This window comes from Cellulomonas endophytica, assembly GCF_004123805.1.
GTDB lineage: Bacteria > Actinomycetota > Actinomycetes > Actinomycetales > Cellulomonadaceae > Cellulomonas > Cellulomonas endophytica.
The window spans coordinates 1-57,671 of the sequence record NZ_RWJX01000016.1 but is presented as its reverse complement, the minus strand read 5'-3'; the positions used below and the strand labels follow the sequence as shown (position 1 = coordinate 57,671).

Annotated in this window: 45 protein-coding genes (1 of these 45 running past the window's edge); 14 read left to right on the top strand and 31 right to left on the bottom strand. The window is 76.0% G+C overall.

Annotated elements, in window-relative coordinates; translation table 11 throughout:
• From rnhA to EJA20_RS07025, 4 genes are all read right to left on the bottom strand, one after another.
• On the bottom strand, positions 1–208 hold the 5' portion of the coding sequence (gene rnhA, locus EJA20_RS07040) for a ribonuclease HI (RefSeq protein ID WP_129337470.1). Its footprint begins 230 nt before the window's first position; only the first 208 of its 438 coding nucleotides appear in the window; it begins with the start codon at positions 206–208; the stop codon falls past the left edge of the window.
• Positions 209–284: 76 nt separating this feature from the next.
• On the bottom strand, positions 285–1,076 hold the full coding sequence (locus EJA20_RS07035) for a fumarylacetoacetate hydrolase family protein (RefSeq protein ID WP_129337451.1): 792 nt from the start codon (positions 1,074–1,076) through the stop codon (positions 285–287).
• 37 nt (positions 1,077–1,113) lie between these two features.
• On the bottom strand, positions 1,114–1,875 hold the full coding sequence (locus EJA20_RS07030; protein ID WP_129337450.1) for a deoxyribonuclease IV: 762 nt from the start codon (positions 1,873–1,875) through the stop codon (positions 1,114–1,116).
• A gap of 66 nt (positions 1,876–1,941) precedes the next feature.
• Positions 1,942–2,769, bottom strand: coding sequence for a methyltransferase domain-containing protein (locus tag EJA20_RS07025; protein ID WP_240675145.1), 828 nt, complete (start codon positions 2,767–2,769; stop codon positions 1,942–1,944).
• A 132-nt stretch (positions 2,770–2,901) separates the two neighbouring features.
• On the opposite strand from EJA20_RS07025, the gene EJA20_RS07020 reads away from it, so the two are divergent.
• Both EJA20_RS07020 and EJA20_RS07015 read left to right on the top strand, forming a co-directional pair.
• Complete coding sequence (locus EJA20_RS07020; RefSeq protein WP_129337449.1) at positions 2,902–4,053, top strand: heparan-alpha-glucosaminide N-acetyltransferase domain-containing protein; 1,152 nt, start codon at positions 2,902–2,904, stop codon at positions 4,051–4,053.
• Between the two features lie 59 nt (positions 4,054–4,112).
• Positions 4,113–5,024 (top strand): 3-methyladenine DNA glycosylase, encoded by a 912-nt coding sequence (locus EJA20_RS07015; RefSeq protein ID WP_129337468.1) that lies wholly within the window; start codon positions 4,113–4,115, stop codon positions 5,022–5,024.
• Positions 5,025–5,072: 48 nt separating this feature from the next.
• On the opposite strand, the gene EJA20_RS07010 is transcribed toward EJA20_RS07015, so the two are convergent.
• Together EJA20_RS07010 and EJA20_RS07005 are read right to left on the bottom strand one after the other, a co-directional pair.
• Complete coding sequence (locus EJA20_RS07010; protein ID WP_129337448.1) at positions 5,073–6,224, bottom strand: glutathione-independent formaldehyde dehydrogenase; 1,152 nt, start codon at positions 6,222–6,224, stop codon at positions 5,073–5,075.
• A gap of 175 nt (positions 6,225–6,399) precedes the next feature.
• Positions 6,400–7,308, bottom strand: a complete 909-nt coding sequence (locus EJA20_RS07005) for an oxygenase MpaB family protein (RefSeq protein ID WP_240675143.1) — start codon at positions 7,306–7,308, stop codon at positions 6,400–6,402.
• Positions 7,309–7,555: 247 nt separating this feature from the next.
• Here EJA20_RS07005 and EJA20_RS07000 point away from each other — a divergent pair, with 247 nt between their 5' ends.
• Together EJA20_RS07000 and EJA20_RS06995 are read left to right on the top strand one after the other, a co-directional pair.
• On the top strand, positions 7,556–10,111 hold the full coding sequence (locus EJA20_RS07000) for a DEAD/DEAH box helicase (protein ID WP_129337467.1): 2,556 nt from the start codon (positions 7,556–7,558) through the stop codon (positions 10,109–10,111).
• A 236-nt stretch (positions 10,112–10,347) separates the two neighbouring features.
• Positions 10,348–14,421 carry an endo-1,4-beta-xylanase gene (locus EJA20_RS06995; RefSeq protein WP_129337446.1) on the top strand — a complete coding sequence of 1,358 codons (4,074 nt, stop codon included), beginning with the start codon at positions 10,348–10,350 and terminating at the stop codon, positions 14,419–14,421.
• Between the two features lie 111 nt (positions 14,422–14,532).
• Here the strand turns inward: EJA20_RS06995 and EJA20_RS06990 are convergent, their stop codons facing one another.
• The gene (locus EJA20_RS06990; RefSeq protein ID WP_129337445.1) at positions 14,533–15,930 is read right to left on the bottom strand and encodes a dihydrolipoyl dehydrogenase family protein; all 1,398 of its coding nucleotides are present in this window, start codon (positions 15,928–15,930) and stop codon (positions 14,533–14,535) included.
• A 189-nt stretch (positions 15,931–16,119) separates the two neighbouring features.
• Between EJA20_RS06990 and EJA20_RS06985 the strand changes: the two genes are divergently transcribed.
• Complete coding sequence (locus EJA20_RS06985) at positions 16,120–17,031, top strand: AraC family transcriptional regulator (RefSeq protein WP_129337444.1); 912 nt, start codon at positions 16,120–16,122, stop codon at positions 17,029–17,031.
• Between the two features lie 53 nt (positions 17,032–17,084).
• Here the strand turns inward: EJA20_RS06985 and EJA20_RS06980 are convergent, their stop codons facing one another.
• Positions 17,085–18,758: an MFS transporter gene (locus EJA20_RS06980; RefSeq protein ID WP_129337443.1), complete on the bottom strand. Its 1,674-nt coding sequence runs from the start codon at positions 18,756–18,758 to the stop codon at positions 17,085–17,087.
• A 168-nt stretch (positions 18,759–18,926) separates the two neighbouring features.
• Between EJA20_RS06980 and EJA20_RS06975 the strand changes: the two genes are divergently transcribed.
• Entirely contained in the window at positions 18,927–19,643 is a 717-nt protein-coding gene (locus EJA20_RS06975) for a DUF2652 domain-containing protein (RefSeq protein WP_129337442.1), read from the top strand.
• Positions 19,644–19,723: 80 nt separating this feature from the next.
• Entirely contained in the window at positions 19,724–20,578 is an 855-nt protein-coding gene (locus tag EJA20_RS06970) for a hypothetical protein (RefSeq protein ID WP_205687403.1), read from the top strand.
• Here EJA20_RS06970 and EJA20_RS06965 read toward each other — a convergent pair.
• The 5 genes from EJA20_RS06965 to EJA20_RS06945 form a co-directional block, all read right to left on the bottom strand.
• Positions 20,575–22,143 (bottom strand): glycoside hydrolase family 43 protein, encoded by a 1,569-nt coding sequence (locus EJA20_RS06965; RefSeq protein WP_129337440.1) that lies wholly within the window; start codon positions 22,141–22,143, stop codon positions 20,575–20,577. The two genes, EJA20_RS06970 and EJA20_RS06965, sit on opposite strands and share 4 nt — an antisense overlap.
• Positions 22,140–24,554: a beta-xylosidase/alpha-l-arabinosidase gene (locus tag EJA20_RS06960; protein WP_129337466.1), complete on the bottom strand. Its 2,415-nt coding sequence runs from the start codon at positions 24,552–24,554 to the stop codon at positions 22,140–22,142. Before EJA20_RS06960 ends, EJA20_RS06965 begins: the two co-directional genes overlap by 4 nt.
• A gap of 124 nt (positions 24,555–24,678) precedes the next feature.
• Positions 24,679–25,539, bottom strand: coding sequence for a carbohydrate ABC transporter permease (locus EJA20_RS06955; RefSeq protein ID WP_240675153.1), 861 nt, complete (start codon positions 25,537–25,539; stop codon positions 24,679–24,681).
• A gap of 23 nt (positions 25,540–25,562) precedes the next feature.
• The gene (locus tag EJA20_RS06950) at positions 25,563–26,594 is read right to left on the bottom strand and encodes a carbohydrate ABC transporter permease (RefSeq protein WP_129337438.1); all 1,032 of its coding nucleotides are present in this window, start codon (positions 26,592–26,594) and stop codon (positions 25,563–25,565) included.
• 8 nt (positions 26,595–26,602) lie between these two features.
• The gene (locus tag EJA20_RS06945; protein ID WP_129337437.1) at positions 26,603–27,913 is read right to left on the bottom strand and encodes an extracellular solute-binding protein; all 1,311 of its coding nucleotides are present in this window, start codon (positions 27,911–27,913) and stop codon (positions 26,603–26,605) included.
• A 321-nt stretch (positions 27,914–28,234) separates the two neighbouring features.
• Between EJA20_RS06945 and EJA20_RS06940 the strand changes: the two genes are divergently transcribed.
• The 4 genes from EJA20_RS06940 to EJA20_RS06925 all read left to right on the top strand — a co-directional run bounded on the left by EJA20_RS06940 (position 28,235) and on the right by EJA20_RS06925 (position 31,008).
• Positions 28,235–28,882 (top strand): VIT1/CCC1 transporter family protein, encoded by a 648-nt coding sequence (locus EJA20_RS06940; RefSeq protein ID WP_240675141.1) that lies wholly within the window; start codon positions 28,235–28,237, stop codon positions 28,880–28,882.
• A gap of 32 nt (positions 28,883–28,914) precedes the next feature.
• Entirely contained in the window at positions 28,915–29,433 is a 519-nt protein-coding gene (gene ybaK / locus EJA20_RS06935; protein WP_129337435.1) for a Cys-tRNA(Pro) deacylase, read from the top strand.
• A gap of 52 nt (positions 29,434–29,485) precedes the next feature.
• Positions 29,486–30,019, top strand: coding sequence for an LbetaH domain-containing protein (locus tag EJA20_RS06930; RefSeq protein WP_129337434.1), 534 nt, complete (start codon positions 29,486–29,488; stop codon positions 30,017–30,019).
• A 176-nt stretch (positions 30,020–30,195) separates the two neighbouring features.
• Complete coding sequence (locus EJA20_RS06925) at positions 30,196–31,008, top strand: YggS family pyridoxal phosphate-dependent enzyme (protein WP_129337465.1); 813 nt, start codon at positions 30,196–30,198, stop codon at positions 31,006–31,008.
• Here the strand turns inward: EJA20_RS06925 and EJA20_RS06920 are convergent.
• The 8 genes from EJA20_RS06920 to ilvD (EJA20_RS06885) all read right to left on the bottom strand — a co-directional run bounded on the left by EJA20_RS06920 (position 30,974) and on the right by ilvD (EJA20_RS06885) (position 41,801).
• Entirely contained in the window at positions 30,974–32,080 is a 1,107-nt protein-coding gene (locus EJA20_RS06920) for a lipoate-protein ligase small subunit (RefSeq protein WP_129337433.1), read from the bottom strand. The genes EJA20_RS06925 and EJA20_RS06920 overlap by 35 nt on opposite strands.
• 61 nt (positions 32,081–32,141) lie before the next feature.
• Complete coding sequence (gene cimA, locus EJA20_RS06915) at positions 32,142–33,824, bottom strand: citramalate synthase (protein WP_129337464.1); 1,683 nt, start codon at positions 33,822–33,824, stop codon at positions 32,142–32,144.
• A 75-nt stretch (positions 33,825–33,899) separates the two neighbouring features.
• Entirely contained in the window at positions 33,900–35,024 is a 1,125-nt protein-coding gene (locus EJA20_RS06910) for a branched-chain amino acid aminotransferase (RefSeq protein WP_129337432.1), read from the bottom strand.
• A 150-nt stretch (positions 35,025–35,174) separates the two neighbouring features.
• Positions 35,175–36,224: a 3-isopropylmalate dehydrogenase gene (locus EJA20_RS06905; RefSeq protein ID WP_129337431.1), complete on the bottom strand. Its 1,050-nt coding sequence runs from the start codon at positions 36,222–36,224 to the stop codon at positions 35,175–35,177.
• Positions 36,221–37,249 carry a ketol-acid reductoisomerase gene (ilvC, locus tag EJA20_RS06900; protein WP_129337430.1) on the bottom strand — a complete coding sequence of 343 codons (1,029 nt, stop codon included), beginning with the start codon at positions 37,247–37,249 and terminating at the stop codon, positions 36,221–36,223. Before ilvC ends, EJA20_RS06905 begins: the two co-directional genes overlap by 4 nt.
• 59 nt (positions 37,250–37,308) lie before the next feature.
• Positions 37,309–37,833, bottom strand: coding sequence for an acetolactate synthase small subunit (ilvN, locus tag EJA20_RS06895; RefSeq protein WP_129337429.1), 525 nt, complete (start codon positions 37,831–37,833; stop codon positions 37,309–37,311).
• An 8-nt stretch (positions 37,834–37,841) separates the two neighbouring features.
• Positions 37,842–39,764: an acetolactate synthase large subunit gene (locus EJA20_RS06890; RefSeq protein WP_129337428.1), complete on the bottom strand. Its 1,923-nt coding sequence runs from the start codon at positions 39,762–39,764 to the stop codon at positions 37,842–37,844.
• 327 nt (positions 39,765–40,091) lie between these two features.
• A complete protein-coding gene (ilvD, locus tag EJA20_RS06885; protein ID WP_129337427.1) occupies positions 40,092–41,801 on the bottom strand; it encodes a dihydroxy-acid dehydratase in 1,710 nt (569 codons plus the stop codon).
• Between the two features lie 74 nt (positions 41,802–41,875).
• Between ilvD (EJA20_RS06885) and EJA20_RS06880 the strand changes: the two genes are divergently transcribed.
• Positions 41,876–42,682: a GNAT family N-acetyltransferase gene (locus EJA20_RS06880; protein ID WP_129337426.1), complete on the top strand. Its 807-nt coding sequence runs from the start codon at positions 41,876–41,878 to the stop codon at positions 42,680–42,682.
• A gap of 23 nt (positions 42,683–42,705) precedes the next feature.
• On the opposite strand, the gene ilvD (EJA20_RS06875) is transcribed toward EJA20_RS06880, so the two are convergent.
• Positions 42,706–44,568 carry a dihydroxy-acid dehydratase gene (gene ilvD / locus EJA20_RS06875; RefSeq protein ID WP_129337425.1) on the bottom strand — a complete coding sequence of 621 codons (1,863 nt, stop codon included), beginning with the start codon at positions 44,566–44,568 and terminating at the stop codon, positions 42,706–42,708.
• Positions 44,569–44,648: 80 nt separating this feature from the next.
• A complete protein-coding gene (locus EJA20_RS06870) occupies positions 44,649–45,326 on the bottom strand; it encodes a VOC family protein (protein WP_129337424.1) in 678 nt (225 codons plus the stop codon).
• An 87-nt stretch (positions 45,327–45,413) separates the two neighbouring features.
• Here EJA20_RS06870 and EJA20_RS06865 point away from each other — a divergent pair, with 87 nt between their 5' ends.
• Positions 45,414–46,799: a cryptochrome/photolyase family protein gene (locus EJA20_RS06865; RefSeq protein WP_129337423.1), complete on the top strand. Its 1,386-nt coding sequence runs from the start codon at positions 45,414–45,416 to the stop codon at positions 46,797–46,799.
• A 67-nt stretch (positions 46,800–46,866) separates the two neighbouring features.
• Here EJA20_RS06865 and EJA20_RS06860 read toward each other — a convergent pair whose 3' ends face one another.
• The 8 genes from EJA20_RS06860 to ligA form a co-directional block, all read right to left on the bottom strand.
• Positions 46,867–47,865, bottom strand: a complete 999-nt coding sequence (locus EJA20_RS06860) for a 2-hydroxyacid dehydrogenase (protein WP_240675139.1) — start codon at positions 47,863–47,865, stop codon at positions 46,867–46,869.
• Between the two features lie 90 nt (positions 47,866–47,955).
• The gene (locus EJA20_RS06855) at positions 47,956–48,510 is read right to left on the bottom strand and encodes a GNAT family N-acetyltransferase (protein WP_129337422.1); all 555 of its coding nucleotides are present in this window, start codon (positions 48,508–48,510) and stop codon (positions 47,956–47,958) included.
• Between the two features lie 155 nt (positions 48,511–48,665).
• On the bottom strand, positions 48,666–50,177 hold the full coding sequence (gene gatB, locus EJA20_RS06850) for an Asp-tRNA(Asn)/Glu-tRNA(Gln) amidotransferase subunit GatB (protein WP_129337421.1): 1,512 nt from the start codon (positions 50,175–50,177) through the stop codon (positions 48,666–48,668).
• Entirely contained in the window at positions 50,174–51,691 is a 1,518-nt protein-coding gene (gene gatA / locus EJA20_RS06845; protein WP_129337420.1) for an Asp-tRNA(Asn)/Glu-tRNA(Gln) amidotransferase subunit GatA, read from the bottom strand. Before gatA ends, gatB begins: the two co-directional genes overlap by 4 nt.
• Positions 51,688–51,987, bottom strand: a complete 300-nt coding sequence (gene gatC, locus EJA20_RS06840; RefSeq protein WP_129337419.1) for an Asp-tRNA(Asn)/Glu-tRNA(Gln) amidotransferase subunit GatC — start codon at positions 51,985–51,987, stop codon at positions 51,688–51,690. The genes gatA and gatC overlap by 4 nt, the downstream gene beginning before the upstream one ends.
• A 36-nt stretch (positions 51,988–52,023) precedes the next feature.
• Positions 52,024–52,446, bottom strand: coding sequence for a pilus assembly protein CpaE (locus EJA20_RS06835; RefSeq protein WP_129337418.1), 423 nt, complete (start codon positions 52,444–52,446; stop codon positions 52,024–52,026).
• Positions 52,446–53,864 carry a GNAT family N-acetyltransferase gene (locus EJA20_RS06830; protein ID WP_240675137.1) on the bottom strand — a complete coding sequence of 473 codons (1,419 nt, stop codon included), beginning with the start codon at positions 53,862–53,864 and terminating at the stop codon, positions 52,446–52,448. Before EJA20_RS06830 ends, EJA20_RS06835 begins: the two co-directional genes overlap by 1 nt.
• Positions 53,865–54,027: 163 nt before the next feature.
• Positions 54,028–56,496, bottom strand: a complete 2,469-nt coding sequence (ligA, locus tag EJA20_RS06825; protein ID WP_129337417.1) for an NAD-dependent DNA ligase LigA — start codon at positions 56,494–56,496, stop codon at positions 54,028–54,030.
• A gap of 415 nt (positions 56,497–56,911) precedes the next feature.
• On the opposite strand from ligA, the gene EJA20_RS06820 reads away from it, so the two are divergent.
• On the top strand, positions 56,912–57,505 hold the full coding sequence (locus EJA20_RS06820; protein ID WP_129337416.1) for a hypothetical protein: 594 nt from the start codon (positions 56,912–56,914) through the stop codon (positions 57,503–57,505).
• Positions 57,506–57,671 lie beyond the last annotated feature (166 nt).

The following is a 57,671-nucleotide window of genomic DNA, read 5'->3' as shown; positions in this document are numbered from 1 at the left end:
TCATGACGTACGTGGAGTCGACGTGCAGCGTCACGGCGCACGGGCGGGTCAGCGCGCGCAGCCCCTCGATGACCGCGGTGAGCTCCATGCGGTTGTTCGTCGTGACGGGCTCGCCGCCGAACAGCTCGCGCTCGTGCCCGCCCGAGCGCAGCAGCGCGCCCCAGCCGCCGACCCCCGGGTTGCCCTTGCAGGCCCCGTCCGTCCACATCTCGACGACCGCCGCGTCCGGCGCCACGACGCCCGCCGCCCCCACGGCGACGCCCGGCGCCCCCGCGCCCGGGACGTCAGCCACGGCGCAGGACCGGGTTGCGCAGGGTGCCGATGCCCTCGACCTCGCACTCGACGACGTCCCGGTCGACGATCGGGCCGACGCCGGCGGGCGTGCCCGTGAGGATCACGTCCCCGGGCAGGAGCGTGAACGCCTCGGAGATGTAGGAGATGAGGAACGCGGTGTCGAGGACCATGTCGGAGGTGCGCCCGTCCTGCCGCGTCTCGCCGTTGACGCGCGAGCGCACGGCGAGGTCCTCCACGTCGAGCCCCGGCACGACCCAGGGGCCGAGCGGGCAGGCCGAGTCGAAGCCCTTGGCGCGGGCCCACTGGGACTCCGCCTTCTGCACGTCGCGCGCGGTGACGTCGTTCGCCACGGTGAAGCCGAACACCTGGTCCAGCGCCCGCTCGGGGCTGACGTCCTTCGTCACCTTGCCGATGACGACGGCGAGCTCGGCCTCGTAGGACACCTCGCGGGTCCAGTCCGGCAGCACGATGGGGTCGTCCGGCCCGACGACGGACGTGTTCGGCTTGAAGAACAGCAGCGGGGTCGTCGGGACCTCGTTGCCCATCTCGCGGGCGTGGTCGGCGTAGTTGCGCCCCACCGCCACGATCTTCGAGCGCGGGATCACCGGCGCCAGCAGGCGGACCCCGTCGTCGTCGAGCCGGACCCGCTCGCCCGTCTCCTGGATCGGGGTGTAGATCGGGTCGCCCGACAGGACGACGAGGTCGGCCGTGCCGGCCTCCACGTCCCCGTCGACGACGGCGTAGCGGGGGTCTCCTCCGGTGGTGAACCTGGCGATGCGCACGCGCCAGAGCCTAGGCGAGCGGCGGCCGCCTCTCCGCTCAGCCGGCCAGGGCGGCGCGCAGGAACGCGATGTCCTCCGCCTGCCCCTCGCCCGGCGTCTCGACGACGACGTCGCACCCCGCCTCGCGCACGACGTGCGCGAGCAGCTCCGGCGGGATGGTGCCGGTGGCGAAGTTCGCGTGGCGGTCGCGGCCTGAGCCGTGCGGGTCGCGCGAGCTGTTGCCGTGCACGAGGTCGATCCGGCCCGTCACGGCCCGGACCCGCTCGACGAGCGTCTCCAGGTCCTCCCCCGAGGCCCAGGCGTGGCACGTGTCGAGGCAGAGACCGACCTCGAAGCCGCCGATGACGTCCCAGAGCATCGCGAGGCGGTCGACGCCCTTGGCGCACGCGTTCTCGCCGCCGGCCGTGTTCTCGACGAGGACCGTGACGGGGTACGTGGCGCGCTCGAGGGTCTTGCGCCAGTTGTCGAGGCCGACCGCGATGTCGTCCCCGTCCCCCACGTGCCCGCCGTGCACGACGAGGCCGCGCGCCCCCAGGGCCGCGGCGGCGGCGGCGTGCTGGGCGATCATGTTCCGGCTGGGGATGCGGATGCGGTTGTTCGTCGACGCGACGTTCACGAGGTAGGGCGCGTGGGCGTAGAGGCCCAGCCCCGAGGACGTCAGCGCCTCCGCGTCCGCCCGCGGCTGGGGCTTCTTCCACCCCTGGGGGTCGGCGAGGAAGACCTGGACGGCCTCCGCACCGACCGCGGCGGCGGCGGCGACGGGGTCGTCGTCGCGGACATGGGCTCCGATCAGCGGCACGCGGCCAGGCTAGACCGGACCGCCGACGCGGGCGGCCGGTCCCGCCCGACGGGCCGTGCCGTGCGCTCAGACGCGGGCGAGGACCTCGCCGTGCAGGATCGCGAACCAGCCGTCGCGCTCCTGCCCCCAGTCGCGCCAGGCGTCGGCGAGCAGCTCGAGGCCGACCTCGTCGGCCAGGCCGTACTCGAGCGCCTGCGCCGCGAAGTCGGAGGCCACCGCCCGGTCGGCCCAGAGCCCGGACCACCACGCCCGCTCCTCGGGGCTGGCGTAGCACCAGACGCCCGCGCTCGCGAGGACCCCGTCCGGGTCGAAGCCGGCCTCCTGCACCCACGACAGCAGCTTGCGGCCCGCGTCCGCGTCGGCCTTGTTGGCCTCCGTCACCTCGTGGTAGAGCGCCATCCACTCGTCGAGCCCCGGCGAGGCGGGGTACCAGGTCATCCCGGAGTAGTCCGCGTCGCGCACCGCGACCCAGCCCCCGGGCCGGGCGACGCGGCGCATCTCCCGCAGGGCCGCCACCGGGTCCGTGAGGTGCTGGAGCAGCTGGTGCGCGTGCACCACGTCGAAGCTCGCGTCGGGGAACGGCAGGGCGTAGGCGTCGGCGACGGAGAAGGAGGCGTTGTCCCGGCCCGCGTCGGCGGCGGTGGCCCGCGCGGCCTCGACGACGGCGGCGCTCGTGTCCACGCCGACGACCTCCCCCACCCGGCCGGCGAGGTCGACGCTCACCGTGCCGGGCCCGCAGCCGACGTCGAGCAGGCGGTGGTGCGGCTCGAGGACGGGCAGGAGGTACGCGGCGGAGTTCTCGGCGGTCCGGCGGCGGTGCGCGCGCAGCACGCTCTCGTGGTGGCCGTGCGTGTACACGTCGGAGCGCGCCGGCAGCACGGGGATGGTCGTCACCCCCGGAGCGTAGGTCGCCCCCCGTGGGTCGGTTCAAGCCTCGGGACAGGTCTTCCCGCCATGCGAGACGCCGCGCGGGAGACGGGCGGCCCCGGCAGCCGGTGGCACAGGCGCGTCGGCCTACAGTGCGCCATGGCCGCGCACCCCTCCGCCGCGCCCGCGCCCGGGCCCGCCCCCCGGCCCGTTCCCCCGTCGGCCCCGGCCCCCGCCGCTGGCCGGTCCGACGACGCGCCCGGCCGCCGCCGGCTCGTCGGAATCGACCTCGCCCGGGGCGTCGCCGTCCTCGGCATGGTCACCGCCCACGTCGGGCCCGACGAGGGACGCGTCCTGCCGCGGCTGCTCGAGGTCGCGGACGGCCGCTCCGCCGCCCTGTTCGTCGTGCTCGCCGGGGTCGGGCTGGCGCTCCTGTCCGGGGGCGACCGCCCCGCGACGGGCGTCGACCTCGTCAGGGCCCGGGTGCGCGTCCTGGCGCGGGCGGCGCTGCTCGTGCCGCTCGGCGCGCTGCTCGCGCTGCTCGGCACGCCCGTCGTCGTGATCCTCCTCACCTACGGGGCGCTGTTCGTCGTCGGGGCGGCGGCGCTGCGCCTGCCCCGCGTCGCGCTGCTCGTGCTGGCGGGTGCGGCGGCGCTGGGCGGGCCGGTGCTGCACGCCCTGCTCGCGCCGCTGTCCGACGCCACGGGCTCGCCGGAGACGCTGTGGGACGTCCTCGTCGGCCCGTACTACCCGGCGGTGGTCTGGGTGGCGTACCTGCTCGTCGGCCTCGCGCTCGGCCGGGGCGACCTGCGGTCCCCCGGGACCCGGGGCCGGCTGGCGCTCCTCGGGGCCGGGCTCGTCGTGCTCGGGCACGGCGGGTCGTGGGTCGCGGAGCACGTCCTGGGCCTGCCCGGGGTGCTCGTCACGACGGAGCCCCACTCCGCGACGACCTTCGAGGTCGTCGGCAACACGGGCAGCGCCCTCCTCGTGCTCGCCGCCTGCCTCGTCGTGGCGGAACGGCTGCCACGTCCGGTGGCGCCCGTGGTCGCGACCGGCGCCCTGTCCCTCACGGCCTACAGCGGGCACCTCGTCGTCCTCGCCCTGCTCGGGACGGACGCGGTCTGGGACCCCACCACCGGCACCTGGCTGGCCCTCGCGCTCGGCGTCGTCCTCGTCTGCTGGGCGTGGCACGCGGCGCTCGGCCGGGGGCCCCTGGAGGCGCTGCTGCACCGGGTGTCGCTGCGGGCGGCCGACGTGACCGACCGGCGCGGCCCGCGGACCCCCGCCCCGCTGCCTACCCTGGAGCGGTGAACCCGTCCACCGTCGTCGACGCGCCCCCGCGGGCGGTCGACGAGGCGCCGGCCGGGGCGCTGCTGGCGCCCGAGGACTGGCGCCCGCGGGCCGCGCGCCACGCCGAGCGCGCCGACCGCGCGACGGCCGCCCACCGCGCCCGGCGCGCCGCGGGCGAGCGGCACGCGGTCGAGGACTTCCTCTACGAGTACTACCCGACCCGTCCCGCCGGGCTGCGCCGGTGGCACCCCGGGGCGGGCGTCACGCTCGCCGCCGGGCCCGGTCCCGACGGGGTCCCGCCGCTCGCGGACGCCCGCTGGTACCGGCAGGACGCCGACGGCGCCGTCGCGCTCGACCTGGCGGCGTTCCGCGCCGACCGCGGCGAGGGCGTGGCCTTCGTCGCCCGGCTCCTGGCCGCGACCGCCGCGCGGCCCGCCCTGCTCGGGTGCTTCGGGCTGCACGAGTGGGCGATGGTGTACCGCGACCGCGGGGCGCTGCGGCACCCGCTCCCCCTGCGGCTCGGCCCCGAGGGCACCGACGCCGTCGTCGAGGGCCAGCGGCTGCGGTGCACCCACGCCGACGCCTTCCGCTTCTTCACACCCGAGGCCGTGCCGCGCAACGCGCTGCGGCCCACGCGCGCGGAGCAGGTCGCCCTCGAGCAGCCCGGCTGCCTGCACGCCGGGATGGACCTGCTCAAGTGGGCCCTCAAGCTCGGCCCCGCCGCGCCCGGCGAGCTCCTGCTCGACTGCTTCGACCTCGCCCGCGACGTGCGCGTCCTCGACATGCGCGCCTCGCCGTACGACGTCTCGTCGTACGGCCTGGCACCCGTGGCGGTCGAGACGCCGGACGGGCGGGCGGAGTACGTCCGCCAGCAGCGCGGGTTCGCCGACCGGGCCGCCGCGCTCCGCGTGCGGCTCCTGGCGGTCTGCGCGCGCGTCCTGCCCGACGAGGTACCGGGCCCGGGCACGGCGACGGCCCCGCCGGGGGCCTGAGCCGCCCGACGGGGCCGTGCCCCCGAGCCCGCGAGCCCGCGCGCGGCGTCAGCCCGCGAGCGCCGAGGGCCGCAGGAGCACCTTCGTCCAGCCGTCCTCGCGGGCGTCGAACCGCTCGTAGCCCTGGACCGCCTCGTCGAGCCCGAGCTCGTGGGAGACGATGAACGACGGGCGGGCGCGGCCGGCGACGATGAGGTCCCGCAGCTGCCGGTTGTAGCGCATGACCGGCGCCTGGCCCGTGCCCATGCGCTGGCCCTTCGTGAAGAAGGTGCCGTAGTCGAAGCCGACGCGACCCTGCTGCGCCCCCTCGTCCTGCGCCCCCGGGTCCTCCGGTACGTACACGCCCACGACCCCGATGCCGCCCGTCGTCCGCACGACCTGCACGAGGTTGTCCAGGACGAGCTCGGGGTGCTCCTCGCCCGACGCGTCGTGCGCCTGGTACCCGACGGCCTCGACGCCGGAGTCGACCCCGCGCCCCTGCGTCGCCTCCGTGATCTGCTCGACGGGGTCCCCCGCCGACAGGTCGACCGCGACCGCGCCGATGCTCTCCGCGAGGCGGAGGCGGTCGGGCTCCTTGTCGACGACGAACACCCGCGCCGCGCCCTTGAGCAGCGCGCTGTGCGCCGCCATGAGGCCCACCGGTCCCGCCCCGAACACCGCGACGTCGTGCCCGGGGGCGACGCCGGCCAGCTCCGTGCCGTGCCAGCCCGTCGGGAAGATGTCGGACAGCATCGTGAAGTCGTTCTCGTGCTCCGTGCCCGGGGGCAGCTCGAGCAGGTTGACGTCGGCGAAGGGCACGCGCAGGTACTCGGCCTGGCCGCCGGCGTACGGGCCCATGTTGGCGTAGCCGTAGGCCGCGCCGTCCATGCCCTCCGTGGGGTTCGTGCGGGTGCAGAAGGACGTCCATCCCTGCAGGCAGTTGCGGCACGTGCCGCAGGCGATGTTGAACGGCACCGACACGCGGTCGCCGACCCGGACGCGCGTGACGCCGGGGCCGACCTCCTCGACGACGCCCATGTTCTCGTGGCCGAGGACCTTGCCCTCCTCCACGCTCGTCCGACCCTCGTACATGTGCAGGTCGGACCCGCAGATGTTCGTCGTGGTGATCCGGACGACGGCGTCCCCCGGCGCCTCGATGCGGGCGTCCGGGACGTCCGTCACCTCGACCTGTCGCGGACCGCGGTAGACCACTGCGCGCATGCTGGTTCCCCTCTCGTGCCCGGGCGGGCGGTGTGCCCGCCGCGGGCGCCGGTGCGGCGTCGTGCGCCTCGCGTCTCGGGCGCCGTGCGGCGGGGTCTCGCCCCCACTGTGGTCACACCCGTCGCGGCCGCGCATCCGGGGGGCGCGTCCCGCGGGCCCGGGCCGGGTGCCGCTCTCAGGCGGCGTGCGGGAGCGGGGTCGCCGGCCGGGGCACGTCGCCCTGCGCCGCGAGGAGCCAGCGGATGGCCCGGGTGCCCACGTGACCGGCGGCGAGCCCGGCGGCCCGGCCGACCCGTCCGGGCCGCGCCACGTCGAGGTCGGCGAGCGCCCAGACCGGCAGGGACCCCAGCGCCGCGCGCACGAGCAGGCCGTAGCCCGGCCGCAGCGGCACGGGGATGGGCGGCTCGTGCAGGAGGAACCGTGCCGCCTCGCGGGCGGCGTCGGTCGCCCCCAGCGCGGGGCGGAACTCCTCCAGCGCGTCGGCGAGCTCGGCGACGGAGCCGGGGACGCGGGTGGCGCCGAGGGAGCGCGCCACCCGCCCCGCCTGGAGGACGTACGCGTCGGCACCCGCCTCGTCGAGCGGCCGCACGCCGAAGGCCTGGTGCGCGCGCAGGAAGCTGTCGACCTCCGCGACGTGCACCCACCGCAGCAGGTCCGGGTCGTCCGCGCGGTAGCGGTCCCCGGCGGGCGTGCGGCCCGCGATCCGGCCGTGGATGCGGCGGACGGTGTCGACCGCGGCCTGGGCGTCGTCGGCGGTGCCGAACGTCGTCACCGCGAGGAACGTGCTCGTGCGGGCCAGGCGCCCCCACGGGTCTCCGCGGTAGCCGGAGTGGTCGGCCACCGCGCTCATGGCGCCGGGGTGCAGCGACTGCAGCAGCAGCGCGCGCAGACCGCCGACGAACATCGAGGCGTCGCCGTGGACGACCTGGATCGGGGAGCCCGCCTCGAACCACCGTGGCCCCGGTGTGGCGTGGATCCGGTGCCGGTTCTCCGCGCCGTCGGGGCCCGCCACCCGCTCGAACAGCACGGTGCCGGCGCGGCGGCGCACGGCGGCCAGGTCGGGCAGGCGGGAGAGGGTGCTCACCCTGGGCATCCTCCGGCACGCCCGGGACGGCCACCGGGCGCGCGTGCCCGGCCCTCAGGGCCGCCACAGGCCGGCGGGGGGGGCCGTCGCCGCGCGCCACGGGGTCCTCGCCCGCGTCCGGAGGGTCCGCGGGGCCGCCGACCGCGCCACGCCTGGGAGGATCGACCCCGTGACCACCTCCGAGGCCGCCCCGGCCGCGTCCGCCGCCGCGCGGGCCGCGACACCCGCCGGCCCGCCCGTCCCCACGCTGGCGACGCGCGTCCCGGCCGACCCGCACGACCCCGACGCGCTGTACGCGGCCTTCGTCGGCTGGGCGGCGGACCGCGGGCTGACGCTGTACCCGCACCAGGAGGAGGCGCTCCTCGAGCTCGTCACCGGGGCCCACGTGGTCGTGAGCACCCCGACGGGGTCGGGCAAGTCGCTCATCGCCGCCGCGGCCCACTTCACCGCCTTCGCGCAGGGCCGCCGGACCGTCTACACCGCACCGCTCAAGGCGCTCGTCAGCGAGAAGTTCTTCGACCTCGTGCACGCCTTCGGCGCGGAGCACGTCGGCATGATGACGGGCGACAGCGCGGTGAACGCGGACGCCCCGATCCTGTGCTGCACGGCGGAGATCCTCGCCAACCTCGCCCTGCGCGAGGGCGCCGGCAGCGACGTGGGCCAGGTCGTCATGGACGAGTTCCACTTCTACGCCGACCCCCAGCGCGGCTGGGCGTGGCAGGTGCCGCTCCTGGAGCTCACGCGCACCCAGCACGTCCTCCTGTCCGCGACGCTCGGGGACGTCCGGTTCTTCGTCGAGGACCTCGAGCGCCGGACGGGCCGCGACGTCGCGGTCGTCGCGGACGCCGAGCGCCCCGTCCCGCTCACCTTCGCCTACGGCCTCGAGCCCCTGCACGAGCTCCTCGACGAGCTCGTCACCACGCACCGCTCCCCCGCCTACGTCGTGCACTTCACGCAGAAGGACGCGGTGGAGCGCGCGCAGTCGCTGCTCTCGACGCCGCTGGCCTCCCGGGAGCAGCGCGACCGCATCGCCGACGAGCTCGGCGCGTTCCGCTTCGGCCCCGGGTTCGGCAAGACCCTCTCGCGCCTCCTGCGGCACGGCGTCGGCGTGCACCACGCGGGGATGCTGCCGCGCTACCGGCGGGTCGTCGAGCGCCTCACGCAGCGCGGCCTGCTCCCGGTGGTGTGCGGCACGGACACCCTCGGCGTCGGCATCAACGTGCCCATCCGCACCGTCGTGCTCACCTCCCTCGTCAAGTACGACGGCCAGCGGATGCGCCACCTCAGCGCCCGGGAGTTCCACCAGATCGCCGGCCGCGCGGGCCGTGCCGGGTTCGACACGCTCGGCGAGGTCGTCGTCATGGCGCCCGAGCACGTCATCGAGAACCGGCGGGCGCTGGCGAAGGCGGGCGACGACCCGAAGAAGGTCCGCAAGATCGTCCGCAAGCAGGCGCCGGCCGGGCACGTGAACTGGACGGACAAGACGTTCGAGCGCCTGCGCGACGCCCCGCCCGAGCCGCTCGCCTCGAGCTTCCGCGTCAGCCACGCGATGGTGCTCAACGTGCTCTCGCGCCCGGGCGACCCCGTCGCCGCCATGACGCACCTGCTGCTCGACAACCACGAGCCGCCGGCGGCGCGGGGCCGGCACGTGCGCCGGGCCGTCGAGATCTACCGGTCCCTGCGGGCGGCCGGCGTCGTCGAGCGGGTCTGGGTCGACGACCCCGACGCCCCGCGCGGCCGCCGCCGCACCGTCCGGCTCACCCAGGACGTGCCGGCCACGTTCGCGCTCAACCAGGCGCTGTCGCCGTTCGCCTACGCGGCGCTGGACCTGCTCGACCCCGAGGACCCGGGCTACGCGCACGACGTGGTGTCGGTCATCGAGGCCACGCTCGACGACCCCCGCCAGGTGCTCGCGGCGCAGGAGAACCGGGCGCGGGGCGAGGCCGTCGCCGCCATGAAGGCCGAGGGCATCGAGTACGAGGAGCGCATGGCGCTGCTCGAGGACGTCTCGTACCCCAAGCCCCTGGCGGAGCCCCTCGAGGCCGCCTTCGCGACCTACCGCACGACGAACCCCTGGGTCGCCGACCTCGTCCTGTCGCCGAAGTCCGTGGTGCGCGAGATGCACGAGAAGGCCATGACCTTCCCCGAGTACGTGTCGGCGTACGCCCTCGACCGCACGGAGGGCGTCCTGCTGCGGTACCTCGCGGACGCCGTCCGGGCGCTGCGCCAGACCGTCCCCGCGGAGCGCCGGACGGAGGACCTGGCGGAGCTGCTCGAGTGGCTGCGCGACCTCGTCCGGCGCACGGACTCCAGCCTCCTCGACGAGTGGGAGCGCCTGGCGAACCCCCTCGACGAGCCCGGGGCCGACGCCCCCGGCGGGACGGACGAGGACCGGCCCGAGCCGCTGTCCGCCACCCCCCGGGTGCTGCGGGCGCTCGTGCGCGGCGCGATGTTCCGCCGGGTGGAGCTCGCCGCCCGCGAGCGGTGGGGCGCGCTCGCCGCGCTCGGCGACCTCGACGAGGACGGCGCGCCCTGGGACGCCGACCGCTGGCACGGCGCGCTCGACCCGTTCTGGGACGACCACGACGAGGTGCTCGTCGGCGCCGCGGCCCGCGGGCCGGCCCTGTTCACCGTCACGCCCGAGCACGGCCCCGGCGGCGCCGAGGTGCGCTGGCGCGTCCGGCAGACCCTCGACGACCCCGCGGGCGACCACGACTGGCGGATCGACGCCGTCGTCGACCTGGCCGCCACGGACGAGGCCGGCGAGGTGCGTCTGCGCGTGACGGCGGTCGGCCCGCTCTGACGGCGGAGGACCCCGCGTCCCGGACGGGCGGACGGCGGGACCCGACGACGGTCGGTGCACCGCAGGTGACGGGTCCGGCGTGACGGCAACCGCTCTCCTCTCAGGAGAGCGGTTGCCGCGTCCCCGTCCGCTGGACAACGGTTTCGACATCGTTTTCACTTCGGTTCGTCCACCGCGTGGAGGAAACGGGCGACGTGGCCCGGCGCGCGGAGCCACGATCGCAAGGGAGCGCATCGATGACCCGGTCACGACCACCTCGCCGGACCCTGGGGGCGGGCGCCGTCGCCCTCGCCCTGGCGGCCGGCGCCGTCCCCGCCGCGGGGCTGCCCGCCGCCGCGGCCGACCCGGCCCCCGTGCTGAGCACGGACTTCTCCGACGGCACCTGGGCCCCCTGGACCCCGAACGGCGGCGCGACGCTGTCCGTCGTCGACGTCGACGGCGACCCCGCCCTGCTCGTCGGGGGCCGCACCGCCGACTACGACGGCATCAAGTCCCCCGCGGGCCTGCTCACCCCCGGCGAGCAGTACACGTTCTCGATGGACGTCCGGCTCGCCGACGGCACCGCCGGCAGCGCGGGCGTCCGGTTCGTCGCCGAGCCGAGCTACACCTGGGTCGGGAACACCTCCATGACGGCCGACGCGTGGACGACCGTCACCGGCACGTACACGGTCCCGGCCGACGCCGACCCCGCCACCGCGCGCGTCTACCTCGGCACCGGCGACCTGCCGACGGGGCCCGGGGCCTACTCCTACCTCGTCGACGACCTGCTGATCACGGGCGCGACGACCACGGGCCCGTGGACCCCCACCCCCGACCCGCTCTTCGTCCCCGGCGGCGCGACCGCGCCCGTGGCGACCCCCGTCACCGCCGCCCGCGGCACGGGTGACGTCGCGGCGCTGACGGTCGACGACGGCCCCAACCCCGGCGAGACCGACCGCCTGCTGGACTTCCTGGCGGCGAACGACGTGCCCGCCACCTTCTGCGTCATCGGCCAGAACATCCGGGCCGAGGGCGGTGCGGAGCTGCTGCGCCGGATCGTCGCCGAGGGCCACACCCTCTGCAACCACACGACGGGCTACGCGGACATGGGCTCCTGGACGGAGGCGGCGGTCGAGGCCGACCTCGAGGAGAACCTGGCGATCATCCGCGAGGCTCTCGGCGACCCCGCGTACCCCGTCCCCTACTTCCGGGCACCCAACGGCAGCTGGGGGAGGACCCCGGGGGTCGCGGTCGCGCTCGGCATGCAGCCGCTCGGCGTGGTCAACGTCATCGACGACTGGGAGACGCAGGACGAGGCCGTGCTCACGGCCAACCTCCGGGCGGCGGTGAAGCCCGGCGAGGTCGTCCTCGTGCACGACGGCGGCGGCGACCGCAGCGGCACCGTCGCGGCGGTGGAGACCGTCGTCGGCGAGCGCCTCGCCGCGGGCTGGACCTTCACGCTGCCCGCGGGCGGCGTCACGGCGTCGGGCCCCGTGCTGACCTCCGACTTCGAGGACGGCCTCGACGGCTGGGTGCCCCGCGGCGACGCGGACGGCGACCCGGTCGTCGCGGTGACGACCGCGGAGGCGCACGGCGGTGCGCAGGCGGCGCTCGTGTCGGGGCGCACCGGCCAGGGCGACGGCATCGGCCACGACCTCACCGGCCTCGTGCAGCCCGGCGGCACCTACACGATCAGCGCCTGGGTGAAGATGGCGGCCGGCGCGGCCACCGACGACGTCTGGCTCAGCCTGGCGCGCACGGCCGGCGGCACGACCTCCTACGACACCGTCGCGCAGCTGCCCGGCGTCGTGTCCACCGGCTGGACGGAGCTCACGGCCACGTACACCGTGCCCGACGGCGTCGAGAGCGCGTTCCTCTACCTGGAGACGTCGTACAGCGACGGCGGCACGGAGCCGTTCCTCGTCGATGACGTCGTCGTCGCGCCCCAGGGCGCGCCCGTCGTCGAGGACCGCACGCCGCTGAGGGGCACGGTCGACTTCCCCGTCGGCGTCGCCATCGACTCGCGCGAGACGAGCGGCTCGGCGTCGCAGCTGCTGCTGCGGCACTTCGACCAGATCACGCCCGAGAACCACATGAAGCCCGAGGCCTGGTACGACGCGGACCGCCGCTTCGGCATCCACCCCGAGGCGCAGGCCCTCATGGCGTTCGCGCAGAGGGAGGGTGTCCGGGTCTACGGCCACACGCTCGTGTGGCACAGCCAGACGCCGGAGTGGTTCTTCCAGCACGAGGACGGCACCCCGCTCACCACGAGCGAGGCGGACCGGGCGCTCCTGCGCGAGCGGATGCGCACGCACGTGTTCGCGGTCGCCGAGGCGCTGAGCACCGGCGGCGGCTACGGCCTCTTCGGGTCGGCGACGAACCCCGTCGTGGCGTTCGACGTCGTCAACGAGGCCGTCTCCGACGGGCGCGAGGAGGCCGACGGCCTGCGGCGCTCCGAGTGGTACCGCGTCCTGGGCGAGGAGTTCATCGACCTCGCCTTCGCGTACGCCGACGAGGCCTTCAACGGCACCTACGCCGCGCCCGGCACCGACCGGCCCGTCACGCTGACGATCAACGACTACAACACGGAGCAGACGGGCAAGCAGGTCCGCCTCCACGACCTCGTCGAGCGTCTGCTGGCACGCGGCGCACCCGTCGACGCGGTGGGCCACCAGTTCCACGCGAGCCTGGCCATGCCGGTGCAGGCGCTCGAGGACGCGATCGTCGCGTTCGAGGACCTGCCCGTCACGCAGGTCGTCAGCGAGCTCGACGTCACGACGGGCACGCCCGTCACGCCGGCCCTCCTCGTCGAGCAGGGGTACTACTACCGCGACGCGTTCCGGGTCTTCCGCGAGCACGCCGACGACCTGTACTCCGTGACCCTCTGGGGCCTGACGGACGGCCGCAGCTGGCGCAGCGCCAACGGCGCCCCGCTGCTGTTCGACGACACGCTGGCCGCGAAGGCGGCCTTCACGGGGGCCGTCGACGAGGACCTGCCCACGCCGCTGCGCACGGCGCTCGCGTTCGCCGGCGACGTGCCGCTCGACGGCGGCGCCACCACGGCGCCGGCGTGGGCGCAGCTGCCGCTGGAGGAGGTCGCGGGCGCGACGGGCTTCGCCGTCCGCTGGAGCCCGGACCACCTGACGGCGTACGTCCGGGTCGAGGACGGCACCGTCGGGGCGGACGACGCGGTGACGTTCACCGTGGGCGACGCGACGACCACCGTCGGCCGCGACGGCTCGGTGCTCGCGGGCACCGGCTCCGCGGTGGCGGCACCCGTCGAGGGCGGCTGGGCCGTGGTGGCGCACCTGCCCCTCGGCGCGGCGGCGGAGGGCGACCTCGTGCCCTTCGACGTGCGCGTCACGGACGGGACCACCACCACGGGCTGGGCCGGCGAGGGCAGCACGGGCACGCTGACGCTCGTCGAGCCGCCGTCCGTCACGTCCGTGGTGCAGGCCGCGCAGGCGCCGACGGTCGACGGGGTCGTCGACGCCGCGTGGGCCGGGGCGACGGCGTTGCGGACGGAGAAGACGGTGTCCGGCGCCGGGGACGGCGCGCGGGCCACGGTCCGCACGCTCTGGTCCGGCGACACGCTGCACGTGCTCGCCGAGGTCGCCGACCCGACCCTGGACGCCACGGGCTCCGACCCGTGGATCCAGGACTCCGTCGAGATCTTCCTCGACGCGGGCAACGTCAAGAACGGCCCCTACCGGTACGACGACACGCAGGTCCGCATCTCCTTCGAGAACGCGGTCTCGTTCGGCACGGGCGACGAGGCCTTCCAGGAGGCGCGGCTGGAGAGCGCGGCCCGGGTCGTCGACGGCGGCTACGTCGTCGAGGCGTCCATCGGGCTCGTCGACCAGGGCGGGCTCGGCACGTTCCACGGCCTGGACGTCCAGGTGAACGACGCGACGGCCGGTGCGCGCACCGGCGTCACCGCGTGGGCGGACCCGACCGGCCTGGGCTACCAGAGCACGGCGCGCTGGGGCGTGGCCGAGCTCGTCGGTCCGGCCGAGGAGCCGACGTACGACCCGTCCGTGTCCGTCTACACCGGCAAGGTCCGCGCGGGCGACCGCGTCGAGGTGACGCTGGCGGGGTACCGCCCCGGCGGCACCGTGGCGCTGACCCTCGAGGCGTCCGCGCCGGGCAAGAACCCGGACGTCGCCCTCGGCACCGTCACCGTCGGGGCCGACGGCTCCGGGACGGCGGTGGTCACCGTGCCGGAGGCCACGGCGACGGGGAAGTACGCGCTCGTCGCGGTCTCGGGCGACCTCACCGCGTCCGACGCGCTGCAGGTCCTCCCGGCGAAGGGGGGCAAGGACCGCTCCTGACGGTCCGGCGCACCACCGGCAGGACCCAGGGCGCGGCGTCCACCCGGACGCCGCGCCCTGGCGCGTCCGGAGACCGGGGGTCGGCGCCGGGCAGCGTCGCGCGGAGGCGGCTCAGCGCGCGCCGGGGGCCTCGAGCAGGCGGCGCGCGGCCACGCCGATCGCCGCGCTGTAGGTCGGGTAGGCGAACTCCACGCGCGCCAGGGTCGAGACGTCGACGCCCGCCGCCATGGCCGTCGTCACCGACTGGATGACCTCGACGGCGTTCTCGCCGACGGCGTGGGCCCCGAGCAGGTACTCGCGGCGCCGGTCGGCGACGAGCTTGAGGAAGCCGCGGGGGCGGTCGTCGATGACGGGCCGCTCGAGCTCGGAGAGCTCCACGAGCGCGACGACGCAGCGCTCGTCGCGCTCGCGCGCCCCGTCCTCGGTCAGGCCGACGTCCGCGTAGTCCGGGTCCGTGAAGCCGCCCGCGGGCAGCAGGTGGTGGGGCGCGCGGGCGGTCGTGCCCAGCACCGCGTTGCGGGCCGCCGCCTCCGCCTCGGCGTGCGCCGCCTGGACGAGCATCGCCGTGCCGTTGGCGTCGCCGGCCACGAAGACGTGCCCGACGTTCGTGGCGAGGTACTCGTCGACGGGGATGCGGCCGACGCCGGTCTCGATCCCCGCCGCGTCCAGGCCGAGGCCCTCGATGTTGGCGGGCCACCCCGTGGACATGATCACGGCGTCGGCCACGACCTCCTCGTCCTCGCCGTCGCGCCGCCACGCGAGGTGGATGCCGTCGTCGGCGCGACGGAGGCCGACGACGGTGCGGACGCCCGTCTCCACCCGCACGCCCTGCTCCCGGAACGCCTGTTCCACGTGCGCGGACACGTCCGCGTCGGTCTGCGCGAGGATGCGCGGCGCGACCTCGAGCAGCGTCACCTCGCTGCCGAACGCGTTGAAGATCGTCACGAGCTGGGCTCCGGTGTTGCCCGCGCCGACGACGGCGACCCGCCGCGGCAGCGCGGGCAGGTCGAGGACCTCCTCCGGCGTCGTCGCCAGGCCCGCGCCGGGGACGGGCAGCCGCCGCGAGTGCCCGCCCACGCAGAGGATGATCTTCGTGGCGCGCACCCGCCGCGTCCCGCCGTCGTCCGCCGTCACGACGAGCTCGTGCGGCGAGGCGAAGCGCGCACGCCCGTGCAGGACCTCCACCCCCGCCGCGGTGAAGCGCCCGAGGTCGCCCTTCGCGCCGCGCACCCGCTCCACGGTGGAGCGCACGCGCGCGACCGTGCGCGGCCAGTCGATCTGCTGCTCCGTCACGGAGATGCCGTAGGCGTCGGCCGTGCGCACCTCGCGCATGAGGCGCGCGGTCTTGGCCAGCACGCGCGTGGGCACGCACCCGGTGTTCACGCAGGTGCCGCCGGTCGGGCCCGCCTCGACGACGCCGACGCGGGCGCCGAGCTCCGCGGCCCGCAGCGCCGCCGTCGTGCCTGCCGGACCCGCACCGATGACGAGGACGTCGAAGAGGTCGGTCACGGCGACGACTCTGGCCGCTCCCCCGCCGCTCGGCCACGGCTGCGGCACCCCGAGGTGGTCGTCGTCCTCACCGCCGTGCCAGGAACCGCCCCCGCCCGTCGAGGAGCGGGCGGCCTGACCGGACCCGACCCGGGACGGTCGGGCGGGGCGCCGGCCGGCCCGCCAGGCTGGGACGCGGAGGGAGGCCCCGTGATCGCCACGCTGAACCGGCTCGTCGAGCTCGTCGAGCAGCACCTCGCCGCCGGCCCCGGGGGCACCGACGGCACAGCCGACGGCACCGACGGCACCGCCGACGTCGCCGCCTGGGCGCGGCGGCTCGGCACGAGCGAGCACCACCTGCGGCGGATGTTCTCGTCGCTGGCCGGCATGCCGCTGTCGGAGTACGTCCGCCGGCGGCGGATGACCGTCGCCGCGGCGGACGTCGTCGGCGGCGGTGACGACCTGCTGACGATCGCCGTCCGCCACGGCTACGGCTCGGCGGAGGCGTTCGGCCGCGCCTTCCGGTCCGTGCACGGCACGGCCCCGGGCGAGGCCCGGCGGCACGGCGGCCCCCTCCGCACCCAGTCCACCCTCCGTTTCCACCTCACCGTGAAGGGCAGCACCCCCATGGACGTCCGACTCCTGCAGCGCCCGGCCTTCCGGCTCGTGGGCCACGCCGCGCGCGTGCCCCTCGTCCACGAAGGCCCCAACCCCCGCATCGCCGCGCACGTGGCGGCCCTCCCCGCCGAGGAGCACGCGCGCCTGAAGGCGCTGAGCGGCACGGAGCCCGCCGGCCTCCTCGCCGTCAGCGACGACCTCGACCCCGACCGCGCGGAGGGCAGCGAGCTGACCTACCTGCACGGCGTCGCGGTGGAGGCGGGAGCGCCCGTCCCCGAGGACCTGGACGTCCTCGACGTCCCGGCGGGCGCGTGGGCGGTGTTCCGCAGCGCGGGGCCCCACCCGGCGGCCCTGCAGGGGACGTGGGCCGCCACCGCCACGGAGTGGTTCCCCTCCCACCCGTGGCGTCTGCGCCCGGGGCCGGAGGTCGTGGCCGTGCTCGAGCGCAGCGACGACTTCTCCGTCGCCACGTGCGAGCTCTGGCTGCCGGTCGAGCCGGCCTGACGCGGCACGGCACCGGCCCGCGCCGAGCCTCGCGACAGCCCCCCGGCGGGTCGTCAGCCCGCCGGCGGGCCGTCGCCGCGGGCGCGCTCCCGGTCGGCGGCGCGCAGGTCGGCCACCCGCGCGCGGGCGAGCGCGTCCGCCGGGCGGTGCCCGGTGACCGCGGCGACGAAGCCGTCGCGGTCGAGGACGAGCAGGCGCGTCGGCGCGACCGTGGTGACGGTCGCCGTGCGCGTCGTGCCGTCGAGGAGCGCGATCTCCCCGAAGGCGTCCGCCGGGCCCAGCCGCCGCACCTCCCGCCCGTCGCGCCGCACCGCCACGCCGCCCTCGGCGACGACGAAGTACTCCGTCGCGGCATCGCCCTGGCGCACCACGACGGCGTCCGCCGCGAGCTCCCGGACCCGCGAGGCCCGCGCGAGGCGCTCCACGCCGACGAGCGAGAGCGCCCCGAGCAGCGGCACGCGCCGGAGCAGCTCGACCACCTCCGGACGTCCGCCGACGAGGTCGTCGAGGCGGCGCAGCCAGGGCCAGGCGAGCACGGGGGCGGCGGCGAGGAGCAGGCCCGTGAGGACCATCGCGCCGCCGAGCCCGAGCACCGGCACCAGGGCGGGTGCCGCCACGGAGCCGAGCGCCATGGCGGCCGCGCCCAGCGCGGCGAACGCGCCCCACGCGCGCCCGGCGAGGTGGTCGGGGACGAGCCGGTTGACGAGCGTGTAGCCCGAGACGTCGAGGAGGGCGTTGCCGAACCCGAGGGCCGCGAGCGCCACCGGGGCGGCGCCGCCCTGCGGCCAGAGGCCGACGGCCGCGACGGGGACGCCCCAGAGCACGATGCCGAGGGCGATCCACCGGCTCCCCCGCCGCGGCCCGAGCCCGAGGGCCACGACCGCCCCCAGGAGCCCGCCGACGCCCATGGCGATGAACAGCGTGCCCGCACGGGCGTCGGAGCCGCCGCCGGACGTCGCGACGAGCACCACGAACACCTGGAGCAGCCCGCGCATCGTCGTCTGCGCGAGGAAGATCGCCATCGCCAGGCGCAGCCCCGGGCGGGCCAGGACGGCGAACCCGAGGAACGGGTCGAGCCACGCCGTGCGGGCGGACCCGGGGTCGGGCGGCACGGGCCGGAAGGGCGAGCGGATGGCCGCGGCCGCCGCCGCCGCGACGACGAGGAGCGCCGCGAGCACCCCGAGGACGCCCGCCGGGCCGAGCACGCCGAGGAGGGCGGCGCAGAGGGCGGGGCCCACGACGGTGGCCACGGCTTCGATCGTCGCCCAGGCGGAGTTCGCGGCGACGAGGTCCGCCGGCGAGGTCACGAGCGTCGGCACCATCGACTGCAGGGTCGGCCGGACGGCGGCGCCGACCGCGGAGCCGACGGCGACCACGCCGAGCAGGACGGGCAGCCCCGCCCCGGCCAGGGCGCACGCCACGAGCGCCAGCGCCACGCCGCACCAGCCGGTGCACACGACCGCCAGCAGCCGCGGGCGGGACCGGCGGTCGGCGAGCACGGAGGCCGGCGCCGACAGCAGCGCGGCCGGCAGCACCCGGACGGCGCCGACGAGACCGACGGCCGCGGGCCCGCCGGCGTCCAGGGCCAGGAGCGAGACGGTGATGAGCGTCGCCCAGTCGACCGTCACCCACACCGCCCAGACGAGCAGCAGGCGGGCCAGGTCGCGGTCGCCGAGCGCGCGTCGGGTGCCCCGGAGCCGCTCGCGCAGCACGGCGCCCGGCCTCACGGCCGGGCCCGGGGCGGCAGGGGCACGGCCGGCGGGGGCGGAGGCGGGACCACGGGCGTCGTCGCCTCCTCGCGCCGGAGGGCCCGCCGCGCGCGGGAGCGCCCGGTGCCAGGACGGGCGAGGAGCGTGGTTCTACCACGGCGGGAGCCGCGCTGCTAGCGTCCGGACATGTCGACCCGCCGGGCGCTGCTGCTCATCGCCGACATCGGCGGCTACACGGAGTACATGCAGTTCCACCGCAGCGTCCTGGGGCACGCGGAGGCGGCCACGGCGCGCCTGCTGGGCCGGGTCGTCGACGCGGCGCACGGCTTCGACCTCGTCGAGGTCGAGGGGGACGCGGCCTTCCTCTCGCGGGACGCCGAGCGCCTCGACGGGCCCGCCGCCTGGTCCGCCGCCACCGGCGCGGCCGTGGCGCTGCACCGCGCGTTCCACCAGGAGCGCCGGTACGTCGAGCGGAACATGTGCCCCTGCGGCAGCTGCACCCGGACGGCGGACCTCCGGCTCAAGTTCGTCGCGCACCTCGGGGAGGTGGCGACGCAGACCATCCGCCGGTGGACGAAGCTCGTCGGGCTGGACGTCATCCACGTCCACCGACTGCTGAAGAACCCCGTGCGGGTGCCCGAGTACCTGCTGCCCTCCGACGACCTCTACCGCGCCGCCGGCCCTGCCGCGGCCGCGGTCCGGACCGCGCCGGTCGACCTCGACCTCGAGGGCATCGGGTCCGCCCGCGCGCACGTCGTGGACCTGCAGGACCTGCCCGCCGGCGCGCCGCTCGTCGACCCCTCCTGGCGGCACCGCCTGGGCAGCACCGTCGCCATGGTCGGACGCGGCCTGCCGCACGTCGGCCCCCGGCGCCGCGACCGGGTGCCGGAGCCCGTGGCGTGAGCGACGCGGGGCCTCGTCGGGACGCCGCCCGCGGTGCCCGCCGGCCGGGCCCGCCGGGGGTCGCCGCTCCCGGCACGCGGGTGGCGACCGGGCCGCCCCCCGCCGGCGACCGGCCCGGGCGCGAGGGCCGTGCGGTCCCCGCCCGGGTGCTGGCCGTCGTCCTGGCGCTCGTCGCCGCCCTCCTCCTCATGGGCGTCGTCGACCTCGTCACCCTGCTGGGCTGGGTCGACCAGCGGTACGTCTGGGAGGTGCCGCTCGAGGCGAGCTGGGGTGCCCTCTTCACGTTCTTCCTCGCCGGCGCCTACCTCCGCCTCGCCGTGCTCCCGGGCGCCCCGTGGCCGGCGCTCGCCCAGCTCGCGGTCGCCGCGCTGGCGCTCGGCGTCGGCGCCGGTGCGGGGGCGGACGTGCGGCTGCTCGCGCTCGCCGCGGGCGTCGCCGGCTCGGGCCTCGCGCTGTGGCACCTCCTCGGCCGGCCGCCCCTCCCCGCGCGGCGGGCCGGGCCCGCGCACCGGCCCTCGCTGCTCGTCGCGGCGCTCGGGGTCCCGCTCTGGCTGCCCTACGCGGTGACGGCCTTCGAGCGGTCGCGCGCCCGCGTGACCGGCAGCGTGACCCAGGGCGTCGAGCACTGGCCGGTGCAGGGTGCCGTCGGGGTCGCGCTGGTCGTCGCCGCCCTCGTGCTGGCGCTCCGGCAGGACCTCCGCGCGCTCCTGCGGGTGACGGTCGGCCTCTCGGCGCTCTGGGTCGGCATGGCGGAGCTGTCGCACCCCGACCGAGCGGGCGCGACCGGCGACGCCCGCTGGGGGGTCGCGGTCACGCTGTGGGCGCTGCTCGTCGCCCTCGTCGCCCTCCCGGGGCGCGCCGCCCCGCTGCCGGAGCGGCCGACGGCCCCGGGTCCGGTCCCGCGGCGACCGGACCGGGAGGCCGGCCCTGGCTAGCCCTCGAGGACCTCGCGCGGGTGGTACTCGAACGCGCGGACCTCCACCACCGACGACGTCGGCCGGCCGTCGCTCGTCGCGACGACCCCCAGCCACAGCCCGACGAAGCCGCCCGTCGCCATGCTGTCGAGGGTGGAGCCGTCCGCCACCGCGACCGCGGTCACCCGCTCCCCCTCCTCGACGACGAGCGCGTAGCGCTGCCCGCGCACCCGCAGCCCCAGGGTCAGCGCGTCCGCGGCCGGCCGGGCGGCCTCCCCCAGCACCGTCTCGACGCCGCCGCGCCGGTGCACGGCGCGCACGAGCACCGCGTCGCCCGTGGGCGTGGCCGTCAGGGTGACGTGGTCCGCCTCCGACTGCCGCACGACGAGGCCCGCGCGCTCCCCGTCGGCGAGGCCGGCGATCCCCAGCACCGCCCGCACGTCGACGTCCCGGTGCTGCTGGCGCACGCCGAGGAACGCCGGCGTCGTGGGCTCGGCGGGCGTCGCGGCGCGGACGGGCAGGCGCCACCCCCCGCCGTCCGGGGTGGCGACGGAGCCGACCGGGGCCCGCAGCGCGGTCCAGCGGGGGTCGCCGGGCAGCACGGGCCCCGACGGGACCACCTGCGGGACGCCGGCCCGCGCGGCGGGGTCGGCGAACGGCACCTCCACGTCGTCGGTGACGCGGCCGACGCCGGGGGCGAGGACGGGCCAGCCGTCCTCCCAGCTCACGGGCACGAGGAAGGTCTCACGGCCGAGGTTGGTGTGCAGGCCGCCGTAGGGCCGGCTGCCGAGCACCACGGCCCACCAGGAGCCGTCGGCGGCCTCGACGAGGTCCGCGTGGCCGACGCCGACGACCCCGGCGCCCCGGCCGAGGTGCCGGTGCGTGAGGACGGGGTTGCCCGCGTACCCCTCGTACGGCCCGGTGACGTGGTCGGCCCGCGCCACCGCCACGGCGTGGTGGAGCTCCGTGCCGCCCTCGGCGGCCACGAGGTACCAGCGGCCGTCCTTCTCCAGGAGGTGGGGGCCCTCGGCCCAGACCGCGCCGCGGACGGCCCCGGTCCACAGCACGTGCTCGGGCCCGACGAGCCGCAGGGTCTCCCGGTCGAGCTCGCGCAGCCAGACCTCCGTCTGCTGCGGCCACTCGGGCTCGGCGACGAGGCGCGTCCCGTGCACCCAGGCCCGGCCGTCCGCGTCGAACGCGATCGACGGGTCGATCCCCGCCGCGTCGAGCCACACGGGGTCGGACCAGGGCCCGGCGGGGTCCGTCGCGGTGACGACGAAGTTCCCGCCGCGGCCCGGGTCGTCCCGGTCGACGAGGGTGCACACGACCCAGAAGAGCCCGTCGTGGTGCCGGATCGTCGGGGCGTACAGCCCGCCCGAGGAGCCGATGCCCTCGAGGTCGAGCATCCCGGCGCGTTCCACGACGTGCCCCACCTGCGTCCAGTGCGCCAGGTCGCGGCTGTGCAGGACGGGCAGGCCCGGGACGTACTCGAACGTCGAGGTGACGAGCCAGTAGTCCGCGCCGACCCGGCAGATGCTCGGGTCGGGGTACGTCCCGGGCAGCAGCGGGTGGGCGACGCGGCTCACGCCTCCTGCACCGTCGCCCGCACCAGCCGCTCGTCGGCCGTCGTCACGGCGTGCACGGCGCCCGTCAGCGTGACGACCGCGCGGGCCGTCGCCGTGCCGGGGAGATCGCGCTTCTCCTGCTGCCGCTCGTTGGTGATGGCGCCGCCGGTCGTGTCCTTCATGTCGGCGACGGGGGTCGCGGCGCCGGCGTGCGAGCCGACCCACACCTCGACGTCGCCGGGCTCGACGACCTTGACCAGCCGGCGGTCGGTGAACGCCAGGCGGGCCGCCGGGACGCGGAAGGACACCCGGCGCGACGCGCCCGGCCCCAGCTCCACCCGCGTGTAGCCGAGGAGCTGGACGACGGGCCGCGTGAGGCTGCCGACCACGTCGTGCCCGTAGAGCTGCACCACGTCGGCGCCGCCCACCTCGCCCGTGTTCGTCACCGTGACCGCGGCGGCGAAGGACCCGTCGGTGGCGGCCTCCCGGTCGACGACGAGGTCGTCGTAGGCGAACGTCGTGTACGACAGGCCGAAGCCGAAGGGCCGCAGCGGCGTCGGGTCCGTCGACGTGACGTCCGACGGCCCGCCCAGCACGGGGTGCAGGTACGAGTACGGCTGCGCCCCGGCTGAGCGGGGCAGGGAGACGGGCAGCCGCCCGGAGGGGTTGGCCCGCCCGGCGACGAGGTCCGCCACCGCCAGGCCGCCGCCCTCGCCGGGGAAGAACGCCTGGAGCACCGCGGCGGGGCGGGGCCCCTCGCCGTCGAGCGCCCAGCCCACGGCGTAGGGGCGGCCGGTGAGCAGCACCATCACGACGGGCGTCCCCGAGCCGACGACCGCCTCGACGAGCGCCCGCTGGACGCCGGGGAGCTCGAGCGTGTCGCAGTCGTTGCCCTCGCCGACCGTGCCCCGGCCGAAGAGGCCGGCCTGGTCCCCGACGACGACGACCGCGACGTCGGCGGCGGCGGCCGCGGCGACCGCGTCCGCGAAGCCGGAGGTGTCGTCGCCCTCGACCGTGCAGCCCTCGGCCACCACGAGCTCGGGGGCGGCGCCCCCGTGCTCCGCGGCGACCTCGCCGAGGACCGTGGCCAACGCCTCGCGCACGGTGGGGATCGCGAAGCCCAGCTCGTGGTCCGGCTGGTGCGCCAGCACGTGGTTGGCGAAGGAGTAGCAGCCCTGGAGCGCCTCGGCGCGGTCGGCGTTGGGGCCGAGCACCGCGACGCGGCGCGGGGCCACGGTCCAGCCGCTGAGCGGCAGCACGCCGTCGTTGGCCAGGAGCACGACGGACTCCGTGGCGAGCCGGCGCGCCAGGTCCTGGTGGTGCGGGGTGTCGAGGTCGACCACCGCCGGCGGCTCGTCCTCGAAGGCGCCGGGGTCGAGCAGGCCCAGCTCCTCCTTCTGCGCGAGCGCCCGCAGGACCGCCCGGTCGACGTAGCGCTCGTCGAGCGCGCCCGAGCGGACCTTCTCGGCCAGGGGCGCGAGGTAGGCGTCGCCGCCCGGCAGCTCCACGTCGATGCCGGCGACGAGCGCCTGCGCGGCCGCGTCGCCGCGGTCGGCGGCCACGCGGTGCATGACCTCGAGGAACGCCACCGCGAAGTAGTCCGCCACGACGACGCCGGTGAAGCCCAGCCGCTCCCGCAGGACGCCCGTGAGGAGCTCCGGCGAGGAGGCGACGGGCACGCCGTCGATCTCGGCGTAGGAGTTCATGACGGACCGCACCCCGCCGTCGAGGATCGCCATCTCGAACGGCGGCAGGAACACGTCGAGCACCTCGCGCGGCCCGGCGTGGACGGGCGCGTGGTTGCGCCCGGCGCGCGAGCCGGAGTAGCCGAGGAAGTGTTTGAGGGTGGCGTGCACGCCGGCACCCTGCAGGCCCCGCACGAAGGCGGTGCCGACCGTCCCGACGAGGTACGGGTCCTCGCCGATGCACTCGTCGACCCGGCCCCAGCGGGGGTCGCGCACGACGTCGAGCACGGGGGCAAGCCCCTGGTGGATGCCGAGCTCGCGCATGGAGCCGCCGATCGCGGCGCCGACCTCGGCGACGAGGTCGGGGTCAAACGAGGCGCCCCAGGCCAGCGGGGTCGGGAACGTCGCCGCGCGCCACGCCGCCAGGCCCGTGAGGACCTCCTCGTGCACGAGCGCCGGGATACCCAGGCGCGTCTCGCGCTTGAGGCGCCGCTGCTCGGCCCAGAGCCAGGCTGCCCGCTCGGCCGCGTCGACGGGCCGGGTGCCGTACACGCGGGTGTAGTGCCCGATGCCCTGCGCGGTGATCTCCGCGAGGGTGCGGCCGTCGCCCGGGGCGGCCATCTCCCCCTGCATCGGCGCCACGACGTCGCCGCCCTGGTCGAGCCAGAAGCCGACGACCTGGCCGAGCTTCTCCTCGAGGGTCATCCGGGCGTGGAGCGCGCGCACGCGCTCGGACACCTCGGGCATGGCCGGGACGGGATCGGGACGGACGGTCACGACAAGGCTCCTTGCTGGCACGGGAGAGGGGGCCGCGACGGCCGCGGCACGGGTCCGGCGGGGACGCGCTGCGCGTCCCCGCCGCCCGGGTGGGTCAGCCCTTGACGGCGCCGGTGAGGCCGCCGACGATCCGCCGCTCGAAGGCGCTGAAGAACACCAGCGCGGGGATCATCGAGAGGGAGGTGAAGGCCAGGACGCGCGCGGTGTCGACGGAGTACTGCGACGCGAAGGCCTGGACGCCGAGCGGCAGCGTGTACTGCGACTCGTTGTTGAGGATGAAGAGCGGCAGCATGTACCCGTTCCAGGCGCCGATGAAGGCGAGGATGCCCGTGGTGATGACGCCGGGCAGCGACAGCGGGACGACCATGCGGAAGAAGAACCCGAGCCGGCTGGCGCCGTCGATGGACGCCGCCTCCTCGATCTCCTTCGGGATGGCCCGCAGGAACGGCACCATGATGATGATCGTCGTCGGCAGCGCGAAGGCGATCTGCGGCAGGATCACGCCGAGCAGGCTGTTCGTCAGGCCGAGGCCCTTGACGAGGATGTACAGCGGCGTGATGGCCACCGTCATGGGGAACATGAGCCCGGCGGCGAAGAGCGAGTAGAGGCCCGCGCTCCCCCGGAAGTCGTACCGGGCGATGACGAAGCTGGCCATGACCCCGAGGACGACGACGGCGACCGTCGTGCTGAGCGCTGAGATGGTCGAGTTGCCGACCTGCTGCCAGAACAGCGGGCTCGACAGGACGCTGCCGTAGTTGCCGAGCTGCCACGGGCCGGGGAACCCGGAAGGGTCCGTGGTGATCTGCGAGTTCGTCCGGAACCCGCCGAGGATGATGTAGATGACGGGGCCCACGCAGATCGCCACGAGGACCGTCGCGACGAGGTAGGTCACGGGGCTGCCCCACCGGAGCGAGCGGTCCTTGCGGATGACCTGGGCGGGCCTCGACCCGGGCAGCGGCGGGGCGCTGGTCACGGTGGTCACTTCGTCTTCCCTCCGGTGAGCGCGCCCGCCGTGTCACGACGCAGCACGAACCGCTGGTACACCAGCGCGATGACGAGCGAGATGAAGAACAGGACGACGGCGACCGCGTTGCCGTAGCCGTAGTTCCCGGCGTTGCGGCCCTCGAGGACCATGTACGTGGCCATGGTCGAGGTGCCCGCGGTCGAGGCGATGTACTGGCCCCAGATGATGTAGACGAGGTCGAAGAGCTGCAGGGCGCCGATGATCGACAGGAACGCCCAGATGCGGATCGTCGGCCCGAGCAGCGGGAGCGTGATGCGCCGCTGGATCTGCCAGTAGGACGCGCCGTCGATCGCCGCGGCCTCGTACAGCTCCTCCGGGATGGACTGCAGGCCGGCGAGCATGAGGATCACGGCGAAGCCGATGTACTTCCACGTGATGATGATCATCAGCGACCAGATGGCCACGGACGGGTCCGAGAGCCATTCGGTGGCGAAGCTGCCCAGGCCCGCCTTCTCCAGCAGGTCGTTCACGGCGCCGGTCGTCTGGAGCATGAGGCTCCACCCCGTGCCGACGATGACCTCGGACACGACGTACGGGACGAAGATCAGGACGCGGATGACGGAGCGGCCGCGGATCTTCTGGTTGAGCAGCAGCGCGAAGGCGATCGCCGCGGGCCCCTGGAGGACCAGGGACATGACGACGATGAAGGCGTTGTGCTGAACCGCCTCGATGAAGGCCGAGTCCTGCAGGATGATCTTGTAGTTGTCCAGCCCGACGAAGTCGGTCGGGACGCCGAACCCCTTCCAGCGGAAGAAGCCGTAGTACGCGGCCATGATCACCGGGAGGATGACGAAGGTCACGAACATGACGATCGCGGGCCCGGCGAGCACCCCGATCTCTGCGCGCTTGCGCCAGTCGGCCCCGCCGCGGCTGCGCGGCCGCCCGGCCGGGGACGGTGCCGTCGTGGCACCGCCCCCGGCCCGCACGGGACCCACAGGCGGGACGGGGACGTCCGCCGTGCGGACGTCGGCCTGGGAGTCGCTCATGGTGCTGATCAGCCCTTGGCTGCCGCGTCGCTGACCGCCGACACGACGCCGGCGGCGTCACCCTTCTCCGCCAGCAGGTCGACGACGCTGGTGTTCAGCGCGTTGCCGATGTTCTGGCCGAAGAGCGTGTCGAGCCAGACGGACACGTAGGCCGCGCCGTCGTAGGCCGTCTGGATGTCCTTCAGCGGGCCCTCGGGAGTGGCGCCCGCCGCGGCCTTCGAGGCCGGGATCGTCTGGAAGGCCACGGCGTAGCCCTCCTGGTTCTCGGGCTGCGCGGCGAAGTTGAGGAACGCGTCGCACTCCGCCGGGGCGTCCACGAAGCAGGAGTACCCGTCGACGCCACCCATCATCGCGGTGGGGTCGCCCTCGCCGCCCTCGACAGCGGGGAAGGGGAACCAGGCGAGGTCGGCGAGCGGCTGCTGGTCCGGCGTCAGCGAGGCGATCTGCCCGACGTTCCAGCCGCCCATGAGCTCCATGGCCGCCTGGTGGTTGGCCACGAGACCGGCCGAGGAGCCGGCGCCCTGCTGGGCCGACGTCGTCAGGAAGCCCTCGTTGAAGGGCTCGGTGCCGGCGAAGGCGGCGAGGTCCTCGCCGGCCTTCTCCCAGCAGGGGTCGTCGAACGAACGGTCCTGGGCGGCGGCGTCCATCGTGTCCTGCGAGCACTCGCGCAGGGCGAAGAAGTAGTACCAGTGCGCTGCGGGCCACGCGTCCTTGGCACCGAGGGCGATCGGCTGGACGCCCGCGGCCTTGAGCTGGTCGACGGCCGCCGAGAGCTCGTCGATCGTCGTCGGCGTCTCCGTGATGCCGGCCTGCGCGAACAGGTCCTTGCTGTAGAAGATGCCGCCCGGCAGCACCGCGGAGGGCACGCCGTAGATCTTGTCCTCGAGCGTGAACGCGTCCAGCGCGCCCGCCATGTCCTCCTTGACGGAGTCGTCGATGGAGCCGGTGAGGTCCTTGACCTGGCCGGCCGCGACGATGTCGGCGAGCTTGCCGCCGCCACGGGCCATGAAGATGTCCGGGGCGTCGCCCGAGTTCAGGGCGGTCTGGAGCTTGCCGTCCATGTCCTCGTTCTGGATCGCCTGGATCTCGACCGTGACACCGGGGTTCTCCGCCTCGAAGGCGGCCGCGGTGTCGGTCCAGTACTGCTTGCCCGGTCCGGTGGTGGAGTTGTGCCAGAAGGTCAGCGTGACGTCACCGCCCTCGCCACCCCCCGCAGCCCCCGCGTCGTTGCCGCCACCGCCACCGGCACAGGCGGAGGCGAAGAGCGTGACGCTCGCGCCGAGCGCGACGAACGCCGCGCCACGAATCTTCCTCGTCATCGTGGAATCCCCTTGGTCGTCATCGACAGGTCGACAGGCTTCTGTCGGCGAGGAGACTCGCAGGCGCCGCGCCTCGGTGTCAAACGATTTCGATAACGGTTTAGTCGCGAGTCGCTCGGCGCTCGGATGCCGTGGCCCGGCGGGCCGTCGCCCGCGCCGGTCCCCGCCGGCGTCGATCCTCACGCCCCGGCCGGTCGCCCCCGAGGACGTCTCCGGACCCCGGACGCAGGGCCGGATGAGGGGAGGCTGCCCTGCGTCGGCGCAGGTCAGGCCAGCCTTTCCTGCGGTGACAACCCCTCGTGGGGGGCCTACCGTCGAGGCGTGGCCCTCCTCCTCCCCTCCCGCCCGACGGCCCCGACACCCGCTCCGACCACGCCCCGACGTCCTCGTCGCACCCCCGGCGAGCTCAACCGCCTCCGGGCGGCCGTGCTCGGCGCCAACGACGGCGTCGTGTCGGTGGCCGCCACGGTGCTCGGCGTCGCCGGTGCGGCGCCGCAGGGCCGGACGCTGGTGCTCGCCGGGATCGCGGTGCTCGTCGCCGGGGCGCTGTCGATGGCGGCGGGTGAGTACGTGTCCGTGAGCAGCCAGCGCGACGCGGAGCGCGCGGCCGCCGCGGGGACGGGTGCGGCGGGGACCGTCGGGGCGGGGGCGGGCGCGGGGGCGGGTGCCGCGCCCGCGGACGAGGAGCTCACCGACCCCTGGCACGCGGCGCTCGCGTCCGGTGCCGCCTTCACCGTCGGGGGCCTCGTGCCCCTCCTGGCCGTGCTGGCGCCCGCGGGCGGGGCGCGCCTGCCCGTGACGGTCCTCGCCGTCCTCGCCGCGCTCGTCCTCACCGGGGTGCTCAGCGCCCGCTTCGGCGGCGCGCCCGTCGGCCGGGCCGTCCTGCGCAACGCGGTCGGCGGCGGGCTGGCGATGGCCGTGACGTTCGCCGTCGGCGTGCTCGTGGGGTCCACCGGCCTCGTCGCCTGAGCCGGCCCCGGCCGCCGTCCTAGCCTGGCGCGGTGAGCCCTCGCCGCGCCCCCGCGGGCACGCCCGCCCTCGCCGCCCTCGCCGCCGCCGGCGTGGCGCACCGGGTCCTGGCCTACGCGCACGACCCGTCCACGGACCTGGGCTACGGGACGGAGGCCGCGGCCGCGCTCGGCGTGGACCCGGCACGGGTGCTCAAGACGCTCGTCGCCACCGTCGACGGATCGCTCTGGGTGGCCGTGGTCCCGGTCTCGGGGACGCTCGACCTCAAGGCCCTCGCCGCCGCCGCCGGGGGTCGCCGCGCCGCCCTGGCGCCCGCCCCGGACGCCGAGCGCGCCACGGGGTACGTGGTCGGGGGCATCTCCCCGCTCGGGCAGCGCCGGCGCCTGCCGACCGTGCTCGACGCGGCGGCGGCGGAGCACGCCGAGGTGCTCGTGTCGGCGGGTCGGCGCGGCCTCGACGTCGCGCTCGCACCCGCCGACCTCGTGCGTCTGACCAGCGCGGTCGTCGCCCCGGTCGCCCGCGCCGGAACGGGTTCCCGGTCGAGCGGGTGAAATCGGACAAAAGCGGCACATGCGACGCGGCCCTGCTCCTAGATTCACCCGCATGACGACGAACGCGGGGGCGCTCGACAGGTTCGCCCTCAGACTGGTCCGTGCCACGCGGGACAACCGCACAAGCCCCTGGCGCCAGGTGCTCCGCCTCCTCGGGGTCGACATCCCGCCGGAGGTCCGCATCGGGCGCGACCTGTACCTGCCCCACGTCGGCGCCGGGCACACGGTGCACTGGAACACGACGATCGGCGACGACGTCATCCTCAACTGCGGCGTGGTGCTGGGCCGGTCCGACCTGCGGGGCGACCCCGCGCTCCCGCCCCGGTTCGTCATCGGTGACGGCGTCGTCATCGGGGCCAACGCGGTCCTCGCCTGCCGCGGGGGCGAGACCCTCGTCGTCGGCGCCGGCACCGTCATCGGCGCCAACGCCGTCCTCACGCACTCGACCGGGCCCGGCGAGGTCTGGGTGGGCAACCCCGCGCGGCCCCTGCGGCGCGAGGTCGAGCCGGAGGCCCGCGTCCGCGAGCACGAGGTCGTGCTGCCCGCCCCCGAGGGTCTGGTCGCGGCCCCGGGGGTGCTCGTCTGAGACCCGCCCCCGCCGGGCGCCGCGCGGCGGTCCTCACGGGGACCGCCGGCGGTAGGGTCCGGCGCGTGCCCCCCGACCCCGTCGTCCCCGGCCCCGGCCCGGGCCCGTCCCCGGCGCCGGACGACCGGGGCGGCGCTACGACGGCCGGCGGGGAGGACCGGGCGCCGGACGCCGCCGTGCTCGTCGCGCGCCTCGCGGCCGCCCGCGCGCGGGTGGCGGAGGCGGAGCGCGCGGCCGGCCGGCCCGCCGGGTCCGTCCGCCTCCTGCTCGCGACGAAGACCGTCCCGGTCGAGCGCCTGCGCGCCGTCCTCGACGCCGACCGGGCCGCCACGGGCGGGCCCGGGGCGCCCGCGCCGGTCCTGCTCGGCGAGAACCGGGTGCAGGAGCTCGTCGCGAAGGCGCCCGCCCTCGGCCCGGGACCGGAGTGGCACGTCATCGGCCCCCTGCAGTCGAACAAGGTGAACGCGGCGCTGCGGTGGGCCGCGTGCGTCGAGAGCGTCGCGGACGAGGACCTGGCCGACCGCCTCGCCCGGCGCTGCGAGGCCACGGGGCGGACCCTCGACGTCCTCGTCCAGGTCAACGTCTCCGGCGAGGCGACGAAGCACGGCGTCGCCCCGGGGGACGCCCTCGCGCTGGCCCGGCACGTCGCGGGCCTGGCGCCCCTGCGGCTGCGCGGCCTCATGACGGTCGGCGCCCGCAGCGACGACCCGGCGGTGGTCCGCGCCGGCTACGCCCGCCTGCGCGCGCTGCGCGACGCGGTGCTCGGCTCGGGCCTGCCCGGGACGGGTGCGGCGCACGAGCTGTCCATGGGGATGAGCGGCGACCTCGAGGCCGCGGTGCTGGAGGGGGCGACGGTGGTCCGGCTCGGCACGGCCGTCTTCGGCGCCCGGCCCGCGCCGGGCTCCGTCCCGCAGCCCGTCACGGACCCCGTCACGGACCCCGACACGCGACCCGTCACGGCACCCGGTACGTCCACGCCAGGTCGGTGAACTTCGTCCGCCGCAGCGTCTCGGCGCGGGCCAGCTCCTCGGGGCGCAGGTCGCCGTCGACCGTCGCGTAGCGGCCCCGGAAGTGGGCCTTGAAGGCCTCGATGACCGCCTCCCGGGGCAGCTGCGTCTGGGAGCGGACGGGGTCGACCCGCCGCACGGCGCTGGCCGTCCCCTTGTCGGAGAGCTTCTCCCGGCCGATCCGCAGCACCTCGAGCATCTTCGCGGCGTCGATGTCGTAGGACATCGTCACGTGGTGCAGCACGGCGCCGCCGACCACGCGCTTCTGCGCGGAGCCGGCCAGCTTGCCCTGCGGGGACGAGATGTCGTTGAGGCCGGTCGTCGTGGCGCGGACCCCGACGTCGGCCAGCGCGCCGAGCACCCAGGCGTTGAGGAACGCGTAGGACTCCTCGAAGCTCATGCCGTCGACGAGCGAGGCCGGCACGACCATCGAGAAGGTGATGCAGTTCCCCGCCTCCATGAACATGGCCCCGCCGCCCGAGATCCGGCGCACCAGGGCGACGCCGTGGCGGTCCGCCGCCGCGAGGTCGACCTCGTTCCGCACGGACTGGAACGAGCCGATGATGACGGCCGGGTCGACCCACTCCCAGAACCGCAGCGTCGGCCCGCGCCGTCCCGCGGCCAGCTCCTCCGTGAGCACCTGGTCCAGCGCGGTGTGCAGCGCCGGCGGCAGCGGGCCGGGGTGGAGCAGCTCGAACCGGTGGTCGGCCCACGTCGTCGAGAAACCCAGCGCCCGGCGGACGGCCATGGCCACGGCGTGCGGGTCCACCCCGACGAGCGCGACCGGCCCCGCCAGGGCGCCCACGGCCTCCGCGTGCCGCAGGGCCCCCTCCACCGCCGCCGCGACCGCCGACGCCCCCGTGGCCACGGGCAGCCCGACGAGCGCCCGCGACATCACGTCGAGCGCCTCGTCGGGCTCGAGGAAGAAGTCCCCGTGGACGGAGGCCGCCGTGACGACGCCCCCGGCCGTGCCCAGGTCCACCGCGACGAGCTTGCCGCCGGGGACCTTGTACTCCCCGTGGTGCTGCTCCGCGCCGGTCCCGTCGCTGCTCACGGGCCCACCCTAACGAGCGGCTCGGCCCGTGCCCGTCCCGGCCGCGGCCGCCCGGGCCGCGTCAGCCCGGCAGGACGCCGTGGTGGCGCAGGCCCCAGATGTAGGCGTCGGTGAGCGCCTCCCACGACGCCTCGATGACGTTGGGCCCGACGCCCACCGTGCTCCAGGACGTCTCGCCGTCGGAGGTCTCGATGAGCACCCGCGTCACGGCGTCCGTGCCGTGCATGGAGTCGAGGATCCGGACCTTGAAGTCGATGAGCTCGAACCGCTCGAGGAGCGGGTAGACCCGCACGAGCGCCTGCCGCAGGGCGTGGCCGAGGGCGTCGACGGGGCCGTTGCCCTCCCCCACCGTCACGACCCGCTCGCCGCCGGCGCGCAGCTTCACGGTCGCCTCGGCCGTCGCCGGGGTGCCACGGCCGCCGTTGCGCTCGACGATCGTGCGCCACGACTCCACCGCGAAGTACTGCGGGCGCCGGCCCTCGACCTCCTCCGCGAGCAGCAGGGCGAAGGACGCGTCGGCGGCCTCGAACGTGTAGCCGTTGGCCTCGGCGTCCTTGACCCGCTGCGTCACGCGGGAGAGCACCTCGCCCTGGCCGGCGAGGTCGAAGCCGAGCTCGCGCCCCTTGAGCTCGACGGAGGCGCGCCCGGCCATGTCGGAGACGAGCATCCGCATGTCGTTGCCGACGAGGCGCGGGTCCATGTGCTGGTACAGGTCGGGGTCCACGCGGATCGCCGAGGCGTGCAGGCCGGCCTTGTGGGCGAAGGCGCTCGTGCCGACGTACGGCTGGCGGGCGAAGGGCGAGATGTTCGTGATCTCGCTGATGGCGTGCGCCACCCGGGTCATCTCCGCCAGGCCGCGGACCCCGGCCCCGAGGACCGGGGCGGGGGCGTCCTCGTCGTCGGTCCCGGGCAGGCCCCGCGCGAGGACGGGCATCCCGAGCTTGAGCTCGAGGTTGGCGACGACGGCGAGCAGGTCGGCGTTGCCCGTGCGCTCGCCGTACCCGTTGACGGTCCCCTGCACGTGGCGGCAGCCGGCCTCCACGGCGGCGACGGTGTTCGCCACCGCGCAGCCGGAGTCGTTGTGGGCGTGCATCCCCAGCGCCACCCCGGCGCCGAGCACGCCCGCGACGTCCGTGACGACCTCGCCCACGCCACGCGGCAGCATGCCGCCGTTCGTGTCGCACAGGACGAGCACCTCGGCGCCCGCGGCGAGGGCGGCGCCGAGCGCCTCGAGGGCGTAGGCCCGGTCGGCGTGGTAGCCGTCGAAGAAGTGCTCCGCGTCGACCATGACGCGCCGCCCCTCGCGCACGAGCAGCTCGACGGTGTCGCGGATCATCGCGAGGTTCTCCGCGCCCGTGGTCCGCAGCGCGCGCTCCACGTGCCGGATGTCGCTCTTCGCGACGAGCGTCACCACCGGCGTCTCCGCGTCGAGCAGCGCCCGGACCTGCGGGTCGTCGCCGGCGCGGGTGCCGGCCTTGCGCGTCGCGCCGAACGCCGCGAGGAGCGCGTGCCGCAGGTCCAGCTCCTTGGCCGCCCGCCGGAAGAACTCCGTGTCCTTCGGCACCGCGCCCGGCCAGCCGCCCTCGATGAAGCCGACGCCGAGCTCGTCGAGGAGCGGGGCCAGCGCCAGCTTGTCCGCGACGGAGAGGTTGATGCCCTCCTGCTGGGCGCCGTCGCGCAGGGTCGTGTCGTAGACCTGGAAGCCGCTCGCCGCCCCCGTGAGGGGCTGGACGGTGGTCGGCACGGCGGTCGGGACGGTGGTCACGGGTGCTCCTCGGTCGTGGTCGGCCCGCCGTCGTCTCCGGCGGGCCGCGTCGGCTCAGGCGAGCCGGTACATCCAGCCGTACGTGTCCTGCGCGCGGCCGTACTGGACGTCCGTGAGCCGCTCGCGGACGTGCAGCGTGACGGGACCGGGCTCGCCGCCGTGGACGGCGTGGTCGAAGCCCTCGCCGGCCAGGCGCCCGATGGGCGACACGACCGCGGCGGTGCCGCAGGCGAAGACCTCCGACACGGACCCGTCGGCGAGGCCGGCGACGAGCTCCGTCAGCGGCACCGGACGCTCCTGGACCTCGTGCCCCCTGTCGGCGAGCAGCCGCAGGATGGACGCGCGCGTCACGCCCTCGAGGATGGAGCCGGAGACGGGCGGCGTCACGACGGTGCCGTCGGCCAGCACGACGACGACGTTCATGCCGCCGAGCTCCTCGACCTGGGAGTTCGTCGTCGCGTCGAGGAAGCACACCTGGTCGAAGCCCCGGGCGTACGCCTCCTGCTGCGGCAGCAGGCTCGCGGCGTAGTTGCCGCCGCACTTGGCGGCACCGGTGCCACCGGGCCCGGCGCGGTGGTGGTCCTGCGCCACCCAGATGGACACGGGCTGCAGCCCGCCGGCGAAGTAGGGGCCCACCGGGGAGGCGATGACGAGGTACTCCACCTCCTGGGAGGCGCGCACCCCGAGGAACTTCTCCGAGGCGTACATGAAGGGCCGCAGGTAGAGGCTCGTCTCCTCCCCGTCCGGAACCCAGGCGACGTCCTCGCGGACGAGGGCCTGCAGCGACCCGAGGAAGTCGCCCTCGGGCAGGACCGGGAGCGCGAGCCGCTCGGCGGAGCGGCGGAGCCGGGCCGCGTTGGCCCAGGGCCGGAACGTCCACACGCCGCCGTCCGCGTGCCGGTACGCCTTCAGGCCCTCGAAGATCTCCTGCGCGTAGTGCAGCACCGCCGTCGCGGGGTCCATCGCGAGGGGGCCGTAGGGGTCGACGCGGTGGTCGTGCCACCCCTGCCCGGCGGTCCACGTCACGCGCGCCATGTGGTCGGTGAAGACCTGGCCGAACCGCGGGGCGACGAGCGCCTCGGCCCGCACCGCGTCCGGGACGGGGCTCGGGTTGCGGTGGACGACGAAGGCGTCCGTCGTCGGGTCCGCCACGCGGGTCGGGTCGGCGAGGGTGCTCATGGACGGCCTCTCTCCTGGCAGGGCCGCCGGCGGGGGCCCGGCGCGGGGCCGGGTCCGCCCGCCGGCGGCGGGGGTGCTGCGGGTGGTGCGGGTCCTGCTCGTCGTGCGGGGTCCTGCGGGTCGTGCGGGGTCCGGCGCGGGGTCGGGCCGTCAGGCCGCGACGCGGGCCGCCAGGTCCTTGCCGACCTCCGACGTCGACCGCGTCGCGCCCGTCGTCGCGCGCTCGGCGAGGTCGGCGGCCACGGCGGCCTCGACCCGGGCGGCCGCGTCGGCGTGCCCGAGGTGCTCGAGGAGCATCGCGACGGACAGCACGGTGGCGGTCGGGTCGGCCTTCCCCTGCCCGGCGATGTCCGGGGCCGAGCCGTGGACGGGCTCGAACATGGACGGCGCCGTGCGGTCGGGGTTGATGTTGCCCGAGGCCGCCAGGCCGATCCCGCCGCAGACGGCGGCGGCGAGGTCCGTGACGATGTCGCCGAACAGGTTGTCGGTGACGATGACGTCGAAGCGCGACGGGTCCTGGACGAGGTAGATCGTCGCGGCGTCGACGTGCGCGTAGTCCACGGTGACGTCGGGGAACTCCGCGTTCACGGCCTCCACGGTCCGGCGCCACAGGTGCCCGGCGTGCACGAGCACGTTGTGCTTGTGCACGAGCGTGAGCTTCTTCCGGGGACGGGCGGCGGCACGCGCGAAGGCGTCCCGCACGACCCGCTCGACGCCGAAGGCGGTGTTGACCGAGACCTCGTTGGCGACCTCGTGCGGCGTGCCGACGCGGATCGCGCCGCCGTTGCCGACGTAGGGGCCCTCCGTCCCCTCGCGCACGACGACGAAGTCGACCTCGCCCGGGTCGGCCAGCGGCCCCCGCACGCCCGGGAAGAGCTTGCCGGGGCGCAGGTTGACGTAGTGGTCGAGCTCGAACCGCAGCCTGAGCAGCAGGCCGCGCTCGAGCACGCCCGAGGGCACCCCCGGGTCGCCGACCGCGCCGAGCAGGATCGCGTCGTGCTCGCGGACCGCGGCGAGGTCGGCGTCGGTGAGGGTCTCCCCCGTCGCGTGCCAGCGGCGCGCCCCGAGGTCGAAGTCCGTCGTCGTCAGCGCCGTCCCGGAGCCGGCGAGCGCGGCCTCGAGCACGAGCAGGCCCTGCTCGACGACCTCGGTGCCGATGCCGTCGCCGGCGACGACGGCGAGGTGGAGGCGCTCGTTCATCGGGCCGCGGAGCCCTCGGTGTAGTCCGTGTCGGACGGCTTGCCCCAGGCGAACAGCTTGCGCAGCTCCTGGCCCACGGGCTCGATGGGGTGGTTCTGGCCCTTGGCCCGCAGCTCCCGGAACTCCGGCGCGCCGGCGTCCTGGTCGTCGATGAAGCGCTTCGCGAAGGCGCCGTTCTGGATGTCGGCCAGCACGGCCTTCATGTTCTCCTTCACGCGCGGGTCGATGACGCGCGGGCCGGAGACGTAGTCGCCGTACTCGGCCGTGTCGGAGACGGACCAGCGCTGCTTCGTGATGCCGCCCTCCCACATGAGGTCGACGATGAGCTTGAGCTCGTGCAGCACCTCGAAGTACGCGACCTCGGGCTGGTAGCCGGCCTCCGTCAGCGTCTCGAAGCCGTACTGGACGAGCTGCGACGCGCCGCCGCAGAGCACGGCCTGCTCGCCGAAGAGGTCCGTCTCCGTCTCCTCCGTGAACGTCGTCCGGATCCCGGCCGCGCGCAGGCCGCCGATGGCCTTCGCGTAGGAGAGCGCGACGTCCCAGGCCTTGCCCGAGGCGTCCTGCTCCACGGCGACGATGACGGGCACGCCGCGGCCGGCCTCGTACTCGCGGCGCACGGTGTGGCCCGGGCCCTTGGGGGCGACCATGAGGACGTCGTGGTCCGCGCCCGGCGTGATGTACCCGAAGCGGATGTTGAAGCCGTGGCCGAAGAGCAGCGCGGCGCCCGCCTTGAGGTTCGGCTCGATGTCCGAGGCGTACACGTGGCGCTGCACCTGGTCCGGCGCCAGCACGACGACGACGTCGGCGTCGGCGACGGCCTCCGCGACGGGCTTGACCGTGAAGCCCTGGTTCTCGGCCTTGGCCGTCGACGCGGAGCCCGCGCGCAGGCCGATCGTCACGTCGACGCCGGAGTCGCGCAGGTTCAGGGCGTGGGCGTGCCCCTGGCTGCCGTAGCCGATGACGGCGACCTTCAGGTTCTGGATGACCGACAGGTCGGCGTCGTCGTCGTAGAACAGCTCTGCCACGGTGGGGCTCCTCGGGTGGTGGTCGTGCGGTGCGGACGGTGGGACGGGGGTGCCCGGCGTCAGGCCGAGCGGCCGACGCGCTCGAGGGCGCGGTCGGTGATGGACCGGGAGCCGCGGCCGATGGCGACGATCCCGGACTGGACGATCTCGCGGACGCCGAAGGGCTCGAGCGCGGCGAGCAGCGCCTGGATCTTGCCCGGGCTGCCCGTGGCCTCGACGACGACGGAGTCCGGCACGACGTCGACGACGTGCGCGCGGAACAGCTCGACGACCTCGAGGACGTGCCGGCGCTGGGAGGTGTCGGCCCGGACCTTGACGAGCAGGAGCTCGCGCTGGACGGACGCGTCGTCCTCGAGCTCGACGATCTTGATGACGTTGACGAGCTTGTTCAGCTGCTTCGTCACCTGCTCCAGCGGCAGCTCGTCGACGTCGACGACGACGGTGATGCGGGAGATGTCGTCGTGCTCCGTCGGGCCCACGGCCAGGGAGTGGATGTTGAACGCGCGGCGGGCGAAGAGGCCGGCGACGCGCGTGAGCACGCCGGGCTTGTTCTCGACGAGCACCGACAGGGTGTGGCGGCTCATGGCGGTCCTCAGTCCTCGCGGTCCCACGCCGGGCTGATGCCCCGGGCGTACTGGATGTCGTCGTTGCTCACGCCCGCGGCGACCATGGGCCACACCATCGCGTCGCGCGAGACCGTGAGGTCGAGGACCACGGGCTGGTCGTCGATCTCCAGGGCGCGGCGGATGGTCGCGTCCAGGTCCGCCTCCGACTCGCAGCGCAGCCCGACGGCCCCGTAGGCGTCGGCGAGCTTGACGAAGTCGGGGATGCGGCGCGTGCCGTGGCCCGTGTGCAGGTCGGTGTTGGAGTAGCGGGACTCGTAGAAGAGCGTCTGCCACTGCCGGACCATGCCGAGCGAGGAGTTGTTCACCACCGCGACCTTGATGGGGATGTCGTTGATGGTGCAGGTGGCCAGCTCCTGGTTGGTCATCTGGAAGCAGCCGTCGCCGTCGATCGCCCACACGACGCGGTCCGGGTCGCCGACCTTCGCCCCCATCGCCGCGGGCACGGAGAAGCCCATGGTCCCCAGGCCCCCGGAGTTGATCCAGGAGTTCGGCCGCTCGTACCGGATGAACTGCGCCGCCCACATCTGGTGCTGGCCGACGCCCGAGCAGTAGATCGCCTCGGGGCCGCTGAGCTCGCCGATGCGCTGGATGACGCGCTGGGGCGCCATGTGCCCGTCGGAGGGCTGGTCGTAGCCGAGGGGGAACGTCTGGCGCCAGTCGTCGAGCTGGCGCCACCAGGCCTCGAGGTCCGGCCGGCCGTGCTGGGCGTGCTGACGCTCGAGCTCGGGGACGAGCTCCGTGAGCACCTCGAGCAGGTCGCCGACGATCGGCACGTCGGCGGCGCGGTTCTTGCCGATCTCGGCCGGGTCGATGTCCGCGTGCACGATGGCGGCGTTCGGCGCGAAGCTCGACAGCTTGCCCGTCACGCGGTCGTCGAAGCGGGCGCCGAGGGCCACGACGAGGTCCGCCTTCTGCAGGGACGCGACCGCCGCGACCGTCCCGTGCATGCCGGGCATGCCCAGGTGCTGCGGGTGGGAGTCGGGCAGGGCGCCCCGCGCCATGAGCGTCGTGACGACGGGCGCCCCCGACACGTCCGTCAGGCGGCGCAGCGCGGCGCTCGCGCGGGCCCGCAGGACGCCGCCGCCCACGTAGAGCACCGGGCGGCGCGCGGTCGCCAGCAGCCGGGCGGCCTCGCGCACCTGCTTCGCGTGGGGCTTCGTCACCGGGTGGTACCCGGGCAGCTCCATCTCCTGCGGCCACGAGAAGGTCGTCTGCGACTGCATCGCCGACTTGGCGATGTCGACGAGGACCGGTCCGGGGCGGCCCGTGGACGCGATGTGGAAGGCCTCGCCGATCACCCGCGGGATGTCGTCGGGGTCCGTCACGAGGTAGTTGTGCTTCGTGATCGGCATCGTGATGCCGAGGATGTCCGCCTCCTGGAAGGCGTCCGTGCCGATGAGCGAGGCGCCCACCTGGCCCGTGATCGCCACGAGCGGCACGGAGTCCATGTTCGCGTCGGCGATGGCGGTGACGAGGTTCGTCGCGCCCGGGCCGGAGGTCGCCATGGTGACGCCGACCTTGCCGGTGGCGTAGGCGTAGCCGGCGGCCGCGTGGCCACCGCCCTGCTCGTGCCGCACGAGGATGTGCCGCAGCCGCGTGGAGTCCATGAGCGGGTCGTACGTCGGCAGGATCGCACCGCCGGGGATGCCGAACACGACCTCGGCGCCCGCCTCCTCGAGGGAGCGGACGATGGACTGCGCGCCGGAGACGACCTCGGGCGCGACGGACGCCGACCCGGCGGCGACGGGTGCCGGTCCGTGGCCCGGGCTCGTGCCGGGGCCGGCCGCGCCGTGGCGGCCGGTCGCCCCCGGGCGCGGCGCGGGCGTCGTGGCCGCGTCGCCGGCGGCGGCGGGACCCCGCGGCGGGGCGGGGTGGGGTGCCTGCGGCATCGTGCTCTCCCTGCGTGGACCGGCCGCGAGGGCCGGGTGGGACTGCTGCGGCGGTGCCCCGGGCCGGGCAGGTCGCCCGGCATGAAAAGACCCCCCGGCCGGGACACCGGCGGACAGGGGGTGAGCGCGCTGACGGACCGTGCGGAGGCCTGGTCGGCGCGCTACGGGACTACTACGAGGATCGTCGGCACACCGCGACCCTACGCCCGCCCGCGCCCGCCTGTCATGTTTCCCCGGCGCGTCTCAGCATGTGGTTCACACGTCCATCTGCCGAGAGTCACAACGGCAGCGGTGCCGGGCCCGCGACGGGCCCGGCACCGCCGCCGGTCACATGAGGACCGCGCCCTTCGAGGCCGACTGGACGAGCTTCTGGTACTTCGCGAGCACGCCCCGCGTGTACCGCGGCGGCAGCGGCGCCCAGCCCGCCCGGCGCGCCTCGAGCTCCGCGGGCTCGACGAGCAGGTCGAGGGTGGCGTGCGCGACGTCGAGCCGGATGCGGTCGCCGTCGCGCACGAGGGCGATGGGCCCGGCGTCGACGGCCTCGGGCGCGACGTGCCCCACGCACAGCCCCGTGGTCCCGCCGGAGAAGCGGCCGTCCGTGAGCAGCAGGACGTCCTTGCCGAGGCCCGCGCCCTTGATCGCCCCGGTGATGGCGAGCATCTCGCGCATGCCCGGACCCCCCTTGGGGCCCTCGTACCGGATGACGACGACGTCGCCCGCGCGGATGGTCCCGTCCTCGAGCGCGTCCATCGCGGCCCGCTCGCGCTCGAAGACGCGGGCGGTGCCCTCGAAGACGTCGGAGTCGAAGCCCGCGGACTTCACGACGGCGCCCTCGGGCGCCAGGGAGCCGGAGAGGATCGTGATGCCGCCCGTGCGGTGGATGGGGTCGTCGAGCGCCCGCAGGATCTTGCCGTCGGGGTCCGGCGGCGCGATGTCGGCGAGGTTCTCCGCCACGGTCCTGCCCGTGACCGTCAGGCAGTCGCCGTGGAGCAGCCCGGCGTCCAGGAGCGCCTTCATGAGCACGGGCACGCCGCCGATGCGGTCGACGTCGTTCATCACGTAGCGGCCGAAGGGCTTGAGGTCGCCCAGGTGCGGCACCTTCGCCGCCACGCGCGTGAAGTCGTCGAGGGTGAGGTCGACCGCGGCCTCGTGGGCGATGGCGAGCAGGTGCAGCACGGCGTTCGTCGAGCCGCCGAACGCCATGACCACGGCGATGGCGTTCTCGAACGCCTCCTTCGTCATGATCTGCCGCGCCGTGATCCCGCGGCGCAGGAGCTCCACGACGGCCTCCCCCGACCGCTGCGCGAACTGGTCGCGGCGGCGGTCGGCGCTCGGCGGCGCGGCCGAGCCCGGCAGGGACATGCCCATCGCCTCGGCGACCGACGCCATGGTGTTCGCGGTGTACATGCCGCCGCACGCGCCCTCGCCCGGGCAGATGGCGCGCTCGATGCGGTCGACGTCCTCGCGGCTCATGAGCCCGCGGGCGCAGGCGCCGACGGCCTCGAAGGCGTCGATGATCGTGACGTCCTTCTCCGTGCCGTCGGACAGCTTCACCCAGCCGGGCATGATCGAGCCGGCGTAGAGGAAGACGCTCGCCAGGTCCAGGCGCGCGGCGGCCATGAGCATCCCGGGCAGGGACTTGTCGCAGCCGGCGAGCAGCACGGAGCCGTCGAGGCGCTCGGCCTGCATGACGGTCTCGACGGAGTCGGCGATGACGTCCCGGCTCACGAGCGAGAAGTGCATCCCCTCGTGGCCCATGGAGATGCCGTCGGAGACGGAGATCGTGCCGAACTCCAGCGGGTAGCCGCCGCCGGCGTGGACCCCGTTCTTCACGGCCTTCGCCAGCCGGTCGAGCGAGAGGTTGCAGGGCGTGATCTCGTTCCAGGAGCTCGCCACGCCGATCTGCGGCTTGGCGAAGTCGTCGTCGCCGAGGCCGACGGCCCGCAGCATGCCGCGGGCGGCCGTGGCCTCCAGCCCGTCGGTGACCTGCCGGGAACGGGGCTTGATGTCGACCGCGGGAGGGGCAGTGTCCGTCATGGCGGCAGCCTACGTCCGCGTCCTGCCGCGGACGGTGCCCGGTCCCGCGGGGCGCGACGGTAGCGTCGCCCGGCGTGACGGGTCGCACGGAGGGCACGGAGGGCACGGAGGGCGGCGAGGGCGCGGGGCGCGCCGAGCAGGCGGGAGCCCTGGAGGAGAACACCGTCGCGATCGTGCGGCTGGGCTGGGCGCGCTCGCTCGGTCTGCCCGACGACGCGCTGGCCGCCCGGGTGGTCGAGGTGCCGCGCGACGACGTCGTCAGCGTGGTCCGGCTGTTCGGCACCGTCGTGGCGGTCGGGCCCGCCTGGTTCCTCGACGACCCGGCCGGGTGGCACCTCGACGGGCCGGCGCTGCTGCGCGGGGTCGCCGCCCGGGCCGGCACCCGTCCGCGGCTGCTCGGCGCCGCCGCGCTCGCCTACGCCGACGCCTACGTCGAGCACCCGGGGCTCTCCGAGGTCGAGGTGAGCGACGAGCCGTCGGCGCTGGCGGAGGTCGTGCGCCGGTGCCCCGCCGACGACGTCGGCGAGTCGGGCCTCACCGAGATGGAGCGGGTCCTGGTGACCCTCGCCGACGGCAGCGACGAGGGGCTCGCCGCCGCGGGCCACGACGTCCGCGGCGGGCTCGTCGCGCAGCTCGGCGTGCTCACCCCGCCCGAGCGCCGGGGGCAGGGGCACGGGCTGCTCGCCGCCGCCCTGGCCACCAACGACGCGCTCGACGCCGGCCTCGTCGCCCAGTGGCGCTGCCGGACCGGCCACGACGCCTCGCTCCGGCTGGCGGCGCGCCTGGGCTACGTGCCCGCCGGCTCGCAGACGACCGTGCTCCTCGGGGCCCCGGCGGGCGGCGGCGCCGGCCGCGCCACGGGACCCGCCGACCGGCCCTGACCGCACGCGGCGGTCCCGCCGGCCTAGCCGCGGCGGAGCCGCCCGAGGTCCCGCACGGCGCCGCGGTCGGCCGACGTGGCCATCGCGGCGTAGGCCTGCAGGGCCTTCGAGACGTACCGCTCGCGGGCGACGGGCTGCCACGGGCGCTCCGAGGCCTCCATCTTCGCGCGCCGCTCGGCCAGCACCTCGTCGGGGACGTCCAGCCGGATGAGGCGCGTCTCGACGTCGATCTCGATCCGGTCGCCGTCCTCGACGAGCCCGATCGCGCCGCCGGACGCGGCCTCCGGGGAGACGTGCCCGACGGAGATCCCCGACGAGCCGCCGGAGAACCGGCCGTCCGTGATCAGGGCGCAGACCTTGCCCAGCCCCCGGCCCTTGAGGAACGAGGTCGGGTAGAGCATCTCCTGCATGCCGGGGCCGCCGGCCGGGCCCTCGTACCGCACGACGACGACGTGCCCCGGCTGCACCTCCTTGCGCAGGATCTTCTCGACCGCCTCCTCCTGCGACTCGCACACGAGCGCGCGGCCGACGAAGTGGAAGACGTCCGGGTCGATGCCGGCGGTCTTGAGGACCGCGCCGTCCTCGGCGAGGTTGCCGCGCAGGACCGCCAGGCCGCCCTCGACGGTGTAGGCGTGCGCCACGTCGCGGATGCACCCGCCGGCGGCGTCCGTGTCGAGGGACGCCCAGGCGTTGCTCGTCGAGAACGCCTGCGTGGTCCGCACGCCGCCCGGTGCGGCGTGGAACAGCGCGACGGCGCGCTCCGTCGCCCGCCCTCCCCGCACGTCCCAGTCGTCGAGCCAGGCGCGCAGGGTCGGGGTGTGGACGCTGGAGACGTCGTGGTCGAGCAGGCCCGCGCGGTCGAGCTCGCCGAGCAGCGCCGGGATGCCGCCCGCCCGGTGCACGTCCTCCATGTGGTAGTCGGGGTGGTTCGGCGCCACCTTGGCCAGGCACGGCACGCGGCGCGAGATCGCGTCGATCTCCGCGAGCGTGAAGTCGACCTCGGCCTCCTGCGCGGCGGCCAGGACGTGCAGGACGGTGTTCGTCGAGCCGCCCATGGCCACGTCGAGCGTCATCGCGTTCGCGAAGGCCGCCCGCGTCGCGATGCCCCGCGGGGCGGCGCTGTCGTCCTCGTCCTCGTAGTACCGGCGGGCCAGGTCGACGACCGTGCGGCCGGCCTCGAGGAAGAGCTCGCGCCGCGCGCTGTGGGTCGCCAGGGTCGAGCCGTTGCCGGGCAGCGACAGCCCGAGCGCCTCCGTCAGGCAGTTCATGGAGTTCGCGGTGAACATGCCCGAGCACGAGCCGCACGTGGGGCAGGCGTTCTCCTCGACCTGCGCCAGCGCCGCGTCCGAGACGTCCTCGTCGGCGGACAGGTTGATGGCGTTGACGAGGTTCAGGGGGGTCTTCGCCACGCCGTCCGCGACGACGGCCTTGCCGGCCTCCATCGGCCCGCCGGAGACGAACACCGTCGGGATGTCCAGCCGCAGCGCCGCGTTGAGCATCCCGGGCGTGATCTTGTCGCAGTTGGAGATGCACACGAGCGCGTCGGCGGTGTGCGCGTTGACCATGTACTCCACGGAGTCCGCGATGAGGTCGCGGCTGGGCAGGGAGTAGAGCATCCCGCCGTGGCCCATCGCGATGCCGTCGTCGACCGCGATGGTGTTGAACTCCTTGGCCACGCCGCCGGCCTCGCGGATCGCCGAGGCGACGAGGTCGCCCATGTCCTTGAGGTGCACGTGCCCCGGGACGAACTGCGTGTACGAGTTCGCGATGGCGACGATCGGCTTGCCGAAGTCCTCCGAGCCCATGCCCGTGGCGCGCCAGAGCGCCCGGGCGCCGGCCATGTTGCGGCCGTGGGTGGACGTGCGCGAGCGCAGCGGACGGCTCATCGCCAGGGGCTCCTCTGTTCGGGGGCCCTCACGGTACGTCCGCCCGCGTCGTGCCCCGGGTGCCGGTCCGCCCCTCGGGCTCACGCCGTCGGGCGCCCCTGCCACGTGCAGACGCAGGCCTCGTTGCCCTCCGCGTCCGCCAGGACCCAGAACGCCGGCGCCTCCGCGTCGGACACGAGCCGGCCGCCCGCGGCGAGGGCGGCCGCGACCCGGCGGGGGGCCTCGTCCTCGCCGACCGACACGTCGACGTGCAGCCGGTTGCGCTGCGGCCGCGGGCTGTCCATCTGCTGGAACCAGACCGTCGGCCCCTCCCCCGTCGGCCCGACGAGCCCGCCGTCCCCCGGGTGGTCGGCGTAGCCGAGGACCGCCGCCCAGAAGGGCCGCACCCCCGGCCGGTCGAGGGCGTCGACCGCGAGCTCCACCGCCTGCACGCGCTCCGGCGCGCCCGTCATGCCCAGGCGGTCCGCGAGCGCCGAGACCGTGCGCGCCAGCGCCACGTCCCGCGCCGTCAGCCCGCCCGCGTCGTGCGACACCAGCGTGATCGTGACGCTGCCCCACCGCAGCAGCACGTCGGGGTGGTGGCCCGCCGCCTCCGCCGCCTCCGCGACCTGCTGCACGAGCTCCGCCCCCGTCGCGAAGTCGGGGGCGACGAGCACCGCGCGCAGGGTGCCGAGCACGACGCGCCAGTGGCGCCGGTCGACCGCCGCGGCGACCCGGCCGTGCGGGAGCGTCTCCGTCGTGGGCCCGGGGGTCGTCATGGGGCCACCGTGCCACCTGAGGGCGTCCGGAGGCGACGGGCCGGCGTCGGGACGCGGCCCGTCCGCCGCCCGGTTAGCGTCGACGCCGTGCCGACCGTCCTGTGGTTCCGCCGGGACCTGCGCCTGTCCGACCACCCCGCCCTCGTCGCCGCCGTGACGCAGGCGCGCGCGGACGACGACGAGGTCCTCGCCCTCTACGTCACCGACCCCGTGCTCTGGCGGGTGGCCGGCCCGCCTCGGCTGGCCTACCTCGCCGCCACCCTCGAGGCCCTCGACGAGGCGCTGGGCGGGCGGCTCGTCGTGCGCCACGGGGACCCCGTCGAGGTCGTGCCCGCCGTCGCCCGGGAGGTCGGCGCGCGCCACGTCCACGTCACGGCCGCCACGGAGCCGTTCGGGCGCCGCCGCGACGAGGCCGTCGCGGCCGCGCTCGCCCGGGCCGGCGCGGAGCTCGTGCCCACCGGCTCGCCCTACGCCGTGGCCCCCGGGCGCCTCGCGACGGGCGCGGGCGAGGAGTTCAAGGTGTTCACGCCCTTCCGGCGGGCGTGGCTGGCCCACGGGTGGCACGCCCCGGCCCCGCGGCCGCGGTCCGTGCCCTGGGCGGCGCTCGCCTCGCAGGGCGTGCCCCGGCCGCCCGCCGGCGACGTGCGGCTGCCGCCCGCGGGCGAGGCCGCGCACCGCGCCCGCTGGCACCGGTTCCTCGAGGGCGGCCTCGCCGGCTACGCGGACCGCCGCGACCGGCCCGACCTCGAGGGCACCTCCAGCATGTCGATCCCGCTCAAGTGGGGCGAGCTCCACCCGCGGACCCTCCTGGCCGACCTCGCCGCGGTGCCCGTCGGGGGGCGGGGCGAGCCGGCCCGCGAGGACGTGGACGGCTACCGGTCCGAGCTCGCGTGGCGGGAGTTCCACGCCGACGTGCTGTGGCACCGGCCCGGGTCGCGCACCCGCTCCCTGCGGGACGTCGTGCCCGAGGACGCCTGGGACTCCGGCCCCGACGCCGACGCGCGGTTCGACGCGTGGGCGGAGGGCCGCACGGGCTACCCCCTCGTCGACGCCGGCATGCGGCAGATGCGCACCGTGGGCTGGATGCACAACCGCGTCCGGATGGTGACGGCGTCCTTCCTCGTCAAGGACCTGCACCTGCCGTGGCAGCGGGGCGCCGCCCTGTTCATGGAGCGCCTCGTCGACGGGGACGTGCCCCAGAACCAGCTCAACTGGCAGTGGGTCGCCGGGACGGGCCGCGACGCCGCGCCGTACTTCCGGGTGTTCAACCCCGTCGTGCAGGGCGAGAAGTTCGACCCCGACGGCGACTACGTGCGCCGCTGGGTGCCGGAGCTGCGGGAGGTGTCGGGCAGGGCGGTGCACCGGCCGTGGGACCTCGGGCTCGTCGCGCCGGAGGGCTACCCCGCGCCGGTCGTCGACCACGCGCGCGAGCGCGAGCGGGCGCTGGCCGACCACGCCCGGGCGCGCGCTTGACGGTCCCGGCGGACACCCCCCGTGACCGGGCGCGCCCGGCCGGCCCCGCCGGGCGCCGGACCGCCGGTCAGGCCCCCGCGACCACGTTGAGCGGCCGGTCGCCCGCGAGCAGCACCGCCACCTGACGGCGGACGAGGTCGGCCGTGCGCGGGAGCGCGGCGTCGGTGTTGCCGCCCTGGTGCGGCGTCACCAGCACGCCGGGCAGGTGCCACAGCGGGTGGTCGGCGGGCAGCGGCTCCGGGTCGGTGACGTCGAGGGCCGCCCGCAGCCGGCCCGTCCGCACCTCCGCGACGAGGGCGTCGGTGTCGACCACCGCCCCGCGCGCGACGTTGACCAGCAGGGCCCCGTCGCGCATCGACGCCAGGAACCGCGCGTCGACGAGGTGCCGGGTGGCATCCGTGAGCGGCACGAGCAGCACGACGACGTCGGCGTCGGGCAGCAGCGCGGGCAGCTCGTCGACGCCGTGCACGTGCCCGTCCGGCCTGTCGCGGGCGTGCGAGGCCACCCGGACCAGCGTCACCTCGAACGCGGCGAGCCGGCGGCCCAGCGCCCGCGCGACCGACCCGTCGCCGACGACGAGCACGCGCCGGTCCGCCAGGGACGGGGTCGTGCGCGGCGCCCACGTGCCCGTGGACATCGCCCGGACGGAGTCGTCGATCCCCCGCTGGACCGCGAGGACCATGCCGAGGGCGTGCTCGGCGGTGCCCGCGTCGTGGATGCCGCGGCCGTTGCAGAGGACCACGCCGGGCGGCAGGTGGGGCAGCGCGTGCTCGTACCCCGCGCTCGGCAGCTGCAGCAGGCGCAGGCGGGGCACCTGCGCCAGGGCGTCGAAGGCGCCGGGCTCGACGAAGTAGTGCGGGATGACGACGAGGTCGACCTCGGCGGCCAGGGCCGGGTCGAGACGGGAGCGCACGTCCCAGCGCACGAGCCGCACCCGGCCGGCGGGCAGGGCCCCGCCCGGCACGCCGCTGCCCGACCCCAGGACGGTCCCCGCCGGGACGGGACAGCCGTCGAGGTCGGCCAGGCGGGCGAGCAGGTCGTCGTCGGGGAGGGTCACCGTCAGCACGCGCCCATCCTGCCGGTCGTCGGGGCGCGCCCCGGCCAGGGCCGGGCGCGGGCGCCGGACGCGCGGGCGGACACGGACCGCCCGACGCCGTCAGCCGAGGCGGTCGGGCTGGCGCGCGAGGTACTCGTCCTCGAGCAGCCCCATCACGACGACGTCGCACCAGCGCTCGCCGTCGCGGCCCGCGTCGCGCAGGCGGCCCTCCACCCGGAAGCCGAGGCTGTCGTACATCGCCTGCACCCGGGGGTTCACGGAGGGCACCCGGAGGCCGACCCGGTGCAGGCCGAGGCCGTCGAACGCGAGGCCGAGCACGAGCTCGATCGCCTCCGTGCCGTAGCCGCGGCCGCGGAAGGCCGGCCGCATGAGCAGGTGGAGCTCGGCGGAGGCGGCGACCTCGTCGACCGCGCCCAGGGCGATGCCCCCGAGGTACTCCTCGGAGCCCTGCGCCGTGACGGCGAGGTCGTAGCGGCCCGGCAGCGACGCCGCCGACGCCGCCCAGCGGTCGACCTCCGCCCGGGTCCACCGGCGCGTGTCGCCCGCGAGCCGGCGGCCCTCCGCGTCGGACACGGCGTCCCAGAGCCCGGGGGCGTCACCCGCGCGCACGGGCCGCAGCACCACCATCTCGCCCTGCAGCGTCGGCTTCTCCACCGCTCCCCCTCCCGCCGCCGACGGGGGCCGGGGCACCCCGACCGTAGAGGGCGCGTGTGACGCGAGGATGACGCGTCCGTCGCCGGACGCGCCGGGGCCGGGTGCGGCGTGCGCACCCGGCCCCCGGCGGTCAGGACGGTCCGACGGTCCAACGGTCAGGCGTTCACGCGCTCCAGCACGAGCGCGCGCACGCGGCCCGCGTCCGCCTGCCCGCGCGTGGCCTTCATCACCGCGCCGATGATGGCGCCCACCGGCCCGAGGTTGCCGCCCCGGATCTTCTCGGCGATGTCGGGCTGGGCGGCGAGCGCCGCGTCGATGGCCTCGAGCAGCGGCCCGTCGTCGGAGACGATCTCCAGCCCGCGGGCGACGAGCACCGCCTCCGGGTCGCCCTCGCCGGCCAGCACGCCCTCGAGCACCTGGCGCGCGAGCTTGTCGTTGATCCGACCGGCGTCGACGAGCGCCTGCAGGCCCGCGATCTGGGCCGGCGTGATGGGCAGGTCGGCGAGCTCGACCTCCCCCTGCTTGGCGGTGCGGGCGAGCTCGCCCATCCACCACTTGCGCGCGGCGGCCGGGCTCGCGCCCCCGGCGACGGTGGCCTCGATGAGCTCGAGGGCGCCGGCGTTCACGACGTCCCGCATCTCGGCGTCGGCGTAGCCCCACTCGCCCTGGAGCCGGCGGCGCCGGGCGGCCGGGAGCTCCGGCAGCGCGGCCCGGATCCTCTCGACCCACGCGCGGTCCGGCGCCACCGGGACGAGGTCGGGCTCGGGGAAGTAGCGGTAGTCCTCCGCGTCGGACTTCACGCGGCCCGGGGAGGTCGTCCCGCGGTCCTCGTGCCAGTGCCGGGTCTCCTGCGTGATCCGGCCGCCCGCGTCGAGGACCGCGGCCTGCCGGCCCACCTCGTACCGGACGGCCCGCTCGACGGACCGGAAGGAGTTGACGTTCTTCGTCTCCGTGCGCGTGCCCAGCGGCGCGTCCGGCGACGGGCGCAGCGAGACGTTGACGTCCGCCCGCACGTTGCCGCGCTCCATGCGCGCCTCGGAGACGCCCAGGGTCCGGAACAGGTCCCGCAGCGTCTGCACGTAGGCGCGGGCCACCTCGGGCGCCCGGTCCCCGGCACCCTCGATCGGCCGCGTGACGATCTCGACGAGCGGGATGCCCGCGCGGTTGTAGTCCACGAGGGAGTACTCCGCGCCGTGGATCCGGCCCGTCGCGCCGCCGACGTGCGTGTTCTTGCCGGCGTCCTCCTCCATGTGGGCACGCTCGACCTCGACGCGGAACGTCGACCCGTCCTCGAGCTCGACGTCCACCCAGCCGTCGTACGCGATGGGCTCGTCGTACTGGGACGTCTGGAAGTTCTTCGGGACGTCCGGGTAGAAGTAGTTCTTCCGCGCGAAGCGGCAGCTCTCGGCGATCGTGCAGTTCAGCGCGAGGCCGATCCGGATCGCGTACTCCACCGCCGTGCCGTTCACGGCGGGCAGCGCGCCGGGCAGCCCGAGCGACACGGGCGTCACCTGCGTGTTCGGCTCGCCGCCGAAGCCGACCTCCGCGCCGTCGAACATCTTCGTGCGGGTGCCGAGCTCGACGTGCACCTCGATGCCGATGACGGTGTCGTAGCGCGCGACGGCGTCCTCGTAGGGCACGAGGTCCGGGGCGGTCGTGGTGCTCATCGGTTCTCCTCCAGCCTCGGGGCCTGCGCGAGGATCGGGCCGCCCCAGCGGCTCTCGAGCGCCGTCTCCAGCGCGGCGCCGACGCGGTACAGCCGGTCGTCGGCCTTCGCCGGGGCGATGACCTGGAAGCCGACGGGCAGGCCGTCGTCCGACAGGCCCGCCGGCAGGGACAGGCCGGGCACGCCCGCGAGGTTCACGGGGATCGTCGCCACGTCGTTGAGGTACATGGCCAGCGGGTCGTCGAGCTTCTCCCCGAGCCGGAAGGCGGTCGTCGGCGCCGTCGGCGAGACGAGCACGTCGGCCCTCTCGAAGGCGGCCGCGAAGTCGCGCTGGATGAGCGTGCGCACCTTCTGCGCCGAGCCGTAGTAGGCGTCGTAGTAGCCCGCGGACAGCGCGTAGGTGCCGAGGATGATGCGGCGCTTCACCTCGTCGCCGAAGCCCCGGCCGCGGGTGGCGGCCATGACGCGCTCGGCGGTCACCGGGCCGTCCTCGGGCTCGACGCGCAGGCCGAAGCGCATGCCGTCGAACTTGGCGAGGTTGCTCGAGGCCTCCGCGGGGAGGATGAGGTAGTACGCCTCGAGGGCGTAGCCGAAGTGCGGGCAGGAGACCTCGACGACCTCCGCGCCGAGCCCGCGCAGGACCTCGAGGGACTCCTCGAAGCGGGCGAGCACGCCCGGCTGGTAGCCCTCGCCCTGCAGCTCGCGGACGACGCCGACCCGCACGCCGCTCAGGTCGCCGCTCAGGCCCTGCCGGGCCGCGCCGACGAGGTCGGGCAGCGGCTCGGCGATGCTCGTGGAGTCCAGCGGGTCGTGTCCGCCGATGAGCTCGTGCAGCAGCGCCGCGTCCAGCACGGTGCGGGTGCAGGGCCCGGCCTGGTCCAGGCTGGACGCCAGCGCGATGAGGCCGTAGCGCGACACGGAACCGTACGTCGGCTTCGAGCCCACCGTGCCCGTGACGGCGGCAGGCTGGCGGATGGAGCCGCCCGTGTCCGTGCCGATGGCCAGGGGCGCCTCGAAGGCCGCCACGGCCGCGGCCGAGCCGCCGCCGGAGCCCCCGGGGATGCGGTCGAGGTCCCACGGGTTGTGCGTGTCGCCGTACGCGGAGTGCTCCGTGGAGGAGCCCATCGCGAACTCGTCCATGTTCGTCTTGCCGAGGACCGGCAGGCGCGCGGCCTTGAGGCGGCGCACGAGCGTCGCGTCGTAGGGCGGCACCCAGCCCTCGAGGATGCGGGAGCCGGCCGTGGTGGGGACGCCCTCGGTGACGACGACGTCCTTGACCGCGATGGGCACGCCGGCGAGCGCGTGCAGGGTCTCCCCCGCGGCACGGCGCGCGTCGACGTCCCGGGCCGTGGCCAGGGCGCTCTCACCGCTCACGTGGAGGAACGCGTGCACCGCGGGCTCCACCGCAGCGATGCGGTCCAGGTGCGCCTGCGTCACCTCGACGCTGGACACCTCGCCCGCGGCGAGGGCGGTCGCGAGGTCGGCGGCGCTGCGCCGGATCAGCTCGGCGCTCACGCCTCCTCCTCCAGGATCTGCGGCACGAGGAACTTGCCGTCCTCGTGCGCCGGGGCGGCGGCGAGCACGGCCTCGCGGTCGAGCGGGGCGACGGGCTCGTCGGGCCGGAACACGTTCGTCAGGGGCAGCGGGTGGCTCGTGGCCGGCACGTCGGGGGTCGCGACCTCGCTGACGCGGGCGACCGAGGAGACGATGACGTCGAGCTCGCCGGCGAGGCGGTCCAGCTCGGCCTCCGTGAGCTCGATCCGGGCCAGCCCGGCCACGCGCGCGACCTCGTCGCGGGAGAGGGTGGACATGCGCGCGAGTCTAGGGGGCGGGGCCGACACGGCCGGTCAGCCGACGGGGTCGACCGCCGTCGCGACGAGCGCCAGCAGCGCCTCGGCGTAGGCGTCCTCGGCCGCGTCGGCGGTGAAGACGCGCTCGGGCTGGCCGACGAGCTCGACGAGCACCTGGAAGCGACCGTCCGTCGACCGCGCGAGACTGCGGAACGTGCGCCCGAGCAGGTCGCGCAGCTGGTCCTCGCGGGGCAGCCACAGGGCGTCCTCCTGCCGCACGGAGTCCAGCGCCCACTCCGTCGTGCCGTTGAAGCCCAGCACCGTGCCGGTCTCGTACCGGTGCGCCTCGACGACCATGTCCGAGATGGTGAACACCTGGTCCTCGAGCTGGTCGGACCGCAGGGTGAAGCGGTCCCCGGGGGCCGGGGACCAGCGCAGGCCCGCGGCCTGCAGCCGCTCGGCGTTCAGAGGGGAGATCATCACGCCAGTATCGCGGGAGCGCCCCGGCCGCGCCGGTCACCGGCCGGGCGCTCGGCGTAGCGGTAGGCGTCGGCCGGCCGGAGCCCGAGCCGGCCGTAGAGCCGCCGCGCGGCGTGGTTCTCGGCCTCCACCTGCAGGAAGACCCGCTCCGCACCACCGTCCACCGCGTGCCGGAGCCCGGCGGCGACGAGGCGCCGGCCCGTGCCGCGCCGCCGCTCCCCCGGCGCCACGACGAGGCACGCGAGCGCAGCCCACGACCCCGCCGGCGCCACGCGCAGCACCCCGACCGTGCGTCCTGCCCGACGCGCTGTGAGGTACGTGGCCGGCGCCCCGGACAGCAGCGTCCGGGCGGCCGCCGCACGGGAGAGCCCCGCGCCGGACGTGCCGACCCCGGCCTTCTCGCCCAGCCACAGGTCCAGCCAGTCGTCCTCCGGCTCGGGCCGCCCGGAGAGGTCGAGCCCGTCCGGCACGCCCGGTCCGCCTCCGTCGGCGTCGCCGTCGCCCGACCCGCTCCCGTCCTCGCCCCCGGGAGCCGGGTCCCGCCCGACGGCGAGGGCCGCCGCCCGGAGGGGGTCGTCCGTCACGAGGACGAGCGTCGTCACGCGCACCGCGTACCCGCGCGCGCGGAGCATCCCGGCGGTCGCTCCGCCGGGCCGCCCGGCGGCGCCGTCGAGGCGGAGGACGGACGGCAGCCCCGCCGCGGCGAACACGTCCTCGACCTCGTCGAGGACCTGCGGCCCGAGGGCCGCGGCCGGGTCGTCCTGCGGCGCGAGCGCGCTGTTGGCGCGCCGCGTGAGCCCCTCGGACAGCCCGACGCGCCACCCCGAGGGCGTCGTGACCGTCCGCAGGGGCGGCCACGTCACCCGCTCCACCTCCGGCCCAGGACCCTGCGGCGGCGTCCACGTCCACGTCCGCAGGGCGATGCCGCCGGACCCGTGCCAGTCGCGGTCGGGCGCCGGACGGAACCCGAGGCGCCCGTAGAGCCGGTGCGCCGACGCCATCGCGTCGAGGGTCGACAGCACCACGGTCCGGCCCTCGAGGACCGCCCGCTCGAGCGCGGTGCGCACGAGCTCCTCGGCCACCCCGCGGCCCCGCGCCGCCGGGTCGACCGCCAGCATGCGCAGCTCGAGCTCCCCCGCCCGCGCGACCTCCGCCAGCGGCCCGCCGGCGGGTGCGAGCGTGAGGGTGCCCAGGACGGCGCCCTCGTCGGACCGCGCCACGAGCACGCGCGCGGACGCCGCCCGGCCCCGGGCGTCGCGGAGCTCGTCGGTGTACCAGGCGTCGGCGTCGACGAGCCCGTCCGCCAGGTACGCGCCCGCCGTCACCGTCCCGACGGCGTCGAGCTCCTCCTCCCGCGCCGGACCGACCGACCAGCGGCCCACGGGCACCCCACCGAGCGGCACCCCTACGAGCGGCACCCCTACGAGCGGCACCCCTCCGAGCGGCACGCCGCCCGACGGCCCCGTCACCACGACCCCGCCACCGACGGCAGCGTCACCCACGGCGCCGCCACCGGCGCCACCGCCACCGGCGCGTCCGCGTCCGCGTCCGCCGGAGGACGCACCGCCACGGGCCCGGGCGTCACGGCGTCCCCGTCGGCGCGTCGTCGGCGGGGGCGCCCACCTCGCCGCCCGTCCCGTCGGCCGCGGGCTCGCCCGAGGAACCCTCGGGCGCGTCCTCGGCGGGCGTCACCGCCGCCGGCCCGCCGGCGAGCAGCGCCTCGAAGCCCGCCTCGTCGAGGATCACCAGCCCGAGCTCGCGCGCCTTCGCCTCCTTCGACCCGGCGTTCTCCCCCACCACCACGAAGTCGGTCTTCTTCGACACGCTCCCCGCGGCCTTGCCGCCGCGGGACAGGACCGCCTCCTTCGCGGAGTCGCGGCTGAAGCGCTCCAGGCTCCCGGTGACCACCACGGTGAGCCCTTCGAGGGTGCGGACCACCGTCGCGTCGCGCTCGTCGCGCATCCGGACGCCCGCCGCCTGCCACCGGCGCACGATCTCCGTGTGCCAGTCGCCGTCGGGCCCGGTGAACCAGTCGACGATGGAGTCGACGATGACCGGGCCGATGCCCTCGACCTGCGACAGCTGCGCCCGGGCCTCCCCGGGGCCCGCGTCGACGGCCGCGCGCAGCGCGTCCATGGAGCCCAGGTGCGCGGCGAGCGCGCGGGCCGCCGTCGGGCCGACGTTGCGGATGCTCAGGGAGACGAGCACCCGCCACAGCTCCTTGCCCTTGGCGGCGTCGAGCTGGTCGAGCAGGGTGCGCGCCGCCTCCGAGGGCTCCCAGTCCCGCAGGACGCGCCCCTCCGCCGTCGCCCGCTCGCGCTCGGCGCGGGGGTGGCGGAGCACGCGGCGGAAGGGCGAGCGCCGGCGGACGGCGCCGTCCTCGTCCTCGCGCGGCAGCCCCGTCTCGGGGTCGCGCACGACCACCTCGACCTGCGCCAGGAGGGCCAGCGAGGCGTCCCGGACCCGCGCGACGGTCTCCGGCGGCGCGTCGGCGGGGTAGCCGACGAGGTCGAACAGGTCGGCCTCGTTGACGACGGGCGGCGGCGAGGGGACCTCGGGCTGCGTGAGCGCGGCGGCCGTGACCTCCCCGAGCGCCTCCACGTCGAGCCCGCCGCGGGAGCCGATGTGCTCGATCCGCCCGCGCACCTGCGCCGGGCACGCCCGGGCGTTGGCGCAGCGCAGGTCCACGTCCCCCTCGCGCATCGGCCTCAACGGGGTGCCGCACTCGGGGCAGTCCGCGGGCATCGTCCACGTCACGCGGGGCACGTCGTCGTCGGGCGCCTGGGGTGCCGGACCGACGATCTCGGGGATGACGTCCCCCGCCTTGCGCAGCACGACGACGTCCCCCACCCGCACGCCCTTGGCGGCGACGACCTCCTGGTTGTGCAGGGTCGCCTGCCGGACGGTCGACCCCGACACGAGCACGGGCTCCATGACGCCGAACGGGGTGGCCCGGCCCGTCCGCCCGATGCCCACCTCGATGGCCAGCAGGCGGGTGTTGACCTCCTCCGGCGGGTACTTGAAGGCGATCGCCCACCGGGGGGCCCGGCTCGTGGCGCCGAGGCGGCGCTGGAGGGCGATCTCGTCGACCTTCACCACCACGCCGTCGATCTCGTGCTCCACGTCGTGCCGGTGCGCCCCGACCCGCTCGATCATCGCCCGCACGTCGTCGAGACCCGCGAGCACCTCGGTGTGGCCCGACACGGGGACGCCCCAGCCGGCGAGCAGGTCGTACACCTGCGACTGGCGCTGGACCGCGGGCGCCCCGGCGGCCCACCGGACCGCCCCGAGGCCGTGGGCGTACATCCGCAGGTCCCTCCCGGCCGTCACGCGCGGGTCCTTCTGCCGCAGGGACCCGGCCGCCGCGTTGCGCGGGTTGGCGAAGGGCGGCCGGCCCGCGGCGACCTGCGCCGCGTTGAGCGCGGTGAACGCCTCGACCGGGAGGAACACCTCCCCGCGCACCTCGAGCAGCCGCGGGTGGGTGGCCGGGTCGCCCGCCAGCTCCCGCGGGATCGAGGCGATGGTGCGGACGTTGAGCGTCACGTCCTCGCCCGTCCGGCCGTCACCCCGGGTCGCCGCCCGCACGAGGCGCGCCGGGCCCTCCCCGTTCCGCTCGTACAGCAGGGCGATGGCCAGCCCGTCGATCTTGAGCTCGCACAGGTAGTGCAGGTCCGCCCCCGGGCTCTCGAGGTCGCGCTGCGCGCGCTCCGCCCAGGCCGCCAGGTCCTCCGCCGAGAAGGCGTTGTCGAGCGACAGCATCCGCTCGACGTGGTCGACCGCGGTGAACTCCGTCGAGAAGGTCCCGCCCACGCGCTGCGTCGGGGAGTCGGGCGTGCGCAGGTCCGGGTGCTCCGTCTCCAGGGCCTCGAGCGCGCGCAGCGTGGTGTCGTACTCGGCGTCGCTGACGACGGGGGCGTCGCGCACGTAGTACGCGAACTGCCAGTCCCGGACGCGGGCCGCCAGCTCCTCCCAGCGGTGGCGCACCTCGGGGCCGGCAGCCGCCGGGGCGGGCTCGGTGGACGGCGGGGCGTCGGGGACCTGCGGGCTCATGCCCCACATCCTGGTCCAGACCACCGACAGCCGCCGCGGACGCCCCCGGCCGGGCCCGTGCCGTCGCCGGCCGTCCGGCCGCGTCGCCCGGCCCCCGTCCACGACGGCGGTGCCGCGGCGGGTGAACCCCTCCCGGAGCCTTGCCCCCGCCCCGCGGGACGAGTAGGCCTGAGGGGCGCGGGTCCCTCCGGCGCGACCGCGCGCCGCCCCGCGCTCGGACAGGGGGTCCGAGATGGACGACTTGGGCAGGACGGGACGGTCGGGCGCGCGCGCGGCCGGTCCCCGGGTGGGCACGGCACGCAGGTCGACGGCATGCCTCGCGGCGGCGGCGCTGCTCTCCGGGGCGGCACTGGTGACGGCGCCGGCCGCGGTTGCGGGGAGGGGGACGGACCTGCGCCTGCAGGCGCCCCCCTCCGTGGTGGCCGGCGTCCCCTTCACCGTCACGGTGGAGGTGGTGGACCGGCAGGGCCGCACGGTCACGGGGTACCGCGGCACCGTGCGCTTCTCGACGAGCGACGACCTGGTGCGGTCCCTGCCGGGGGCCTACACCTTCACGGCCGCGGACGCGGGAAGCCACACCTTCACGGGCGTGACCCTCGTCGAGGACGGCCGGCAGCGGCTCCGCGTCGACGCGCGGCGCGGGCCGGGGCGCGACTCCGACAGGATCCGGGTGCTCGACGCGGGGGCCGCGGTCACCGGTCAGGTGCTGGCGGCCTTCGACCCGGTCGAGGGTGCGGTGGTGACGGTGTACGACGCCGTGACCGGTCTCGTGCTCGCCACCGGGCCCGCCGACCGCAACGGGTACGAGTACCTCATCACGGGCCTGCCTGCGGGCGGGGTCAAGCTCGGGGCGGAGGTCCCCGGGGGCGCGTACCTGCCCGACTTCGCGAACGACGTCGACACCCTCGACGCCGCCGCCGTGTTCGTGCTCCAGCCGGCGACCACGCTCGTGCAGAGCTGGGAGCCGGTGACCTTCGGCCCCTACCTGGACGTGCAGCCCGTCTGCTGACCGGACGGAACGGACGCACCGGGCCGGGCGGGGACGACGGTGGCGCCGTCGGCCGGCGGCCGGCGGCGCCACCGCCACGCCCGGCCCTCCTCGCCGCCCGCGCCCGGCCCCGCGCGCCGCGTCTAGCCCTCCGCGCGTTCCGCCACGACCAGGGCGGCGCGGGCGA

Coding starts and splice junctions, on each gene's coding strand:
- EJA20_RS07020 (WP_129337449.1), top strand. CDS start 2,902: ATGGCCGCGCACCCCTCCGCCGCGCCCGCGCCCGGGCCCGCCCCCCGG.
- EJA20_RS07010 (WP_129337448.1), bottom strand. CDS start 6,224: ATGCGCGCAGTGGTCTACCGCGGTCCGCGACAGGTCGAGGTGACGGAC.
- EJA20_RS06995 (WP_129337446.1), top strand. CDS start 10,348: ATGACCCGGTCACGACCACCTCGCCGGACCCTGGGGGCGGGCGCCGTC.
- EJA20_RS06975 (WP_129337442.1), top strand. CDS start 18,927: ATGTCGACCCGCCGGGCGCTGCTGCTCATCGCCGACATCGGCGGCTAC.
- EJA20_RS06960 (WP_129337466.1), bottom strand. CDS start 24,554: ATGCCCGAGGTGTCCGAGCGCGTGCGCGCGCTCCACGCCCGGATGACC.
- EJA20_RS06950 (WP_129337438.1), bottom strand. CDS start 26,594: ATGAGCGACTCCCAGGCCGACGTCCGCACGGCGGACGTCCCCGTCCCG.
- EJA20_RS06945 (WP_129337437.1), bottom strand. CDS start 27,913: ATGACGAGGAAGATTCGTGGCGCGGCGTTCGTCGCGCTCGGCGCGAGC.
- EJA20_RS06930 (WP_129337434.1), top strand. CDS start 29,486: ATGACGACGAACGCGGGGGCGCTCGACAGGTTCGCCCTCAGACTGGTC.
- EJA20_RS06910 (WP_129337432.1), bottom strand. CDS start 35,024: ATGAGCACCCTCGCCGACCCGACCCGCGTGGCGGACCCGACGACGGAC.
- EJA20_RS06905 (WP_129337431.1), bottom strand. CDS start 36,224: ATGAACGAGCGCCTCCACCTCGCCGTCGTCGCCGGCGACGGCATCGGC.
- ilvN (WP_129337429.1), bottom strand. CDS start 37,833: ATGAGCCGCCACACCCTGTCGGTGCTCGTCGAGAACAAGCCCGGCGTG.
- EJA20_RS06890 (WP_129337428.1), bottom strand. CDS start 39,764: ATGCCGCAGGCACCCCACCCCGCCCCGCCGCGGGGTCCCGCCGCCGCC.
- ilvD (WP_129337427.1), bottom strand. CDS start 41,801: ATGACGGACACTGCCCCTCCCGCGGTCGACATCAAGCCCCGTTCCCGG.
- ilvD (WP_129337425.1), bottom strand. CDS start 44,568: ATGAGCCGTCCGCTGCGCTCGCGCACGTCCACCCACGGCCGCAACATG.
- EJA20_RS06870 (WP_129337424.1), bottom strand. CDS start 45,326: ATGACGACCCCCGGGCCCACGACGGAGACGCTCCCGCACGGCCGGGTC.
- gatB (WP_129337421.1), bottom strand. CDS start 50,177: ATGAGCACCACGACCGCCCCGGACCTCGTGCCCTACGAGGACGCCGTC.
- gatC (WP_129337419.1), bottom strand. CDS start 51,987: ATGTCCACCCTCTCCCGCGACGAGGTCGCGCGCGTGGCCGGGCTGGCC.
- EJA20_RS06835 (WP_129337418.1), bottom strand. CDS start 52,446: ATGATCTCCCCTCTGAACGCCGAGCGGCTGCAGGCCGCGGGCCTGCGC.
- ligA (WP_129337417.1), bottom strand. CDS start 56,496: ATGAGCCCGCAGGTCCCCGACGCCCCGCCGTCCACCGAGCCCGCCCCG.